Below are 57671 nucleotides of genomic sequence, written 5' to 3'. Positions count from 1 at the left end.
CCGGCGTGCCCAACGGCCGCGGCCTGGCGCTGTTCATCAGCAACGACAACCTGCGCAAGGGTGCGGCGCTGAACGCGGTGCAGATCGCCGAGCTCATCGCCGCGAAACTCGCGACCCACGTCGACATCGGATAGCCCCGCGGGCACGCCGCCGGGTCCGCTCCGCTATTGTCAGAGCTTGTGGAGACGATCAGGGCAGCAGGAACCGGGAGCCGGGTGGCTTTCGCCGTATTCGCGGCGACCGCGCTGGCGCTCATCGGCTCAGCACTCATCCAGCTCGTACTCGGCGGCAACGCTGAACACCTGTTCATCGCCCTGATGGCCGTGGCCGTCACGGGCGTCCTCGAGATCCCCCGGCTCCGGCTGGGCACGGTGCCGCACCGTAGCCCGGTGGTCAGCCTGCCCATCGTGGTCGTCCTGGCTCTCGACCCGGTCTTCGCGCCGCTGATGTCGGTGGGCTTGGTCTGCCTGGGCGTTCTGATCGTGGTCTGGGTCCGCGCCCACCGGCCCGAATTGGCGTTGTACGCGGCCGGGCTCACGGGCCTGGGCGGTGCCGCGTTCGCGGGCGTCCTCGGCCTGCTCAAGTCCCTCGATGTGACCGCCGCCGGCGCAACAGCCGCCGCAGCGGTCGCCTACCTCACCACGGTGGTGGTCCTGGAGGCCCTCCGCCGGCGGTTCGACCGGCCCAGCCTCGACCTTGGCCCAGGACGTCACTACTCGGTGGCCCGCCTGGCCCTGATCGGCGGCGGGTTCGCCGGGTTCTGCTCACTGATCAGCCAGTGGACGCATCCGTTCTTCGACACCCGCACCGATACCCTCGCCACCGCCGTCACCCTGGTGCCCCTCGCGATCGTCGGCGTCGGCACGATCCTGCTCGTACGCGCCAAGGCGATGCGCCGCCGCCTGGCCGGCGTAGTCGACGGAGTCATCGACCTCAACGCCACGAACCACTTCGTCAAGTCCGGCGGGCAGGCCACGCCCATCACCATCAGCCCGGCCAGCAGCAGCGTCGACCTCGCCAGCGTGCTGCGTCGCGCCGCCATCGCCACGGTGGGCGTCGAATCCGCCGGCATCCGGCACGAGCCGGCCGGCCTGGGCGAGATCGACGCCCCGCTGTCGATCGGCGCGCTCGGCCAATACCTGGTGGCCCGCCGCGACGTGATGGACTACCCGTTCACCGGGGATGACCGACGCGCCCTGCAGGCCCTCGCGCACACCGCCGACGTGGTCTACGCCGCCCGGGAGAGCATCGGCGGCCTCACCATCCGCGCCAACACCGACCCGCTCACCGGGCTGCCCAACTATGGTGCCTTCCAGGATGCCCTGGCCAACATCAACGACCACCGCGACTACTCCGAGGCGCTGGCCGTGCTGTTCATCGACCTCGACGACTTCAAACGGATGAACGACCGCTACGGCCACCAGGCCGGCGATGAGATTCTCAGTGAGATCGGTCGTCGACTCAGCGCCGTCATCCGCCCCTACGACGTCGTCGCCCGCGTCGGCGGTGACGAGTTCGTCGTCATCCTCACCCGGCTGTCGTCGCTGGCCGAGGCGAAGCTGCTGGCCGAGAACATCATGGAGGCCACCGGCGAGCCCCTCGCCGTCAGTGGCACCGTGCTCAACCCGATCCTCAGCATCGGTCTGGCCTACTCCGCGCACCGCGAGACGGATGTCAACCAGCTGCTGCGCGACGCCGACCGCAGCATGCTCGCGATCAAGAAGTCCCGCCGCCGCGGCGGCCCGGCCAACGAGAGCAGCATCAACATCTCCGGGCACCGCTCGTCGCAGATGAACGACATCGTCGCTCGCGCCATCGACGAAGACCTGCTCGAACTGGCCTTCCAGCCGATCGTGAGCCTGGTCACCGGCCAGATCTGGGCCTTCGAGGCGCTGGTGCGGTACTCCGACCCCGAGCTCGGCCCGTTGTCACCGCCGTCGCTGGTGGAGAAGGCCAAGAGCCTCGGCCGGCTCGACGCGCTCACCCGCCAGGTGGCCCTGAAGGCGATGGCCGCCGCTGCGGACTTCCGCCTGATCGAACCGCGCATCGTCTGCATGACCATCAACGTCGAGGCCGGCCAGATCCTGCCGCAGCGGGTCGGCAGCTTCGTCGAAGAACTGGCTGACCGCTACCCGGGCATCTCGCTCTGCCTCGAACTCAACGAACGCTCTGTCGCCCGGGTGTCCACCGCGGTGCGCGCCCAGGCCGACCACCTCCGCGACATCGGCATCATGATCGCCCTGGACGACTACGGCTCCCAGGATTCCTCGGTCGACGCGCTGGTGCGGATGCCGATGGACATCCTCAAGATCGACAAGAGCCTCGTCGACGACCTCGACGATGTGCGCCAGCGTGAGGTGCTCACGGCCCTGCAGGGCTTCGGTGACAACCTCGAGTATTCGATGATCGTGGAGGGTGTCGAGAACGAGGCGATGGCCACCCATCTCTCCGCGTTGGGCATCCGCAGCGCCCAGGGTTTCCACTACGGCGTGCCGCGCAGTTTTGAAAAGACCCTCGCCCGCCTCGAAGAGTTCGGGGCTGCCGCGGTACTGCCCGTGCGCGCCGCGTCTGAGCTCCCCCTCTGAACGCTAGGGTCGCAGTATGGTCGAGCAGAGTTTGAGGTTGCCGCACGTCGGCGTGCGGGAGCGCGTTGAGCGGTCCGTTTTCCTCTCCCAGCTGCTCCTGGCCGCGGCCACCCTGCTGCTCGTCGCGGTCACGGTCGCCAAGGACGCGTCAATGTTCGTGGAGCCGCTCTACTTCCTCGGCGTCATGGTCATCTTCGCTACCACCGGACTGGCCGCCGCCGTGCCCTGGCGCCGGCTGCCCAAGATCTGGATCATCGTCCTGCCACTGCTCGACATCGTCGGGCTCACCCTGGCGCGCGAGGCGCAGCCGCAGCTCGGCGTCAGCTTCCTGCTGGTGTTCCCGGTGATCTGGCTGTCGACCCACTTCGGTCAGGCCGGCGCCGCCGGCAGTGTCATCTTCGCCAGCGTGCTGCTCTGGGCCGGCCTGCCGTTGAAGCTCTTCACCGACCCGAACAACGCCACCGGCTATGCCACCTCGCAGGCGCCGCTGCTGGCCGTCGTGACGATCATGCTCGCGTTCGTGGCCTCCGTCACCTACACCACCAACCGGCGAGCGCTGGCCCAGCGGGTGCTGCTCACCCAACAGGCCGGTCTGTTCGAGGCGGCCCTGCAGCGCTCCCGGCGCCAGGAGCAGACCCTCGACGAGATCTTCAACACCGTCGACTTCGGTGTGGTCGGCTACGACAGCGACGGACGGGTCAACTTCGTCAACCGGGCCCAGCGGTCCATGCTGACCCGGTTCGGCGTCAGCGACGGCATCGGCCTGGCCACCATCGTCTACAAGGAGGACGGTGTCACGCCCTTCGACGGTCCCGACCGGCCCACCCAGCGCGCCATCCGCGGTGAAACCGTTGACAGGGTCACGGTGTGGCTGGGTTCCCCCGACCAGCCGCAGGCCGCCGTGCTCGTGTCGGCCCGGCCCATCCACGACCACACCGGTCGGTACGACGGCGGCGTGATCGTGACCCGCGACGTCACCGCCGAGGTGCGGGCCGTGCAGGCCAGGGACGACCTCGTCGCCTCGGTCTCCCACGAGCTGCGCACCCCGCTCACCTCGATCCTGGGCTACCTCGAACTCGCTCTCGACGACGAGACGATCGACCCCGACACCCGTCGGATGCTCGAGATCGCGTCGAAGAACTCCGACCGGCTCCTCGAAATCGTCTCCGGCCTGCTCACCGCGGCCAGCGAGTCCAAAGAGGGTTTGGCGCTCACCGTCGCGCCCTGCGACCTGTCCGCGATCATCACGGAGGCCGTCGAGTCGGCCGAGCCGCTCGCCGCGCAACGCGGCATCCGGTTCGAACTGGCCGAGCTGACGCCGATCACGGTCACCGCGGATGCCTTTCGGCTGCGCCAGGTGATTGACAACATCTTCTCCAACGCGATCAAGTACAACGTGGAGTCCGGCAAGGTCAGCGTCGAGGTGCTGGAGGTGTCCTGCGGCATCGAGGTGCGCGTCGCCGACACCGGCCGGGGCATGAGCGAAGACGAACAGGGCAACCTCTTCGACAGGTTTTACCGGGCCGACTCGGTGCGGGGCTCCAGCGTGCACGGCACGGGACTGGGCCTGAGCATCAGCCGGGACATCATGCGCGAACACGGCGGCGATCTGCGCCTGGAGTCGACCAAAGGCAAGGGGACGACGGCAATCGCCACGCTCCCGGTAAACAGAGGTTGAGCGTGGCACGCCGCGCTCAACGGGGGACAACATGCACCTAGACGGACCCACCCTGCAGATGATCAGTGGGTTGATCACGATCCTGTGCGGGGTCTCATTCATCTTCAACACCGCGCTGAACCGCAACGACCCGCCGGGCCGTTTGTGGAGCCTCGCGTTCGTGGCGGGCATCATGGTGGCCGTCGGTTACGGCGTCTACATCGTCAGCGCCGAGGCATGGTGGTCGATCACGTTCGCCAACGTGTCCCTGGTCATCGCCGTCGGCGCGCTCTGGTCGGGCAGCAGGGTCTACAACGGCCGCGGCTCCGGCTTCGCCGTGGTGGGGGGCCTGGCCCTGGTCGTGGGCGTCATCAGCCTCCTCCCCGGCGCTGACGGCGGCGAGTGGGCCGGGGCTGCCCCGCTCTGGCTCGTCGTGGCGCTGATGGGCGCCTTGGGTGGCACCGAGGCCCTGCGCGGCCGTCTCCGCCGCAACGTCAACGGGCGGATCTTCGCGCTCGTGCTCTTCGTCGTCGCCCTCTTCTACTCCGGCCGCGCCATCGTCTTCACCGTGGACGGCGTCGACAGCGCCACCTTCATCACCTTTTTCAACTCGGGCACCACCTCGATCCTCAACATGGCGCTCATCGTGACGACCTGCGTCGCCACGTCGATCCTGCGCGCGGAGCGGGTTGGCAGCAACGCCGTCGGCGACATCACCGTGGGCATCCATTCGGCCGCGGGCGTGCTGTCCGGCACCGCGTTCCAGCAGGCCGCCACCGACCATCTGCAGCGGGCCGAACGGGCCGAGCTGGGCCTGGCCCTGATCGGCGCGGACATCGACAACCTCCCCGAGATCAACACGGCGTTCGGGCGCGTCACCGGTGACGAGGCCATCGCCCGCTTTGCGGACACCCTCCGCGGCAGCGCGCCACTATTGGCGCAGATCGGACACCCGGCTGCCGGCCGCTTCTACGTGCTGGCTGCCGTCGGATCCGCGACCGAGGCTCTCACCATCGTGCAGCGGATGCAGAACGCCCTCGTCGACGGACCGATGGGGGAGTCCTACAAAATCCGGCTCACCGCGAGCTTCGGCATCGCGGACACCTTCGACCACGGGTACGACCTCGCGGCCCTCACCGCCGCGTCCGGCCGGGCCATCGACGTGGTCAAGCGCCGCGGCGGCAACGACATCGCCGTGACCACCGAAGCCGCCGTCACCCGGGAACCCTAACCTCGAAACAGCCGGCGGCGGCCTAGGGCACGATCGCGACGGTGATCTGGTCGCTGGCGGTCTGCTTCGCGAACGAGGCCGAGGTGGGCGTGGTCTGGATGAGCAGCTCGTAGGTGAACGACAGTGTGACGCTGGTGGCCGTCGGGTCGAGGGCCGACAGCACGTAGGTCTGTCCGTAGCTGTACGGCGCCTTCATGAGGTAGCCGGGCACTATGGTGGTCTGGTCCACGAAGGGTGCGGGCGGCTCCAGCGCGCCCGTGGGCCCGGTGACGGCCGTAATGACGGTCATCTTGGACAGGAACACGTCCTGGCCGTCGTCGGTGCCGAGCGTGGCGCTGAGGGAGAGGCTCACGGGCTTGTTCGCGCCCGCGGTCCACTCGCCCATGTTCAGGCTCGAGGAGTAGTCCACGGTGAGAGCCGCATCCCCGGCCGTGATCTGGTGCCGGGTCGATCCCGTGGCCAAATCGTTCTCGATCGCCGTGATGGTGGCTTTGGCCTTCGGGGTCGCGGATGGGCTCGCCTCGAGGTCGGCCCAGGGGGCCTGACCGCAGGCGGCGAGAGTAATCGTGAGGCCGGCCGCACAGGCCAGCGCCGCAAGGCGGGTACGGGTTGACGTCGTCATGGGATCCCCCGGGGGTGCACTGGTGCGCGCGGCTGGTGCGCTGGTCTTGAGCATATCTTGTGAAAACCTTGCCCCCGACCGGGGGTCAGACCGTGTTTTGCCCTGACACAGTGGGGACTGTGAATGACAGCAACAACGCCACCCAGACCGCGCCCAGCCCGGATGCCCACGCCAACGAGTTCAATTCGATGGTGGCGGGCCTGCCGACGTACCGGTCCACCGTGGGCTGCATCGTTCCCGCGTACAACGAGGCCGACTCCATCGCCGGCGTGCTCGACTCGCTGCTGGCCCAGACCCGGCTGCCCGACGTCATCCACGTGGTGGTCAACAACACCACCGACGACACCGTGAAGATCGCCAGCCAGTACGCCGGCCCGCACGAGGTCGTCACCGACGGGGTGATGCAGTTCACCGAGGTGTTCGTGCACGACATCGGGGTCAACCCCGACAAGAAGGTCGGCGCGCTCAACTACGGCTTCTCACTCATCGAGGGCTGCGATTTCCTGCTCGGCGTCGACGGTGACACCACAGCGGCGCCGAACGCCGTCGAGCAGCTCGAGGCCGAGATCGCCTCGGACACCCGCGTCGGCGGCATCTCCGCGATCTACAGCATCGACGACACCGTGATCCAGGGCCTCGTCCCCAGCTTCCTCATCGCCGGCCAGCGCGCCCAGTTCGCCGCGTTCAACATGCAGAACATGCTGCGCGGCCGCAACATGGCCGTGCTCGGCGGCCAGTTCTCGATCTTCTCCATCAAGGCCCTGCGCGAGGTCATGGTCGACAGCCACCAGGCCACCCCGTGGGTCAAGGACAGCGAGGTGGAGGACTCCCTGCTCTCGCTGCAGATCAAGAGCGCCGGCTACCTCACCAAGATCAGCGCCCAGGCCCGCGCCAACGTGGGCGGCATGACCACGCTGCGCGGCCTGGATGCCCAGCAGGTCAAGTGGAACTTCGGCGCCATCGAGCTCATGTGGCCCGGTCAGCGCGGCGACACCAAGGGGCAGCCGTTCCACCCCAACCTGCGCCTGCGCTGGCTCGAGAACTTCTCGATGATCGTCAACGTCATCACCCGGGTGATGTTCTTCATCCTGCTGTTCGCTTCGCTGTCGATCGACGCGTTCGTGTTCAGCCCGATCTGGCTGATCCCGCCGGTCATCGCCATCCTGCTCAACTTCCGCACCGCCATGTCGATGAAGAGCCGCACCTGGAAGGACATCGTCTTCGCAATCGGGTTCCTCCCCGCCGAGATCTACATGTGGGTGCGGATCGGCCACTTCGTGCGCGCCTGGACCAAATTCGCCAGCAACAAGCAGGTCGACAACTGGGCCGAGCAGGCCAAGGCCGAGCGCGGCTCCGGCAACGCCTACCTGGTACCCCTCCTAGTGGGACTCGCCGCGGCGGCCGCGATGGTGTTCATCTGGTTGCAGCTACCCATCATGGTCCAGTCCACCATCCTGTGGATCGGATGGCCGATCCTTGGAGTGACCACAGTGCTGCAGACTTTGACTATGTTCTTCACACTGATCAAGCGCCACCGCGGCTACCGGGTGTGAGCGCCCACATCGAGGCCCTCGCCCTGCGCAAACTGCTCGCCCAGATGGGCGGCGACCAGAATATGCAGCGCCGCTTTGTGCACGACTTCGTGCACCTGTGGCACAGCCGGTCCAAGCGGCTGGCCGTGGCGCTGACCCAGCGATTCCCGGATGCCGAGGAAGCCCACGTGGTGTTGCTGAGCATCCGCTCGAGCAGCACCATGGTGGGGGCGGTCACGGTGGAGGCCACCGCCGCGATGATGCACGACGCCCTGCGCGACGGCGATATCGCGGGTTCGGTGAGTCACATGACCAGGCTCAACGAGGTCGGCGAGCTGGCCTGCTCCGACCTGGCCGCCATGTTCGCCCTGCAGCGCTAAGCCCCCGCCCGCCTCGTCTGTCGAGCTTGTCGAGACCCCGCGACGTGCCTACAAGACGCGCCCATCCCGTCGGTCGAGCCTGTCGAGACCCCGCGACCCGAAAGCGACCCCTAGTACGAGTCGCGCCCGGCCTGATCCGACGCCGCCAGCCGGTAGCCCACGCCGCGCACGGTCTCCAGCCAGCGCGGGGCGGTGAGGCTGTCACCGAGCTTGCGCCGCAGGTTGCTCAGGTGCGCCTCGACGGCACGCTTGTCGGCCTCGTTCACGTAGTACGACGTCACGTAGCTCTCGCCGCGCAGCAGCAGCGCCAGGTCGGCCTTGCTGCGCACCCGCCGCTTCGACTCGAGCAGTGCGGCCAGCAGGTCGAACTCGGTGCGGGTCAGGTCCAGCTCAGTGGTGCCGAGCATGGCCAGGCGCATGTCGTTACTCAGCCGCAGCCCGTTGTGCTCGATCCAGTCGTCGGCGCGTGCGTCACTGCTGGCGGATTCGGCGGTGCCGGCCTGGGGAAGCGGCACGGTCGCGACGTGCTGCCCGCTCATCGCAACCGGGGCCAGGCTCGGCGGCAGGTCGGCCGCCGGGGGAGCGGGCGCGGTGACCGGCGGAACGTACGCGGGGGTGTACTCGGGTTCCGCGGCGAGCTGTGCGCCGGCGGCCGGTGCGAACGCGGGGGCGGCGGGCTCGGTGATGACCTCGGTACCCTCCGGCGGCAGTGCCAGCCGGGGGCGGCGCAGCATGGCGTCGATGCGGGCGCGCAGTTCGCGCGGCCGGAACGGCTTGGTGAGGTAGTCGTCGGCGCCGGACTCCAGGCCCTGCAGCGTGTCGATCTCTTCGTCGCGGGCGGTGAGCATCACGAGGTAGGTGGCGCTGAACGCGCGAATCCGCTTGGCGGTCTCGAACCCGTCCATGCCCGGCATGCTCACGTCGAGCGTGGTGACGATCGGGTCGTACGCGCGAACCGCACGCACCCCGTCGAGCCCGTTGCTCGTGGCGATGGTCTTGAACCCGGCCTGGGTGAGTACGGCTTCAAGCAGATGGCGGATGTCTGCGTCGTCCTCGATAATGACCGCTACCCTGCGTATTTCCCCGGTCGTCGACATACCTGAGTATATTACGCGGGTCGAGCATCCATCAGATAGACCCGATTCGGCCCGCCGCCCGGCTACCAGCCGGCAGCGGCCGCGAGCTCGAGGGCCCGCTCGTTCCACCATTCGCCGGCGGCCGGACCGCCGTTGCAGGTGCCGTCGCTCTCGCCCGGCTCCTTCACCCACAGATTCGCGTCGCGCGAGGCCCCATCCGTTGTGGCCTCGGGAGTGCCGCCCAAAGCTTGGCCGGCAGGGTTGCACCATTCGCCGTTGCCGCCCCGGCCGTTGCGCGAGGTGTCGACGACGAAGTGGGCCCCGCCGGTAAGCGCGGAGACCGCCTCACCGAAGGCCTGCTCGGCCGCCGAGTCGTTGTAGTTGGAGACGTTGGTCGCGAAACCGCGCACCTGCGCGACGCCGGCGCGGTTGAGTAGATCGGCGGCGGTGGCCGGGGTGAGCCAGTCGGAGTGGCCGGCGTCGAGGTAGACCGTGGCGACCGTGGGCGCAAAAGCGGCCACGCCTTGCTGAATCTGCGCCACCCTCTGCTCGACATTGCCGCACTCGGTGGCCAGCGCCAGCGCATCCGGTTCGAGAATAACCACGGATGCCTTCAGCGTCAGCGCCGTCGCGATGGAGGCCACCCAGGTGGGATAGTCGGTCTCCGAGAGGCCGCCGGCCGAGAAGTTGCCGCAGTCGCGGTCGGGGATGCCGTAGACCACGAACACCGGCGTCTGCCCGACCTCTTCGGCGGCATCCGCGATGGCGGTGACGTCGGCCTGCACGGTGTTCAGCGGGTACTTCTCCGGCATCAGCCAGATCGCGGAGGGTTGCTCGGCCAGCTTGCCGAGGGTGGCGGCCGCGGCGGAGTCCGGGTCGGCGACCGCGGCGGCGGTGGCAGCCACCTGCGCGGTCGAGTTCGGGTTGGTATAGAAGGAGCGGCCGGCGAGAGGGTTGCCGGCGGCTGCGCTGGTGGCGGTGACCGCGAAGCTGCCGATGAACAGGCCGAGCGCCACGATGGGCGCAGCGAGGGTGATGATGCCCAGGGAAAGGCCGAGACGACTACCGGTCGAGTCCATTTTGCAACCTTATCGCCCGCATCCGGCGTTCGCAGCCGGGGGCTGCTGCGCCCCGGCGGAGCGGCCCGCGCGGCGGGTTAGAGTTAGAGCGTGAATTCAGAAAAGGTCGATGTCGCCCTGATTGGCGGGGGAATCATGAGCGCCACCCTGGCCACCCTGCTCGCCGAACTGCAGCCGGACTGGAACATCCAGGTCTACGAGCGCCTCGGTGAGCTCGCGCAGGAGAGCTCCAACCCGTGGAACAACGCCGGGACCGGCCACGCCGCGCTCTGCGAACTCAACTACATGCCTCAGGCTGCCGACGGCACCGTCACGGCCGAGAAGGCCGTCGCCATCAACGAGCAGTTCCAGATCAGCCGCCAACTCTGGTCGCACCTGGTGGAGACCGGGGTGCTGCCCGAGCCGGAGAAGTTCATCAACTCCACCCCGCACATGACCTTCGTGCACGGCACCGCCAACGTGGACTACCTGCGCAAGCGCATGGCCGTGCTCGCCGACCAGCCGCTGTTCGCCGGGATGGAATACAGCGAGGACCCCGCCGTCATCGAAAAGTGGACCCCGCTGCTGACCAAGAAGCGCGCCGCCAAGCAGAAGATCGCGGCGACCCGCATCGAGGCCGGCACCGACGTGGACTTCGGCGCCCTCACCCGCTACCTGTTCGCCTCGCTCAAGAAGCGCGGCACCGACGTGCACCTCAACCAGCAGGTCACCGCGCTCAAGCAGCAGGACGACGGCTCCTGGAAGCTCAAACTGCTCAGCCTGGTGGGTCGTTACACGAACACCGTCGAGGCCCGCTTTGTCTTTGTCGGTGCCGGCGGCGGCGCCCTCGCGCTGCTGCAGAAGAGCGGCATCCCCGAAATCAAGGGCTTCGGCGGCTTCCCGATCAGCGGTCAGTTCCTGCGCACCAATAACCCCGCCATCGTCAAACAGCACCAGGCCAAGGTCTACGGCAAGGCCGCCGTGGGCGCGCCGCCGATGTCGGTGCCGCACCTCGACACCCGGGTAGTGGATGGCGAGACCTCGCTGCTCTTCGGCCCATTTGCCGGGTTCAGCCCCAAGTTCCTCAAGACCAGCACCTGGTTCGACCTGCCCTTCTCCGTGCGCGCGCACAACCTCGTGCCGATGCTCGCCGTGGCCAAGAACAACTTCGGCCTGATGAAGTACCTGGTCGGCGAGGTCTTTGCCTCCCGCACGGCCAAGCTCAACGCACTGCGCGAGTTCATGCCCACGGCCAAGGCCGAGGACTGGGAGCTGATCACCGCCGGCCAGCGGGTGCAGGTCATGAAGAAGGACGCCAAGGCCGGCGGCATCCTGCAGTTCGGCACCGAGGTCATCACCTCCGCCGACGGCAGCATCGCCGGGCTCCTCGGCGCTTCGCCCGGAGCCTCCACCGCCGCGCCGATCATGGTCGACCTCCTCAAGCGCTGCTTCCCGAGCGAGTACTCCCGCTGGGAGCCGCAGCTGCGCGAGATGGTCCCGAGCCTGGGCACCAAACTCTCCGACGATCCCGCCGCGGCCGCCGCCTCCCTGGCCGCCACCGCCAAGACCCTGCACCTCACCGCGTAGGCGCGGCCGGCCAGCCTGCGCTGCGCCTGCGCCTGCGCCTGCGTCCCGCATCCGCTGCCCGACCGCGAGCTATGCGGGTCAGGCGCCGCTGTGCGGGTGGCGTGCCCCCCGCATAACGGCGCCTACCCCGCATAACGTCAAGACCGGCGGATGCGGCGCCCCGCCGGTTGAGCCACCCCGCATGACACCCACCACCTTGCATCCCACTCGAACATGTGTTCGACTGGATGCATGCGCTGGAGTGGACAGGAACTAACGACCGAGCAGGCCGGCCCGCTGCCCGGCCTGGCCCGGCTGAACAACCTGGTGCGCAGCGTCCGCACCCCCGAGTTCGACGGGATCACCTTCCACGAGGTGCTCGCCAAGTCCGCCCTCAACCGGGTGCCCGGCCAGAGTGCGATGCCCTTCGGCTGGACCATCAACCCGTACCGCGGCTGCTCTCATGCGTGCACCTATTGCTTCGCCCGCCCCACCCACAACTACCTCGACCTCGACGCGGGCAAGGACTTCGACAACGAGATCATCGTGAAGGTCAACGTGGCCGAGGTGCTCAGTAAGGAACTCGCCAAACCCACTTGGGGCAAGCATCCGGTGGCGCTGGGCACCAACACTGACCCGTACCAGCGGGCCGAGGGCCGCTACCGGCTGATGCCCGGCATCATCGCCGCGCTCGCCGACTCCGGCACCCCCTTCTCGATCCTCACCAAGGGCACCCTGTTACGCCGGGACCTCGACCTGCTTCACGAGGCCAGCCAACAGGTGCCGGTGGACCTCGCCATGTCCATCGCCATCTACGACGACGCCCTGCAGCAGGCCGTCGAGCCGGGCACCCCGAGCACCAAGGCGCGCCTAGCCACGGTCAGCGCAATCCGCGACAAGGGCATGGACTGCTCGGTTTTCCTGATGCCGATCCTGCCGTTCCTCACCGACACCAAGGCGCACCTCGACGAGGCCATGCGCCAGGCCAAGGCCGCCGGCGCCACCGGGGTGCTCTACAGCGCCCTCTACCTCAAGCCCGGGGTCAAGGAGTGGTACTTCCAGTGGCTCGAGCAGGATCATCCCGAGCTCATGCCCCAGTATCGCGAGCTTTACAAACGCGGGACCTACGCGCCCAAGGAGTACCGCCAGTGGTTGGCCGAGCGCATCCAGCCGCTGATCCGCGCGCACGGCCTGCAGCGACGCCGGGAGGACCCGGCGACCGGCGGCATCCTCTCCAAGGCGCTGACCGCGCCCAGCAACCCCAACTCCCCGCCGCCGTCCCTCATCGCCGCCGAACTCCCGCCCGAATTCTCACCCACTCTGTTTTGACCCTCACCGAGCACACACCACCGTCGAACCGGCTGCCCGCCAACCCCCGCACACCTGAGATAATCAGACGCGGAGAGGGCGCAATGTCACTTGGGTTACCCGACCACCTGGTCAAGGCCACGCTCAGCCGTGCCCTCGCCCGGGCGTCGCACTGGTTCGGCCTGGTCTGCCTGGCCGGCGCCCTATTCTCGGTCCTGGCGCTGAGCGTGTTCCCGGTCACCGAGCGGCTGCAGATCACCGTCGCCGCGATCCTCGGCATGGGCGCCCTGCTGGCGGTCCTCGCCCGCTGGCGCACGGTGCCGCTGACCATCGCCTACCTGCTGGTCGGTGCCCTGTGCACCTACCTGTTCACCAGCGCGGTGCTGGGCATGCCCGGCGTCTTCCCGTCCTCGGACATGTTTCTGATCTCGCTGCCCAAGATGGCCCTGATCATGGTCGGCGGCGCCGGCACCGGCGCGCTCGTCGGCGTGCTGTGGAGCACCCTGGGCTTCCTCCTCGCCGAGGCCGCCGCCACCCTTGCCATCTCGCAGACCCCCGTGCCCGACCGCCCCGACGTGTTCACCGTCGTCACCTATCTGTTCTTGGTCGGCGTGATGCTGCTCGACGGCCTCGCCCGCCGCACCGGACGCGCCGCCCAGCCCGCCATCCACCGCGCCGTGCAAGACGACGAGTCCCGCATCCTGCGCCACGACTTCGACGTGCGCGCCATCGCCCTCATGCACGACACCACCCTCAACCAGCTGGTGTCGGTGGCCCGCGCCAAACCCGGCCCGCTCAGCCGCGGCCTCGAGGCCGGCCTCCGCGAAACCCTGCAGACCCTCGCCGAGCGAGACTGGCTCACCCACGTCGACGAGCGCACCGCCGCCGCGGCGGGCAACGACGGATGGCTGTCCAGCGCCGTGTTCCGCGCCATCGACCGTATGCGCGACCGTGGCCTCGTCGTGGACATCACCGGCGACAAAGAGGCCCTGGCGCGCCTGGACCCGCAGAGCGACACGGAGCTGGGCCTGGCGGTTCAGCAATGCCTGGTCAACGTGCTGCTGCACGCCGGCATCGTCACCGCCGAAGTGGTCATCGACGCCGACGGTCAGAACGTTTCGGTGATGGTGCTCGACGCCGGCCGCGGTTTCATGGAGTCCGAGACCGGCAACGACAGGCTCGGGCTGCGCCAGTCGGTACGCAAACGCATCGAGCGGCTCGGCGGCTCCGTGGTGATCTGGTCCCGTCCCGGCGCCGGCACCTCGGTGTTACTCACCCTGCCCGCCCCGCCCATCGTGCCGAGCACCATCGCCGCGGCCGCCGAAGTCGCTGCCGAAACCGCCCCCGCCGCGGCTGCGGCCGCCGCCGAAACAGCCCCCGCCTCGACCACCGAGACCGACCCAGCCACCATCCCCACCGACAAGGCCACCCCGTGACCGCCCATCGCGCCACGCAGCAGCGCCTCGACCCGCTGGGCACCCTCGCCGCCTGGCCGCTGTCGCCAGCGATCGCCTCGATCGTGCTCTGCTACTCGGTGATCGCCACGGTCCTGCAACAGGACCAGATCCGAAACCCCCTGATGGCCACCCTCGCCGTGCTGGCCATGGCCGCCGCCGCGGCCACCCTGGTGATCGGCACCCAACCGGCGCGGTCGCCGTTCGGCCGCCGGATCCACCTGATCATGGCCGGCTTCGCCCTGCTCGGGTACGTCTGCGAGCAGCTCAGCCGGTGGGGCGACAACCTGCTCGTCCAAGACGACTTCGGCCCGGTCTGCATCGGTTTCCTCCTCCTGGCGCTGGCCCCCTACCGCCCGTGGCGGGAGATCGCCCTCTCCGGCGCCGTCGCCAGTGTCGTCGCCATCCTGATCACCGTGCCGCAAGCCGGCTCCTATGAAGTGCACGTCCCCGTCGCCGTGTACGCGATCGTCTCGGTCACCCAGATCCTCGCGCCCACCGCCGCCGGCGCCGCGTACTCGCGCCGCATCGTGCGCTCGATCCTGGCCTGGCAGACGGATGCCCGCCGCGCCATCGTCGCCCGCACCGAAGAAGCCCGCGGCCAGATGGCCCGGGCCGTGGTGGAGCAGCAGGTCTCCGCCCTGAAGTCCGGCGTCATCCCGTTCCTCGCCGAGCTCCTCGAGCGTGGCACCGTCACCGCCCTGGACGTGGCGCAGGCCGGCCAGCTCGCCGCCGAGGTTCGCCGCACCCTGGTCGCCGAGATCGACCGCACCTGGCTGGACTCCGTGGCCACCCGGGAACGTGCCGCCCTGGCCGAGCGCGGTACCCCGGGCCTGCTCGTCGTGGCCGACCCCGAGCACCGGGCCACAGCGTTCCGCGCCGAACAGCGTGCCGCCACCGCCGCCCTGATCGGGGCCCTCTGCGCCGCGCCCGGCTTCGACCCGCACAGCCTCGTCGTGCAGATCACCGGCTCGAGCACCCCCACGCCGCCCCGGCCCGCCCCGGCCACCCTCACCGCCCCCAGGCCCACCCTCACCAAAACGGCACCGCCGACATCCGTCGCGGTCGACACCATCACCATCCAGGCCGCCCTCGACCTGCCGCCCCGCAAGGTGCGCGCGCTGCTGCGCCCCTACCTCGGCGTCATCAGGGTGGTCTTCGCCAACGTGCGGGTCACCGTGCGGCGCCCCTCCCTCACCATCGAGTTCGACGGCGCCCGCGACCCGCACCAGGTCGGGCCACCCCGGGAGGCCCTGGCCACCCCGGCCACCCCCGCCGGGGTTCGCGCCAAGCAACCGCCCCGCCAAGTACGCTGAACCTCAAGAAACAAGACGTACAAGACGTATAAGAGGGCGGTACCGGCGGTAATGGCGAAACTGTATTTCCGATACGGGGCGATGAACAGCGGCAAGAGCACCTCGATGCTCCAGGCCGCCTACAACTATGAGGAGCGCGGCCACCGGGTGTTGCTGGCCAAGCCGTCGGTCGACACCAAGGGCGACCGCGGCATCCTCTCCCGCCTGGGCGTCACCCGCGGCGTCGACTTTCTGCTCACCCCCGAGACGGATGCCTACGCCCTGTTCCAGCAGCACCGGCGCGAGACCGAGGCAACCACAGGGCTCGACGTCAGCGCCCTGCTCGTCGACGAGGCACAGTTCCTCACCGAAACCCAGGTCGACGACCTGCTGCGCATCGCGATCCTCGAGAACATCCCGGTGCTCGCCTACGGCATCCGCACCGACTTCCAGACCGTGGCCTTCCCGGGCAGCCGCCGGCTGCTCGAGGTGTCGCACAGCCTCGAAGAACTCAAAACCATCTGCCGGTGCGGTCGCAAGGCCGTCTTCAACGGGCGCAAGGTCGACGGCGCGTTCGTCTTCGACGGCGACCAGGTAGCAATCGACGGCGTCGAGGTGACCTACGAGTCGCTCTGCGGCTCCTGCTACCTCGAGGAGAGCCACGGCGTGCTCAACAACCGACGCCGGGAACCGGCGGAGCGAGGGCGCTCAATCGGCGTGGATTCGCACGAAGCGAGTCCGGCCACCGAGAGCGCCCCAGCTTGCCCCCCGGCAAGTTCCCCATCATCACCCTAGGGAAGCATCCGCGGCGGCAAAAGCCGTCATTTATCAGGGCACTCGATTCCGCACGGCAGAAGAGGCAGATATGCACAGGTTCCGCGTTGCGCTGATCGACGACCACGAGATCGTGGCGCGCGGGTTCGCCGGCCTGTTCGCCACCCTGCCCGAGATCGAGGTGGTGGCCACCGTCGCCACGGTCGCCGAGCTGCTGGCCGAGGTGGGGGAGACCCCGGTCGACCTGGTGATCCTCGACCTGCGCCTCTCCGACGGCTCCACCGTCACCGGCAACGTCGACCGGCTGCGGGCCACCGGCGCGGCCGTGCTCGCGTTCACCGGCGGTGACGACGCGGGTCTCATGCGCGCCGCCGCCCGCAGCGGTGTGCTCGGCGTGGTGCGCAAGTCCGAACCCACCGACGTGCTGCTCGACGCGGTCACCCGGGCAGCGGCCGGCGACACCATCGCCTCCACCGAGTGGGCGGCAGCGCTGGATGGCGACCCCGACCTCTCCGATGCCGGCCTGAGCCCCCGCGAGCGGGAGGTGCTCTCGCTCTACGCCGCCGGTGCCAAGGCCCCGCTGGTGGCCTCGCACACCGGACTGTCCGAGCTCACCGTGGTCGACTACATCCGCCGGGTGCGCTCGAAGTACGAGAGGGTCGGCCGGCCGGCGAACACCAAAATCGACCTGTACAAGCGTGCGCTGGAGGACGGCATCCTGCCGGTGCCCGGCCGCTCATGACCGCGCTGACGGGCAGCCCCGGCACGCTGCAGGCCACCGACCCGACCGTCCCGATTCCCATGGTCGCCGAGCGACCGGCCCACACGGCCACCGCCAACCTCACCCGGCTGCTCTGCATCGCCGTGGCGGCCGCGGCCGGCATCTTCGGCCTGCTCTCACTGCCGTCGTTCCTGGCGCAGGCCTGGCCGAACTCCGCGTTGGCTGCGGCCGCCTGGGCCGCGTCGTTCGGCCTGCCGATCGCCCTGGGCCTGACCGCCCGGTGGGGATCGGCGCGCATCCTGCGGGGCATTGTCGCAGCCGAGGCGCTCAGCTTCGTCGGGATCCTCGGATTCTGGCTCATCGTGCGCAGCACACCGCTGCCCGCCGGCGCCGACATCCCCTGGGTGATCACCTTCACCGGGGTGCCTTGCGTGGCCGTGGCCATCTTCGCCCAACCCCGTCTGGTGTGGGCGTTCACGGTGCTCACCTCCACGCTCAGCGGTTTTGTGCGCTTCACCACTTCCGCCGAGGCCGACCCGGCCCTCATCGGCCTGGCCGACGGCCTGTACTCGCTGCTGCTGGTCAGCGTGTTCGTCGCGTTCACCCTGGCCGCCCGACGCGCCTCGGCCCGCGTCGACGAGGCCACCCTGCTCACCCGGCAGGCCGAGGCGCACCGGGCCGCGCGGGTGGCCCGCCGGCAGGAGCGACTGAGCATCGACGCGCTGGTGCACGACAGTGTCATTTCCACCCTGCTGATGGCGGGCCTGGGCCGCACCCCGCCGTCCGTGGTTTCCGGCCACGCGTCCAAGACCCTCACCCAGCTCGATGCGCTGCGCGCCCCGCCGCCGCAGCCGGTGCTGCTGGTCTCCGACGCCGCCGCCCGCATCGGCACGCTCGCCAATCAAATCGCCCCGGCTGCCGTGGTGCAGGTCGACAACCCGGCCCGCGCCGGCCAGGAAGCGGGCATCGAACGCACCGTACCGTCGGCGGCCGTGACGGCCATCCTCGGCGCGGTCGGCGAGGCCCTGCGCAACTCGGTCAACTCGGCCGCGGGGCAGGACCCCGCCCGGACGGTGCACCGCCGTGTCACGGTGCTCTCCACCACCGACGGCTTCCAGGTCACCGTCAGCGACGACGGCGTCGGCTTCGACCCGGCCCAGGTGCCGCCCGAGCGGCTGGGCATCGCCGAGTCCATCCTGGGCCGCATGTCCCGGTTGCCCGACGGCGCCGCCCACGTGCGCTCCACCCCAGGCCGCGGCACCGACGTAGTGGTGGCCTGGGCCCCCGACCGCGAGCCCGCGAATCGCGCGCCAATTTACCCAACGCCACCCCAATCGGTCGAGCCTGTCGAGACCCCATCGATCGAGCCCCATCCGTCGGTCGAGCCTGTCGAGACCCCCACCTTCCTCTCCAGCTCCCTCGACCTCACCACCCCCATGGCCCGCCTCATCCTGGCCCTCTTCGTCTTCGTCCACGGCCTGCTCGCCGTCATCAACATCGTCCCCGGCCGGCCGCTGGCCCTGATGCTCGGCGCCTACGTCGCGATCGTGCTCTCCGCCATTACCCTGATGCGCCCCATGAACCGCCCCTTCCCCCGCACGCAGGTGGCCGTGGCCCTCACCCTCAGCGGCGTCGGCGCCATTTTGATGTTCGGCTACCTGCCCGCCCACGACGAGGCTCCGTTCGCGCACTGGCACCTCGGCGCGATCACCCTGATCCTGGTGGTGCTCGCCGCCCGCGGCCAGATCCGGTCGGCCTGGATGGGCTACGCGGTGCTGGCCCTTCTCACGGTGGGCTGGGCGGTCGAGACCGGCCAGTCGGCCATGGTCGGGGTGGACCTGGTCAGTCGGCACGCCGGTACTCTGCTCGCCGGCAGCCTCTTCGTCGTCGGGCTCGGCCGCTCCGAACGTGACCTGCGGGTGCTCACTCAAGACGACCTGGCCCGCGCCCGGCAAGACGCCACCACCGTGGCGGCCATCCGTGAGCGCAAGGCCCAGCTCCGCCGGGTCAACGCCCTCGCCCGGCCCACCCTGCTGCGCCTCGCCGAGCCACACGCCCTCACCGCGGAGGAGCGCGCCCAGTGCCTGCTCGTCGAGGCCAGCCTCCGCGACGCCATCCGCGGCCGCTGCCTGTTCGTGCCCCCGGTCGTCCACGCCGTCCAGGCGGCCCGGCTGCGCGGCGTGGAGGTCACCGTGCTCGACGACAGCGCCGACACCCCGCCCGAGCAGCTCGAGACCCTCGCCCGCACCGTCGTCGACGCGCTCGACACCATCGAACACGGCCGCGTCACCGTACGTGTGCTGCCGGCCGGCCGAGCGGATGTGGCCACCCTCGTGATCGAGTCCGGCACCCACCGCATCCTGGGCGTCGGCCCCGACGGCACCGTGCGGACCCCCGAGTAGCCGGGCCACCCTCGTGCGGGGGACCGCTGTCACGGCGGCCACCCTCCGTGACGCTCTGTGCCCACACCTCCCGTTCGAGGGTCATTTTGCGCCGCAGATGTGCAAAGATGACTTCGGGGATAATGCAATACGAGCGGTTCCTCTCGACGAGTACATACCGAAGGAACGCGCGTGGAACTAAAGGACTATCTCAGGATCTTCCACAAGAGTTGGATCCTCATCCTGGCTCTGACCCTGTTTGGTGTCGCTGCGGCGGCTATGGCGGCCATTGCGACTACTCCCACCTACGTCGCCAGCACACAACTTTATGTCTCTGTGAAGTCCTCGGGAGAAGCCGGAAGTGGCGAGCTCGTTGCCGGTACAAGCTTCGCCCGCCAGGCGGTCACGTCTTACGTCGATGTGGTGAACAGTGCCATCGTGCTGGATCAAGTGATCACCGACCTCGACCTTGAACTCACGGCAGCCCAGCTCGCGGGAATGGTCGAATCATCGTCTCCGCTAAATACAGTCCTGATTGACGTTTCCGTCACCAATGACGATCCGGAACTCGCTGCCAAGATCGCCAATTCCGTCGGTGAGAACTTCAGCAAGATCGTGGTCGACGAGCTGGAGAAGCCGGACGGCGAGGCGGTAAGCCCAGTGAAAATTGCGACGATCCAGCCCGCGCTCGTTCCCGGATCTCCAGCCAGCCCGAACGTCCCGCTGAACATCGCCCTCGGGTTGCTCGTAGGTCTGGCGCTGGGCATCGGTCTTGCCGTGTTGCGCAGTGTTCTTGACACTCGCATTCACAGTTTGCACGACATCGACCTCGTCACGGATGCCCCGATGCTTGGTGGCATCACGAACGACCCCGATGCGCGTATCCGGCCGCTGGTCGTCCACTCTGACCCCAAGAACCCTCGTGCGGAGTCTTTCCGCAGCCTGCGCACGAACTTGCAGTTCGTCAATATCGAAGGCGGCCCTCGCAGCTTCGTGGTCACCAGCTCCATCCCGGGTGAGGGCAAGAGCACCACCACCGCCAACCTCGCTATCGCTCTGGCCGAGACCGGGGCCCGTGTGGCTCTCGTCGACGGCGACCTTCGGCTGCCTCGTGTTGCCGAGTACATGGGCATCGAGGGTGGGGTAGGCCTCACAGACGTACTCATCGGCCGGGCCGAACTCGGCGACGTGATGCAAAAATGGGGCAAGAACAAGTTGTTTGTTCTACCCAGCGGGCGCGTACCCCCAAACCCAAGCGAGCTGCTCGGTTCGGCTGCCATGGCCAATTTGCTTGCGGTGCTCACTGACGAGTTTGACGTTGTGCTCATCGACGCGCCGCCCTTGCTCCTGGTGACGGATGCGGCCGTACTGAGCAAGCTCTGCGGTGGCGCGATCATGGTCGTAGCTTCAGGGCGCACCAAGCGCAACGAGCTGGCCAGTGCGCTGAAGGCTCTCGAGCGCGCCGGTAGCCGACTTGTGGGCATGGTCATCACGATGCTCCCCACCAAAGGCCCCGATTCCTACGGTTACGGCCAGTACAGCTATGGCACGGCCCTTGAGGAAGAGAAAGCCGTGGAGGTGCGCGACGTGCCCGGCCGTCGCAGGTTCGGCAAGACGCGACGGAGAACTGCGTAATGGCTAAGTTCACGATCCTCACGGTGTGCTCCGGAAACATCTGCCGGTCACCGCTCGCCGAGCAGTTACTCCGCGTCGGTTTGGCGCCGTGGCCCGAGGTCACGCTCGGCAGTGCCGGAACAATCGGCCTTGCCGGTCACGCGATGCCCCATAAAGCCGCCGACCTGTCCCGGCATTACGGCGGCGATCCCACGGCGCACGTTGCACGAGTTCTAACAGCGGAGCATCTCAGTGAGGCTGACCTCGTCTTCGCCATGTCGAGGGAGCATCGACGGGCGATCGTGGAACTCCTTCCGCGGGCAATTCGGTATACCTTCACCATTCGTGAATTCGCGAGACTTATCAATGGGGTCACCGACGAAGACCTCGACGAGGCCGCGGCGCTGCAATTGCACGACGTTGTCGGTCGCTTCTCCACACTGGTTGGTTTGGCGGCGTCACAGCGCGGGGGAGTGAAGCCGCCCGATTCTCCCGACGATGATGACGTAGTCGACCCTTACCGCCGCAGCGATGAGGTCTATGCCGAATCAGCCCGCCAGCTTGTCCCTGCTGTGAACGATGTCGTGTCACTGTTCCACAGATCTACCAGAGTTCTTCAGCCCTAGGGGGGCACCATGGGCGCAAGCAAACCCAGCAGCCGCAAGAACCGCAACAACCGCACCCGCCGACGCCTTCTTATCGCCGGCCTTGCCGTCTTCCTTCTTGTCGACGCCGGCCTGGTCGCCTTTGCGCTGACGGCTCCCAAGCCAGCGGCCAGCGCAGGAACGGTGGCGGCTGTGCCGACCGCTACCCTCTCACCGGTCGAAACCCCCGAGGCCACGCCGGCCCCGGAAGTCGAGCCTGTCGAGGCCATGGCCACAGCGACAGTCGTCCCAACCCGAATCCTTGGCGCACTTGACGAGTCAACAGCTTGGCGCGCTCTAACCGGCACCTGCCCTTCCACCTCGGCTAATCTCGAACTCACCACGGATTCAGGTGCGACTTGGGAGAGCTTCAACGCTTCGACTGAAACGGGCGCGTCGTCCGTATTGGCGATCAATGTTGCCGATGATTCAGAGGTGTCACTGGTGACCCTCGACGCGGCTGACTGTGGACCCCAACTCGTCACAACATTCGTCGCGGGCAACGCGTGGAAGTCATACCCAGATCGCGTCGCGGCGGAGTGGTACGTCAACCCGGCCACTTCAAACACAGCGCATACCCCCGCCGGTGATGTGGCGGCTCCGTGCGTTTCCGTGGCCGCGATCGCGGTCGCAGACAGCTCCACTGCTGCCGTCCTATGCATCGACGCTTCCGTATTCACGACCCAGGACTCTGGCGCTACATGGTCTGCCCCTTCGAACGTTCCGGGCGCGGCGGCCATTGCGGGGACGAACGAGGGATTCCAGGTCGCAGTCGCGAATCCGGCGGGTTGCGTCGGTATCTCGCTGGTTAGCGTGTCTCGAGATGGCGCCCTCGATGACACGTCGCGGCCCTGCGTTGATGCGATTGTCGGCCCGGGTGAGACTGGTCTCTCAGTAGGCGAGGACGGCACACTCTGGCTCTGGGCAGGCGACCGGTTCGCCCGGTCTGCAGATGGCGGTGCGACGTGGGGGTGAACAGCCGCACGTTGAGCTGGCAGCGTGCTTACGCGGCCCGGCTCTTCTTCACAGACCTCGCGGTCATCGTTGGGGCGGTCTTGGGTAGCCAAGTCTTGTGGTTCGGGCCGCGACGCTCGGAACTGCGCATTCCCATCGAGAATATTACCGATTTCACGATCGGCTACACTCTCGTCTCCCTAGGTCTAATCGCGTTCTGGATGTTGGCACTCGAGTACTACGCCACTCGTGATCACAAGACCATTGGAACCGGTAGCACCGAGTACAAACGCATTCTGGACGCAAGCGCTCGGATATTTGGTTTTACAGCGATTATCGTATTCCTGCTCAAAGTGGATTTGGCTCGTGGGTACTTTCTCACGGCACTACCGATCGGGCTCATCTTGTTACTTCTCGGCCGATGGGGATGGCGGCAGTGGCTCGTAAGGCGGCGGCTCGAGGGTCGCTATGTGCACCGGACCATAGTTGTGGGGGAGCGGGACAAATGCGTCCATGTCGTTGTTGGAATCCGCCGAGATATGGCAGCGGGACTTTCAGTAGTTGGAGCCATTTCGGAAAACGGTAAGGTCGCGCAGAATCTTGTCGACGGTGTTCCGGTCCTGGGGGACTTCAGCCAAATTCTCGAGTCGATTGAGCGGGTCGGCGCCGACACAGTTATCTTCACAGGAGCCGATAATTTCGGACCGCGGAGGCTGCGCGAGCTCGGCTGGGAACTTGAAGTGCTCAAGGTCGATCTCATCATGGCGCCGGCACTGACCGACGTAGCAGGCCCACGTATCCATGCACGTCAGGTCTCAGGATTGCCCCTCATCCAGGTTGACTTTCCTTCATTCGAGGGTGCCCGGCATTCCGCAAAACGGGCCTTTGACCTCATAGCCTCTGGTCTAGGTCTCCTGGTTCTGAGTCCTATCTTCTTGTGGATTGTTGTCGCTGTGCGTCGAGACAGCCCCGGCCCGGTCTGGTTTCATCAGGAACGTGTGGGGTTGAACGGCCACGTGTTCAGAATGGTCAAATTTCGCTCGATGGTTGCAGATGCTGAGGCCAAGCTGCCGACTCTGCTGGATCAGTCTGACGGCAACGGCGTGTTGTTCAAACTTAGGGCAGATCCGAGAGTTACCAAGGTTGGGTCGGTGCTGCGTCGCTACAGCCTTGATGAGCTCCCGCAGCTTATCAACGTGTTCCGAGGTGACATGGCACTTGTGGGGCCGCGCCCTCCTCTCGCTCGCGAGGTCGAGTCTTACGACGGTTCGGCACGTCGACGATTGCTCGTTAAACCAGGCATCACGGGGCTTTGGCAAGTTAGCGGACGTTCAGACCTCTCTTGGGAGGACAGCATCAGACTCGATTTGTATTACGTCGAGAACTGGTCTCCGACCGGGGACGTGATCATCCTCTACCGCACTATCCGAGCGATCCTTCGGCCAGCTGGAGCGTATTGACTTTTCTGTACCAATTTTCTGCGCTAGCAGCGACCACCCGCGAAAAGTGCGAGCACCAGAACCAATAGATATGAGCCAGTTTTGAAGTCAAACACAATACAACAGGCAGAGCGAGCCGAGATGCAGCGCGTTGGCCCCGTCGAGTTCGCAGTCAGCGACCCCCAGCTTGCCTGCCGACGAATTCTCGATTTGGTCCGAGAAGGGCAAGGTCGGCACGTGCATCTCGCCAATGCCTACACGATCGCGCTTGCCGACAAGTCAGCCGCCTATCGACAGGTTCTGGCCACGCCCGCAGTGAATTTTCCCGACGGCAAACCCATCGGATGGGTATCGCGTTTGAGGCGGCAGTCACCCAGGCTTAGACAGGTCCGCGGTCCGCAGCTGTTTCTAGATGTTTTCGATCAGGGCCGGTCCAGGGGTACGCGGCACTACCTCCTGGGTTCCACTCCAGATGTACTGGCACGATTGGAGGTCCGACTAGGTGACCTCTTCCCGGGCGTCGAAATAGTCGGCACCGAGAGCCCACATTTTCGTGCCTTGTCAGTGTCGGAGCATGCAGAACAGGATGGTCGGATTCGGGACAGCGGAGCGGACATAGTCTGGGTTGGCCTTGGCACGCCAAAACAAGATTTTGAGGCCATGCGCTTGGCAAATAGCCTTCCGATCGTGGCCATCGCAATCGGTGCCGCTTTCGACTTCGCAGCTGGCACGCTCCGTGAGGCACCCCCTTGGATGACCGCACTCGGTCTTGAGTGGTCCTACCGCTTACTCAGAGAGCCCAAAAGGCTCTGGAGGCGCTACTTATTTGGAAACGCCCGATTCCTAAAGGCGGCGATTTTCGCGCCCACGCGGTTGGAGCAATAAATGCTGCGTCGATTCGTAAACTGGATCATGCGCCGGATCGCTGTGCGTGCCAATGTGACCATCGGTTCTGGGTTCCACGTCGGGCCGGGGTCAACCATCTGGGCGCCTCAATCGCTCGCCATCGGTAAGGACGTGTACGTCGGGAAGAACGTCACGATTGAGGTCGACGGCAGGATCGGAGACGGCGTACTCTTTGCGAACCTTGCGGGCGTCGTTGGGCGAACTGACCATGACCTTCATGACCTGGGTTCCAGTGTCAGACGCAGTCGATGGGTTGGTGATTTTCCGGTGTCATTGAGCCGCGAGACGGTTATTGGCTCGGATGTGTGGCTCGGGTACGGCGCCATAGTTCTATCCGGGGTATCTGTAGGCGATAGCTCAATCATCGGCTCCGGAGCGCTAGTAATGGGGGATGTCCCCGCCAACTCCATAGTTGTCGGCAATCCGGCAAGGGTTGTAGGGCAACGATTTAGCGAGGACGATCTTGCCCTTCACTGGGCAGCGCTGACTGCGACCGGCCATCGAATTCTCGTTGGGCAAGCAAAGGATGAGTCTTGAGGATCGCAATCATTCACCCGTGGCTGCCGCAGTATCGAAAGCGCTTTTTCGAGCTGCTGGTCCACGAGGCAGGTCTAAAAGGAGTCGAGGTGCACGTCTACTACGGCGAAACTCCGAGGGAATGGCGCGCCAGAAATGACTCAGTCTCGTCCCCGTCGGCCCGGCTCTTGAGGACTTGGTTTTTTTCGATCCGGGGACGGGACGTTTCATTCAAGGACTTACGACCCGTTCGAACTGGCGGACCGTATGACTTAATTATTGCCGAGCAGGCTGTCCGAAATATCGAAACATATCTTCTCGTCGCTGGGCGGCGCAAGACACCGGTCGCTTTCTGGGGTCATGGGCGCACTTTCACGGTTCGCGTGAGCCGTAACCAGGAAAACCTAAAGCAATGGCTGACACGACGTGGGCTCTGGTTTCTCGCCTATACAAAGGGCGGCGCACAAGCCGTCGTGGAGGCAGGATTTCCAAGTGATCGTGTGACTGTTGTTCAGAACTCAATCGACACAACAGTGTTGAAACAATCGATCGAAGACATGCGGGTCGACGAAATTAGTGCGTTCAATAGCTCCCACGATTTGAAAGGCAAAACGGCCCTTTTCGTCGGGGGTTTGGACGCGTCCAAACGAATTCAGTTCCTCCTAGAAGCCGGAGAAATCGCACACACATTGGACAGTGACTTCCGGCTCATCATCGCAGGAGATGGCGATGAGCGGGACGTCGTCGAGCGTTTTCAGATCGAACGACCATGGTTGATCTTTTTGGGACCAGTTTTTGGGTCCTCCAAGGCAGTCGCAATGGCGGCTTCACAAGCGATGGCGATGCCCGGTCGAGTTGGCCTCGTAGCCGTTGACGCCTTCGCCGCCCGACTGCCAGTTATAACGACTGACTGGCCGTGGCACGCACCAGAATTCGAGTATCTAGAAGACGGGGTGAACGCTGTTGTGACGAAGGACGACACGCACGCTTACGCGACCGGACTTGATGCGGTTTTTCGGGACCACGCCCTGCTGCTTTCCCTGAAGGCCAATTGCGGGTTGGCGGGCGAGGCATACAGCGTCGAGGTCATGGTTCAGAACTTCCTGCACGGAATTTGCCGGGCTTTGGAGGTGGGCCGCCGATGAATTTTAGTGTGCTGATGGCTTGCCACAATAGGAAGCCTCTCACCGTCCGCGCGATCGACCGCGCGCAGGACGCGGCGGACTTCGCTGGAATTCAGATCTCGTTCACGGTCTTTGACGACGGTTCCACAGATGGAACGGGCGCGGCGCTCGAGGCGATGCCTCAATCCATCCAGATCTTGCGCGGAGACGGAAGTGCATTTTGGGCGAAGAGCATGGCCGCTGCTGAGGCCGTGACGCTGAGGTCCTCTGAGACTTCGACAGACAGCTTCCTGCTTTGGCTGAATGACGATGTCGAACTTGATCGCGACGCGCTCCTTTTGCTAACTGATGCCATTGCTCGGAATCCCGGAGCCGTGATTGTAGGGGCCATGCGAGACCCGCGGTCTGGTGACGTGACCTACTCCGGGCTGACAAGAAGTGGGAGACATCCGTTAAAGTTCTCGGCAATAATCCCTCGGGACGCCTGCCAGTCGGCTGACACATTCAATGGCAACCTTGTTGTTGTTCCGCATGAAACGGCGCGCCAAATTGGCGGGATCGACGGTGAGTTCTCCCATGCTTTCGCGGATATTGACTACGGGTTGCGAGCCGCGCGTCTCGACATTCCCATTATCCTGGCGCCCGGGACTTACGGTGCATGCACCCGCAACGCTATTCCACCTCGCGGGCCGGCACGGGCTGATTGGGCTACTTTCCGGGGCCCAAAGGGCGGAGGCAACTACCCGTCGCTGCGGCGGATTCTCGAAAAGAGCCATAAACGTTCGTGGAGATTGGTCATCGCTACCACCTACGTGCTCTGGTGGGCGCGCAGGATGCAGACCCTTGGTTCTTTGCGATGACTGACAACGGCAATAACCGGGCTTTACGTGGAGATGATAGGCAAGGCGAGAGCAGCACCGTGCGAAAAATAAAAGTCGTTCACCTGCTTGGGGCCCTAAACCCCAGCGGTATGGAACGGATGCTGGTCTCTGGTGCCGAACATTTCGCGCGCCATGGGGTTGAGGCTTTAGTAGTCGGCCAGGGTGAAACCCATCCCTATTCGAACGAATTGTGTGCAGCTGGATATGACGTAGTGACCATCCCCTCGGTCCGGACCCTGAAAGGGGCATTAGCGCTCCGCTTGCTCATTAGAAGAACATCCCCGGATGTGCTTCACATACATAGTGAGGGAGGGTACGCGATCTCTAGCCTCTCTGCTGTTTTCTGCTCGAGTGGACCAGCAGTGATTCGTACCGTGCACAACGTGTTTACTCCGCGCGGCCGCACAAGGCTATCGCGGCGGATTCAATCCGCAATTGGAGACGCCGTAGCTCGCTTTCTGGTGGTTCCATCGCCAGATGTTCAGGCAAACGAGGCCCAATTCGGGCGCAAAACCACGCTGATTTACAACTGGGTAGCTGACGACATTGGCGTGACCCAGCAGAATCCCCCGCAGCCAGTTTTAGATGAGACCCAGAGTGCGTTGATTGTGGGCAACTGCTCCGCGATAAAGAATCATGAACTTGTTCTCGGGCTCCTTTTCAATGGTGGCTTTGATCTCTATCACCATGGAGATGAATCTCACGCGAGCGCGGACGAACATGAATGGCTTGAACGGTTTAGCGCTGCCGGACGGCTGCGTTCTCGGGGTAGCGCCGCCCCAACTGAGAGCTTGAAGCAAGCCTCGTTTTTTGTCATGCCGTCCACTCAAGAAGGAATGCCCGTTTCGCTCGCGGAAGCATTGACTGCGGGGCTGCCAGCGTTGGTGAGTGACGTAGCTGGCTTGCGGTGGGCAGGGACAGTCCGTCGAGTTCGCCTAGTTAGCAACGATTTGGATTCTTGGTCGGCAGCGCTCGACAAGACTTCGATTGAGAATCTGCAGATCGAAGCTGGAGATGTTCCCCCCGACTTCAGCGCAGCAAGAGGGGTCGCTGAATACGTTCACTTGTATCGCCAGGCAGCCGACGTTGAAAGCAGTGTGCTCTAGATGCAAACGACCGAATTCCTTCTCAAATCCTTCCCCTTCCCATCGGGTGCTTTCGACGATGAGATGAAGATTCAGGTACACGAGGAAACCTACGTTGGCTCACTCGATCCCGTGGCATCCTTCATCGTTCCAGTACACAATCAAGAGTCGATGATTGTCGGTAATTTAGAACTGATTCGAGAGCACGCAGCACTTAATCACGAGATTGTCGTGATCGCCGACGGTTGCACTGACGGCTCGCTTGAAAAGATCATGGGCTGGTTCGCGACGGTACGAAACCAACCTGCGCGAACAGCGCGTGTTGTTGTCGTGGAGATCCGGGAAGGTGTGTTCGAGACGATCTCCGACTCAATCGGCATCCATCTGTCGTTCGCGCCTCTTATCATCGAGATCCAGGCAGACATGTCGATACAGCACCCTGGATTCGACAAAGAGCTTTTCGACGCGCTCGCACTGAACCCAGATGTCTTTGCGGTTAGCGGCCGCGGGGCCCACAGCCTTTCTCGCCTTCCTCACTTCAGACTTAATTCGACACGCCCGGCGAGAATGATGGCTGCCTTGGGATTGCGCGCTTCCAGGTGGTGGAACGGTCGAAGAGGGGCCTACATTCCCTCCCTGGCGGAGTACCTACTTTCAGACAGTATCGGGCGTGTTGGGGATCTCGTGGACCTCCCGACTCAGTTGACTAAGTCCAGCTGTCTCTACATTCACGAGACAGTGATGCGTGGCCCGCTCGCCTTCTCCCGAGAGAATTACACGTCCCTAGGGGGATTCGATACTGCCGCTTTCTTCCTCGGGAATGACGACCATGACCTGGTACTCAGAGCCTGGATCGAGAAACGTCAACTCGCTGCCTACCTGCCGATAAGATTCGATTCTCCCCTCGAGGCCGGTTCGACAAGAGCGGTCAAGTCGCCGGCTGAGACGCGCAGATTTCAAGCCCTGCAGAGTTACTACGTCGAAGCCGAGAGAGAAAGTGTGCTCTCCCAGCACGGGCCAACCAACCAATCCAGGACGCGATCAATTCGTAAGCTTCCGCGCGTACGGCGTTCGACCCAATGACTCTCGTTGCGCGAGTAATTCGTTCCGGTGCCACCCGGAATTCATGCCTTATGAGCGTGGATGGAGAGTCTTCCTTATGGGTCCTCTAGCCTTGCTTCTCATCGCACCGGTCGCAGTCGTTGCATTGCTGTTGCTCGCAGCCCTCGTGCAGAGACATCCGGCGTATGGCGCGTTCGGTTCCTACATTATGGTGCTCCTCCAATGGGACTTCCCAGTGCAACTGCCGGTAGTGACGCTCGGTGGCAACAATATTTTCTTCCCCGATCTGGTCGCGATCATTCTCACCCTGGTGATGCTCAACAACTGGAGAACACTCCTCAGAAATCTTGGGTGGGTAACCCTGCCATGGGCGCTTTTTGCCCTGTGCATCTCCTTGGGTGTAGTCCGCGGGATCAATGAATTTGGACTGGGTCTCGCTATCAACGAGGGGCGCTCTTTGTTGCTCCCGCTGATTGCGACGGGATGGGCGATGTCCATCGACTGGACGGACGAAAAAACTCGCAGCGTCCTTATCGGGCCCCTTCAGGTGGTCGGCTGGCTCCTAGTGGTTCTGGCCGGATACCACGCTCTTCGATACGGCCTTGGCACAGCCAGCTCGAACTTCATCGATATCGACGGAGTGGCACAATCTGGTCGGGTACTCATGCAGAACCAGGCCCTCGTACTTGGAATAGCCGCCCTTCTCGCCCTCAGACAATGGGATACGACCGGAGACCGCAGGTACCTTCTGACTTTCGTCGTTTTCATCGGTGTTGTTGCAGTCAGTCAGCAGCGCACTGTTTGGTCTGCGGTTGCCGCTGCCCTGGGGGTGTTGATGCTCTTTGGCTGGCCACGCTTAAGGAGAGTGCTACTTCTCGGTGCCGTGGTAGTTGTAGTTACTGTGCTTTTCGCTCCATCGCTTCCCTTGGTGGCAGACATCATGAAGTCTTTCTCGGATCAGACCACGTACGACGCGCGGCTTGCAAGTTGGGCGCAGTTGATTAGTCAATCCGTGGCCAGCGGACCAGTAGCAGTGTGGTTTGGTCAGCCCTTCGGTTCCGGATACGTGCGGTTGGAGCCAAACGGCCTCATTGCAACATTCTCGCCGCACAACTGGTATCTGCTTTTGTTTCTCCGGACTGGGCTAGTTGGCCTCATTGCCTACTCCACTGCTGGTGCCTACGCAATTCTGAAGCTACTTTCCACCCAAAAATCCGCAGCGGCACTTTCGGTGTTGGCTGCAGTAATGGTCTTCTGCTGGTCATATGGCTTTTCGTGGACGTTCTGTATCCCTGCCGGATGGGCTCTGGCGACGGCGTATCGCGCCAAAAGATCGACCGGGAACCTTGAATCGCCACTTCCAGTCCCGCTGACCAGCACATTGGTGGTACGCAAGTGAAGCGAGTACTCGGCAGCAGAACTTCTCTGGGAGACCGGAATCAGATTGATGAAGCGCGCCGGCTGGAAGGCTCGATCGAGCCGTCGTTGGTATCGCGCAGGCTTAGAGGATTGACCAGCCAGGCCATCCAGGTCACGATTGTTCTTGCCATCTCCCAGTTGCTCGTTGCCGTTGCCTACGCCATTGGTGCTCGAGCCACATTACCGTCCGCCCTCGGGATCAGTCTGTCGGCGATCGCGATCGCATCCGTAGCCGCAGCGTTGGTTGACTTCGGACTTAGTGCATTCCTAATTAGAGAAGTCGCCAGTGGCAGGTGCGACAACGCGGCAATGTATTCACGGTTGTGGCAGAGGCTTCTGCTGGCGGGTCTAGTAGGGACAGTCCTTTTCACGGGCGGCTTACTGGTCCTCATCTCCATTGCAGCTGATTGGGGATTTCTCCTTTGGGTGGGACTAATTTTTGCGTCGTCGCTGCTCCTTCAAACTGCGCAAGTGCCCTTACGTGCTCATGGAATGCTGGGGCTTATCTCCATCGCGACAGTTTTAGATCGACTCATTTTCCTTTCCTCAACCTGGGCTCTTATTCTGTTGGGCGTGGGCGGAGAGCTTGCCATCCCGCTTGGACTGGCGGCCGGAATGGGGTTTGACTCGGCTTTCTGTTTCGTCCTAAATATCCGCAAGATTCCCTCGGGACTGAAACCAAGCGGCAGGGTTCGGGTGGGCCCGCCATCACTATGGTTCACTGCGTGGCGAGGCACTCGGGGATACGGAATAGCAGCCGTTCTTGGCTCTGCCCAGCAATTGGATGTGACTATATTGGGATTTTCGGGCGGCGCCGCCGCCGCGGGAGCGTACGGAGCTGTGAGTAGATGGACGACCCCCCTGTTGCTGCCTTCTACTGCTCTCACTCAAGTCGGCATGGCACACGCTCCGAAAGCGAACTCGACTCGACTAGCGCTTCGGGGCTTGCGGCGAGTGGCTTGGATACTGGTGCTTGCAGTGATGGCGAGCCTGTTTGTCGCTGGGTTTGCGGGCACTATCGCGCCAGCGATTCTAGGGACTCAATACGACGATTCGTCCGCGATCTTCACCGTATTGGCGTTGTCGATCATTCCGACGCTCTTTGCCCAGCCACTCTCAATGGTTCTGCAGAGTCGGGGTAGAGAAGGGAAGGTCGCTTGGATTCTTGGACTGGGCCTGTTCCTTCGACTAATAACGTGTCTAATTCTCGGCGCGCAGCTTGGCGGCCTCGCTGCTGCATGGGCCGTAACAATCCAACAAGCTGCAATTCTGCTGATACTGGTTGCTCTGGTGCTCAGGGTCCTCGATATCGAACGCAAGAGTGAAAGAGCGGAGGACTGACCTTGTTTATTATTCTTACTGCTACCGTCACGCCGCAGGTTGACGAACACATACACGTGATCGACCCGGAGCGGCGACGAGAGCAATACCGATCGGCCATTGCAAAGTGGGTGAAGCTTAGCGAAAACCTGGATCTTCAGCCACTTATCGTTGAGAATAGTGGCGAGGACCTTCCACTCCTAATCCGTTCAGCCGTTGGCCATCGAGCTCAACAAATGCGCCATTTGGCTGTATCTCCTCCTCCGCCGCCTGTCGTCTTAATGGGCAAAGGTGCTGCAGAAGCCCAAATGCTGAATGCGGCTATACAATCATTGGGCTCTGTGGATGAACTCGAAATGGTTTTCAAATGCACAGGTCGACTCTTCGTGAAAAATTTCGACCGGTGCGTCACTCAAGCGCCTACTCAACAGAGGACCTTGATTGCGGATATTCCCCGGAAGAACTTCGGTTGGATCGACTCGAGGTTCTTCGGCGCAAGTCTCGGCGTGTGGAATAGCGAACTGCGCGAGGTGGGCGTTACATCAAACGACCGGGAAGGTATCAACTACGAGCACGAACTCGCGACGTCCGTAAACGATTCGGCGGCAAGTCTGAACGTCGCAGTCGAGAACTTCAGAGAAAAACCATGGATCGTTGGACAGTCAGGAACGACGGGGCACCTCTACGGGACGAGCTTCATCGAGACATCTCGGCGCACAATCATTCGGCCTCTCGACCGCCTACGTCGGCATTTGCAGGCCGACTTCACGGGGTACTAACCGTTCACCCGATACGCGGTGACTCGAATTGCGGTTTTGTGGACCCGGGCAGCACAAGAGACCGAACTCAGGAGGCCTCTGACCACGACCATTGTCGGCGAATCATGCGAGATCGGCAGGGTCCACTGGATCTGACGAACAGCTCATTGAGTGAAATGGACCGGCATGGGGTTTTCGCAAAGGCGAGAATTCTCTCTTCGCGTTCACCAGAACATTAACAACAAGGGAACACATTGTGAAAAAAGCACTGATTACGGGAATCACCGGCCAAGACGGGTCGTATCTGGCGGAACTCCTCCTCAGCAAAGGTTATGAAGTTCATGGGCTCATACGACGCGCGTCCACATTCAACACCACGCGGATTGACCATTTGTATGTCGATCCTCATGATCCGTTGGCGAAACTATTCCTTCACTACGGTGATTTGAGCGATGGAAGTCGACTCGTCACTCTCCTCGCAGAAATCCAGCCTGACGAGGTTTACAATCTTGCCGCCCAGTCTCATGTGCGTGTTTCCTTTGACGAGCCGGAGCACACTGGCGACACCACCGGGATGGGTACGATTCGCCTGCTCGAAGCGGTGCGGATGTCGGGCATTGAAACCCGCTTCTATCAGGCGTCATCGTCTGAAATGTTTGGCGCAACGCCTCCGCCCCAGAACGAGGAAACGCCCTTCTATCCGCGCTCTCCTTATGGCGCAGCCAAGGTTTACAGCTATTGGATCACCAAGAACTATCGCGAGGCGTATGACATGTTCGCCGTCAATGGGATCCTCTTCAACCACGAGTCCCCGCGCCGCGGTGAAACCTTCGTGACACGCAAGATCACCCGAGCGGTCGCAGCAATCAAGGCAGGCCAGCAAGACCACGTGTATCTAGGGAACCTGGACTCTATTCGCGACTGGGGGTACGCAGCGGAGTACGTGGAAGGAATGTGGCGAATGCTCCAAGCTGACGATCCTGACGATTTCGTACTTGCCACTGGCGGCAACTTCACGGTGCGTGATTTCGTCGAGACTTCCTTCAGCCACGCCGGCCTGAACTGGGAAGAACATGTCAAATTCGACGAGCGCTACCTGCGTCCCACTGAAGTTGATGCACTTGTCGGTGACGCGTCAAAGGCTGAAGATAGGCTTGGATGGAAAGCTGCAGTCGACACGGCGGAGCTCGCCCGGATCATGGTGGATGCGGACATCCAGGCCCTAGCCTGCCAAGGCAGCCGTTGGATCGACGAAGTGAAACTGGCCAGCTGGGGGACGAAGTAGAGATGAGTTCGGTGGCCTCAGATAATCTGGGTGACGCCCGGGACCAGGTCCAGTTCACACCCCAGCCTTTGGACCGCGCTGCGCCGTTCTATGTCGCCGGCCATCGGGGTCTGGTGGGTTCGGCAATTTGGCGGAGACTTGAAGGAGACGGATTCACGGATCTGCATGGCCGCTCTTCCTCGGAACTGGATCTGAAGGATCGGGACGCCGTGTTCGCCTTTTTCGCGGAGACACGGCCCCGCTACGTCGTGTTGGCCGCGGCCAAGGTGGGCGGCATTTTGGCAAACAGTACCTACCCGGTGGATTTCCTCAGCGACAACCTTCGTATTCAGGTGAACGTCCTTGATGCCGCGCTCGAGTATCGCGTTGATCGCTTACTTTTCCTTGGTTCATCGTGCATCTACCCTCGGATGGCACCCCAACCCATCACGGAGGATTCGCTTCTCACCGGGCATCTTGAACCAACAAATGATGCTTACGCGATTGCGAAGATCGCCGGAATTCTGCAGATTCAGGCGGTTCGGCGCCAGTATGGTTTGCCGTGGATCTCTGCAATGCCGACCAACCTCTACGGTCCAGGCGATAATTTCTCCCCAACCGGGTCGCATGTCCTGCCAGCGCTAATCCGTCGATACGACGAAGCCGCCCAATCCGGCGCAGCGAGTGTCACCAACTGGGGCACTGGAAGTCCTCGACGTGAATTCTTGCATGTGGACGACATGGCAGCGGCTTGTTTGCACCTGCTCGAGCACTACGATGGCCCGACGCAAGTGAACGTTGGTACCGGAAGTGACGTTACGATTAGGGAGATTGCAAACATAATCGCGCGTGTGGTCGGCTTCGGCGGAGAGACCCAGTGGGACTCGACCAAGCCGGACGGCACCCCTCAGAAGCTTCTTGACGTCTCATTGTTGGCAGACGCGGGTTGGTCAGCTGGGATCACTCTAGACGCTGGTCTCCGATCCACGGTCCAGTGGTATCGCGACAATCTTGAGTCCTTGCGGCAGTAGGTATTGGGGTCGCGTTTCCGATCAGTAACCTGATCTGAGACGCGAGACCTGCCGTGTGTGCTCGATTCGTGCAGCGGTGGGAATTCCCCGATCGGGGATGCTGCTGATCGACGCGGGTCGGGCTCCACGTTGTGGAGTTGTCAGATGATGAGGTCCATGTGGCGCTTTACCCCGGCGGGCGAGCCTCACGGTTGCCTTGCGGGGTCGGCGCATACTTGTGTGAGCGACCTCAGCGATGAAGGCCTCGTCGCATCGGTTTGGGTGCGGCATGCAGCCAACACGAGACCTCACGCAACGTGCCTGGAAGATAGCTCGCGCGGCTGGGCTTCGGAGTGCAATCAGACCGCGCTCGCCATTCCAGAGTCATCACCCGATGTCCGAAGTCGGGCGTGCTTAGGGACAGGTGATAGCGCCGAGTCGATCACGCCGTTGGAGCGCGACATCTAACGCCGCGGGAAGGCTCTCGGGCGGGAGCGGTTGGCTATGCGGGTGCGGTAGTAGAGACTTCCAAGACCCAGCATTAGCATGAGGGCGAGGCTCCCGATAAGTGCGGCAACTGCGAGGGGGGCTGAACCGGAGACTTCCGACGGGTTGTCGTACTTAACCTTTTCGAGGTCGTGGGCAGCTTCGGGCGTAGGTGACGAAGTGGGTATGGAGGTGCTTGTCTGCGGTTGCTGGGGCGTGGTCGGCACTTCGGGGGTCAGTGACGGGCTCGCTACCGGTGACACCTCGTCGGGTTGGGTGTTTTTGGCGCTGCCGTAGCGCGAGCTGCCGCCACCGGATTCTGCCGGAGTAGTTGTCAAGGTTGGTTTTTCAGATGACGGTTGGGGTGGAGCATCTGGCGACTCACTATCGACGGGCGTAGTGCTCGGTACCTCTCCGGAAATCGGAGGCACGGGTGCGATTGTTTCTTCGGTCGGATCGGGAGCGGGTACGTCCGTCGGTGGCACGACCGGTACTTCAGTTTCCGACATGGGCGGCGATTCTTCGGCCCAGGCGCTGACAGAAGGTGCGATTGTTGCAGATGCCAACGACAGTGCAATTGTTGCCGCAGTGATGGCTGTGGCCGAGAATATGAATCTGTTCATCAGGCGTTACGTCCCTACAGCGTCATGGTGATTGCAGCGAAGCCGGCGATTGCCGCGGCGGCCGCGGCGAGAACAAGAAATGCATATTGGAGTCCCTTGCGACTGCGCCCACGTCGAAGCAGTGCTTTGTGCCCCATCTGTTCGGGGCGGATTTTAGTCACAGTGCAGCTTACGGCGAACGGGCTTGCGGTCGTTTTAGCCCGGCGTCCCCAGGGAAAGCGACCACGCGAGTACCGTCATGCGTTAGCGTTCGTAAGTGATTGATTCAACCGCACGCGCCGCTGCTGCCCCCACTCGACCGCGTCGATTGAAGCGCCGCGCGCGGCGCTGGCTGGTCACCCTTGCGGTGTTCGTTGGCCTGGTCATCGCGTTCGGCGCAGCCGGCGGATGGGTGGCCTCACGAGCGCTAACAGCGAAGTCGGAGCTGGAGAAGGCACAGACCCTCGTCGGCACATTGAAGACACAGGCCGCCGCCATGGACTTTGTAGGGGTCGGCACTACCTCCACGAAACTTTCGGCGGTTACCAGTAAGGCGGTTGATCAGACGCAGGACCCGGTTTGGCGGGCCGCGGAGATCATCCCCGTCGTCGGGGTTAATCTCACCGCGGTGCGGCAAATGGCCGAAGCGGTCGATGTCGTGGCGAAGGACGCCGTCGCGCCCATCGCTACGGTCGCCTCCGGCTTGAATGCGGCGTCTCTGAAGCCTGTCGACGGAAAGATCAACCTCGCACCGATCGTGGACCTGAACGCAGCGCTCATCACGGCGGGCACCGCGCTTGATTCGGCGGCGGGGTCCGTGGGCAAGATCGAACTTGACGGAACCGTCGGGCAGGTCAACGAAGCCGGAACGAAGCTCACCACCATGCTCGACAGCGCAGCAACCAGCGTGAGGGACGTGAGCTCGATTAGCTCAGTGGTTCCCGAGATGCTCGGCGCCTCCGGTCCGCGTAACTACATTCTGATGTTCCAGAATCTTGCCGAGACGACGGCTCTTGGCGGAACTGCCGCTGCGCTGACCGAGGTCACTGTCGACGCAGGGCAAATCAGCATTGCCCGGCAGGCATCGAGTCAGACGTTCCCGTGGCGTGACGGTGAACCGGTCATCGCGGAGGATCCCAAGCTGGCGGCGCTGTACAGCCCGCTCATCTACACCCGGCTGAACCTCGCGACGAGCCGACCCGATTTCCCCACTGCCGCCCAGATCACCCAGGCGTTCTGGCAACAGGACCTCGGCGGAACCGTCGACGGTGTCATTTCGATCGACCCAGCCGCGCTCGCACACATGCTCGGCGCCACCGGCCCGGTCGCCATGAGCACCGGGGACGTTCTCACGGAAGACAATGCGGTCGCCCTGCTGCTCAACGAGATCTATTTCCGCTACCAGGGCAAGAACGGGCCCGACCAGACCGACGCCTTCTTTGCGGAGGCGGCAATGACGATGTTCAACGCCGTGACCAATTCCCAAGGCGAACCCTTGGACATGTTGAATGCCGTTTCCCAGGGCGTAAATGAGCACCGCATCATGGCGTGGAGCGCGCACCCTGAAGAACAAAAGATTATCGAAGGCACCACGTTGGCCGGGATCCTGCCCACCACGAATGAGCTCTCCACAACGGCGGGTGTTTTCTTCCGTGACACGTCGACGTCGAAGATGGACTTCTATCTGGAGACTGGTGCGTCCCTCAGCACCGACATGTGCACCTCGGCGACTCCAACCTTCACCACGACAGTGAATCTTCACTCCACCCTCACTACTGAAGTAGGGGCAACACTGCCGGCCTACGTAGCTAGCGGCTACTGGGGCGCAGACCTATTCCGCACAGAGGTGTACGTCTACGGCCCTCCCGGCACGACGTACGTCTCCTCTGGCGCCGCCGCGGGAGCAGTCCTGGACACCACCACTGACGACCTGGGCAGACCTGTCGCGAAGTTCACCGTCATGCTTGCCCCCGGTCAAACCAGCGAGGTTGCGGTCACGTTCTCCGGCCCCGACGGCACGTATGCTGCACCCGAACTTCGAACGACCCCGATGCTGAACCCGACTACAGTCGCTGTGGATGCCCCTGGCTGCAAGTAGCTGACCGCCGCAGGGGACCCTCCTGGCGCGGCAGATAGACTTTGGCTCATGGGCAATAACGCATGAAAATATCTGTGATCGGTTGTGGCTACCTCGGTGCCGTGCACGCTTCGGCCATGGCCGAACTTGGCCACGAAGTTGTGGGTATCGACGTTGATGAGGAAAAAATTGCGGCGCTCAGTGCCGGGCGTACCCCTTTCTTCGAGCCGGGCCTGCCCGAGGTGCTCACCTCGGCTTTGGCGACGGGCCGGTTACGATTCAGTACCGACATCGCCTGTGCCGAGGGTGCAGAGGTGCACTTCATCGCCGTGGGTACCCCGCAGAAAAAGGGCAGTCATGCCGCCGATTTGCGATACGTGGACGCGGCGGTGGCGGCGCTCCTGCCGCATCTGAACCCAGGTGACCTAGTCGTGGGAAAGAGCACCGTGCCTGTCGGAACAGCTGCGCGGCTTGCCGCGCTCATCGAGGCCTCTGCAACAGGCGGGTCTCTCGCCTGGAACCCCGAATTTCTTCGGGAGGGATTTGCCGTGCAAGACACCATCGCACCCGATCGCCTGGTCTACGGTGTCTCTTCGGGCGAGGCCGGCGAGCGTGCAGTCGCCCAACTCAACGAGGTGTACGCCTCCGCCATCGCCACCCAGACGCCACTCGTGGTCACCGACTACGCCACCGCCGAGCTCGTCAAGGTCGCGGCCAACGCGTTCCTGGCGACAAAAATCAGCTTCATTAACGCGATGGCCGAAATCGCCGAGGTGTCCGGTGCCGACGTCACCCAGCTCGCCGACGCCATCGGCCATGACACGCGTATCGGCCGCCGCTTTCTCAACGCCGGTGTTGGCTTCGGTGGCGGCTGCCTGCCCAAGGACATTCGCGCGTTCACGGCCCGCGCCGAAGAGTTGGGCCGCGGCGAATCCGTCGCCTTCCTCAAGGAGGTCGACGCCATCAACCTGCGCCGCCGCCAGCGGGTCGTCGACCTCACCGTCTCGGCCCTCGACCGCCCGGTCTACAACGCCAAGGTTGCCGTGCTCGGGCTCAGCTTCAAGCCGCACTCCGATGATGTGCGCGACTCGCCCGCCTTGGATGTAGCTGTGCAGCTGCGCGGCCTCGGCGCCGACGTGGTGGCCACCGACCCACAGGCGATCGAGAATTCCCGTTTTCGTCACCCTCAGATCACCTACTCCACCGATATCGAGGCGACGTTGCGCGACGCCGATGCCGTTGTGCTCGTCACCGAATGGCCGGAATTCAAGTCGATCGACCCGGAGTGGGCCGCCGGACTGGTGAAGAGCCGCACCATCATCGATGGCCGCAATACCCTTGATGCAGCAGCTTGGCGAGAAGCCGGCTGGACCTACTACGGATTGGGCCGACCTTAAATGGCATTGAACCACCCTCGCTTGGTCGCCTTCGACCTCGATGACACCCTGGCACCCTCGAAGTCGCCGATCGACCCGCGCATGGCCTCGCTGTTCGTGCAGCTGCTGAGCGTGGCCGAGGTGTGCGTGATTTCCGGCGGACAATTCGCGCAGTTCACCATGCAGGTCGTCGACAACCTCACCGACGTTGACGACGCCACACTGGCGCGCCTGCACCTCATGCCCACCTGCGGCACTCAGTACTACCGCCACCGCGCGGGGGAGTGGGAGCAGGTGTACGCCGAGAACCTCACCGACGACCAGAAACAGCGTGCCCTCGCCGCCGTCGAGGCCACCGCTCGTGACCTCGGCTATTGGGAAGCCGAACCCTGGGGCCCGATCCTTGAGGACCGCGGCTCGCAGATCACGTTCTCGGCTCTGGGTCAGGCCGCACCGGTGGCCGCGAAGACCCAGTGGGACGTCGACGGCGCCAAAAAGACAGCCCTGCGCGAAGCCGTTCAGGCGCAGCTGCCTGACCTCGAAGTACGCTCAGGCGGCTCGACGTCGGTGGATATCACCAGGCGCGGAATCGACAAGGCCTACGGCATGACGCGCCTGGCCGAGCTCACCGGCATCCCCCTTGACGACATGCTCTTCGTCGGAGACCGGCTCGACGAGAACGGCAACGACTACCCGGTGAAGGCTCTCGGCGTCGACTGCGTCGCTGTGGAGAACTGGGAAGACACCGCGGCTTTTCTGGATACGCTCGTTCCTGCCTTAGCCCGCTAGAAGTCGACAGGGCTTGCCTCCAGCTCATACTCGTGTGTTGATATACGCACACCCTGTATGACTGGAGGCAACCCGATGCCCAATGTCCTGGCCGGCCTATCGCCGCGTTCACTGTTTGCGCAGCGCGGTCATCGTTGCCGCCAATGCGGCACCCCGATTGATGACCGGGGGAGGTACTGGTGCTCCGAAGAATGCGAGGACTACTGGGTCGACGACTGCCTGTAAGGGCTACTCGTCGTTGAGGTCCGCGGCTACGCGTTCGCTCTGGTCCGGACAGCTCTTGGCGGCGGACTGCTCGAGCACGCGGTGCGCCAGCTCAACTCTGGCTTCCTCGGAGAGGCCCTCAGTGGCGTAGGTGGCCAGTACCTTGTCGACGGCGTCGTTCAGGTCGAGGTCAGGGCGCTCGGCCAGGTTGGTGCAGACCACCTGGCTGTAGAGGTTCACCATGGCCTTGGTCTGCTTGTCGAGCAGCTGCGGCTCCGTGAGCGCTGTAGCGGTCGGGGTGGGCGTCGGTGATGCGGTTGGCGTTGCTTTGCCCATCGTGGTGGCGGCAGTGCAGCCCGAAAGCAGGATGACGCCAAGGAGAACAGTAACCGGGGCTATAAGACGCATTCGGCGAGCTTACCCACTAGGTAATGACCAATGGCAGTGCGGCCGAGGGGCGTCACATCGTTTGATAGGCGGCTACGGCAAGAGCGGCCACGCCGACGGCGGCGATGATGATGATGACGAAGAGGCGGACGGCAAGCATTCCGTTGCTGTGTTCCAGTCGTCGGTACCAGCGCCTGAGCCGACGAGTCCGTCGGCGGATTCCCATGCAGCGAAGCTAATTGACGAAGGGGCAGTTTGGAACCCACGAGTTCCCCCCCCCAATTCGGGCGTGACTCGAACGCGGATCACTATCCGGGCCCGAACCGGCGGTCTATGGTGTGCGCACCGTTACCCGACCGGTCCGCAGGAGGCAACCCGAATGCCCGAAGTGCAGAATGCTCTAACGCGCCATCAAGCTCCGCCACCGCCCCGCCGCCACGGCTGGCGGATTGTCTTTGTGCTGTTCAGCGTGTTCACGGTGGTGGTGCTGGGGGTGGCGGCGGTCACGGTGTGGAATCTGTCGCGCAGTTTCGAGTCGGTGGAGAAGATCAGCGAGGCGTTCCCGGCCGATGAGACGGCGCGACCGCCCGCGGCGACCGGCGCCGCGGCATCCGCGATGAATATTCTGTTGCTGGGCTCCGACAGCCGAGGTGACAGCACCGGGTCGATCGCGAACCTCAGCGGGCAACGCTCCGACACCATCGTGATCGTGCACGTGCCCGCGGACCGCAAGACCCTGTCGGTGATGTCGATTCCCCGGGACAGCTGGCTGGAGATCCCCGGCTACGGCGAAGCGAAAATCAACGCGGCGCTGTCATACGGCGGGGTGCCGTTGGCGGTGCAGACGGTGGAGGGGCTGCTGGGCTCACGGATTGATCATGTGGCAGTGGTGGACTTTGCCGGGTTCGCGGCGCTGACGGATGCGCTGGGCGGGGTGGACATCGACAACCCGATCCCGTTTGAGTCGTACCATCTGTCGGGGCGCACTTTCCCGCAGGGACTGCAGCACCTCAACGGCACCGAGGCGCTGGCCTTCGCCCGGGAACGGTACGCGTTCGCCGATGGCGACTTTCAGCGGGTGCGCAATCAGCAGCTGCTGATCAGCGCGCTGCTCAGCGGATTGATGCACAAGTCGGTGCTGGGGAACCCGACCACGATGGGCGGAGTGATCGAGGCGGTTAGCCCCAACCTGGCGATTGATGAGGAGCTCTCGGCCACCGACCTGGTGACCCTGGGGGTGGAGCTGCGGGACGTGCGGGAGGGTGACGTGAGCTTCTTCACCATTCCTACCGCCGGCACCGGGACGTCTGCGGACGGGCAGTCGATCGTGAACCTGGACTGGGCGGCGCTGCCGGCGCTGCAGGAGGCGTATCGGAGTGATTCTCTCAGCGGGGTGGTGCCGGCGGTGCAGGCGGCGGGATGAGGGCGAGCTGGGGGGAGCGGGCGGTGACGGCGGCTAGCAGAGTTAGGGCCAGGAGGGCGCCCAGGGCGGCGCCGGCGGTGTTGGCGATCACGTCGAGCGGGGTGGCGAAGCGGGCGGGCAGGAAGACCAGCTGGCCCAGCTCGATCAGGCCGCTCGCGGCGAAACCGGCCAGAATGGCCACCCACCAGCGTGCCGAGCCCAGCAGAACCACCCCCAGCAGCCCCACAGGCAGGAATAGGGCGATGTTCGCGGTGAATTCGACCAGCGCGTAGTTCACCCAGCCCGGCACGCCGTGGGCGTGCAGGCGGGCCAGCAGGCTGGCGATGCCGTGCGAGGCGCCCCGGTCCACCGGGGTGGGGCAGAACGCGATCAGGGTGAGCGTGAGCAGGTACCCGGCCGCCAGCCAGCGGGCGGCCCGGCGGAGGGCGGCGTGGCGTCGATCGGCCAGGGTGGGTGCCAGAGCGCTCACGTGACCTCCCAAGGGCTGCGGGTCACGGCCTCCGGCATGGTTCAGAGCGGGAGGTCATCACCGTCAACGGACCAAGCATTCAGAGTAGCGAGGCGAGGCTGGGAGGCCAACGTGTGCCAACCGGATGGCGCTCAGCGGCCGCCGTGCACCTCGACGCGCTTGGGCAGCAGGAACACCAGCAACAGCGCCACCACGCTCAGTCCGGCACTGACGGCCATGGCCAGGGTGGCGCTGTGGGTGAAGCCGGCGGCGACGGCATCCGCGCCAGGGCCGGCCACCACCAGGGTGCCGAAGAACACACTGCCCACCACGGCGATGCCCGCGGCGCTGCCCACCCGCTGCATCACACCGATCACACCACTGGCGGCGCCGGCCTCGGAGGGGTCGACGGTGGCGACGATGAACGCCACGTTCGGCGCGATGAAGCACCCGCTGCCCAGGCCCGCGATGAACAGCGGCGGCAGCAGGATCCAGTTGGTGAGGTCGGCGGGGACGGTGAGCAGCAGCACCAGCCACACCCAGATCAGACCCACCGTGACCAGGGCCACACCACCGACGAGCACGGTGCGCCCCAGGCGCTCGGTGAGCCGGTTGCTCTGCGACGCGCCCAGGATCGAGCCGATCGCGAACGGGATCGAGACCAGGCCGGATTCCAGCGCGGTGTGGCCGAGGCCCGCCTGCCAGAGGATCGAGATGGTGAAGAAGATGCTCGTGAATGCCGCGAAGTAGACCAGGGCCAGGATGACGCCGCCGGTGAACGCCGGGTGCGAGAAGAGATGCGGCGGCACGAGCGGGCTGCTGCCGCGTTTGGTCAGGGCCACCTCCCAGGCACCGAACGCCACGATGAGCAGCACCCCGGCGGCGAGCACCAGGTAGGTCCAGAGCGGCCAGCCGCGGTCCTGGCCCTCGATCAGCGGCACCAGCAGGGCCACCAGGCCGGCGGAGAGCAGCAGCAGGCCCACCCCGTCGACGCGGGCAGCGGCCGGCGCGCCGGGCGCGGAGGCGGTGCCGGTGCCGGTGGGCAGCAGGATGGCGGCGGCGATCAGCGCGACGATGCCGATCGGCAGGTTCACCCAGAAGACCAGGCGCCAGCCCTCTTCCACGCCGAACGCCTCGATGATCAGGCCGCCCACGATGGGGCCGAGCGCGGTGGAGACGCCGATGACCGACCCCATGATGGCGAACGCCTTGCCGCGGGACGCCGCCGGGAACATCAGCTGGATGACGGCCGTGACCGCGGGCACGAACATGCCGCCGGCCAGACCCTGCACGACGCGGGCGATGATCAGCTGCAGGTCGTTCTGGGCGAGCCCGCAGGCCAGGCTGGCGACGGTGAAGAGCGCCAGGCCGGTGAAGAAGACCCACTTGTGGCCGATCCGGTCGCCGATGCGGCCGGCGGGAATGAGGGCCAGACCGAACGCCAGGGCGTAGCCGGAGATGATCCAGGACAGGGTCGCCTCGGAGGCGTCGAGGCTGGTGCGGATGCTGGGCAGCGCCACGTTCACGATCGTGGTGTCGAGCAGGGCCATGAACATGCCCGCCATCAGCACGATGAGGGCCTGCCAGGCGCGACGGGACACCTTGGTGTCTGGGGCGGATGCGGGGGAGTCGGTCATGTCGTGGCCTTTCCAACGCCGGCAACTGGTGAGAACAGAAAAACCCCCACTCACTTGAGTGGGGGTTTATTTCTGTCGGGGTAACAGGATTTGAACCTGCGACCTCGTCGTCCCGAACGACGCGCGCTACCAAGCTGCGCCATACCCCGATGGTCCTGTGGACCTCGTCAAGTATAACCCCATCGGGTGCCCGGGTTTCGACCAGGCCTAGCCGGGCGGGGCGGACTTGCCGACGACCACGGTCACGGTGCCGCCCGGGGCGGTGGGGGTGCCGGCGGCGGGGGTCATCGAGAGCACCTTGCCGTTCTGGCTGGCATCGGTCACCGGCTGCTCGCTGGCCACCACCCCGAAACCGCTCAGCGTGCCCTTGGCCTGGTCGAGGGATTGCCCGACCACGTTCGGCAGCAGAATCTGAGAGCCGTTGCTGGAGAACACCGTGACGGTGGCTCCGGTGCTGGTGCTGGCGCCACCGGCGGGGTCGCTGCGCGACACTGTGCCGGCGGGCAGCTCCGAGTCGGTCACGCCGCCGTCGAGGAAGCCGAATCCGGCGCCCTCAATGGCGTCCCGAGCCGCATCCACGCTCATACCGCGTACGTCGGGCACGGTGACCTGCACCCCGCGGATGAGGTTGTTGGCAGCCTGCTCGAACTCCTCGCCGCCGTACTTGGCATTGGCCACGCCCATGATCTCCGGCCAGATGCGGTGCCGGGCGGTAGCCGCGGAACCGCTGTCGAAGTCGAGGTTGCGCTGGTTGTTGTCTTTTCCGGTGACGCTGACCACGCCCACGACGGTCGCGACCTCGGTGCTGGCCCCGCTCATCCAGGTGTCGTTGGAGCCGTCGGTGGTTCCGGTCTTACCGATCATGTCGACCCGCGGTGAGGTGTTTCGGTACGACTGCCCGGCGGAACCCTGGGTCATGACCCGCTCCATGGCGTACGCCATACCGGCGGCCACTTCGGGCTCCACCGACGCGGTGCAGGTGGACACGGGCGCGGGAATTTCCACACCGTCCGCACCGATGATCCGGTCGATCACGATGGGGGAGCAGGTGATGCCCTTGTTGGCGATGCCGGCGAAGGCCACGGCCATGCTCAGCGGGGCGACCTCGTTGGTGCCGAGCACCGAACCGGCGCCCTTCTGCAGTGGGTCGCCATCCGCCCGGTGAACCCCGAACGACGTGGCCATGTCGCGGATCTTGCAGAGGTCCAGCCGCTTGGCCATGCCGAGGAAGCCGGTGTTGATCGAGTCGATCGTCGATTCCAGGGCCGAGTAGTTGCGGCCGGCTTCGTTGGAGTCGTTGCGCGGGTTATAACCGGGGAAGCTCTGGGCGCCGTCGCAGTAGTCCTGGAAGGTGCCCCAGTTGGACTTGCGTGCGGAGTCGACCCGCTCGCCGAGCGGGTGGCCCTCCTTGAGCCACTCGGCCAGGGTGAAGACCTTGTAGGTGGAGCCGGGCTGGAAGCCCAGCGAGCCGCCCTGGTTGAAGTCGGTGTTGTAGTTGATGCCGGTGTACTCCGGGCCAGGAGCGACCTCCAGCTGGGTGTACAGCTTGTTCTGCGCCATCGTGAGCACCCGGCCGGTGCCCACTTCAACGCTGGTCGCCACGGCGCCCACGTCCCAGCCGTCGTAGGTCATCGGCACGTTCTCGGCGATGGCCGCCTCGGACGCCATCTGCAGCTCGATGTCGAGGGTGGTGTAGATCTGGTAGCCGCCGCGACGGAAGTTCGTCATGCGGGTGTCTTCGTCTGCGCCGAAAGTGGGGTCGGTCTTGAGCTGGTAGGTGACGTAGTCGCAGAAGTATGCGGCGCCACCGGCGGTCTGGCAGCCGGTGCTGGGCTCGGTGATGGCCGGTTCGATCGGGCTGGCGACGGCGGTGTCGTAGTCGGCCTGGTTGATCTTCTTGTGCTTGAGCATCTCGCGCAGGATGTAGTCGCGGCGGTCCTTGTTGGCGGCGTACCCGTTCGCGGCGCCGTTGGTTTCGCTCTCGGGCTCGTCCAGGCGGAACTTCTCAGGGTTGTTCACGATCGCGATGAGGCTCGCGGCCTGCGGCAGGGTGAGGGTGGCGGCGGTGGCCGAGAAGTAGTACTCGGCCGCGGCCTGGATGCCGTACACGGTGCCGCCGAAGCCGGTGATGTTCAGGTAGCCCTGCAGGATCTCGTCCTTGCTGTACTCCTTCTCCACCCCGATGGCCAGCCGCATCTCCTTGAGCTTGCGTTCCTCGGTGGGGTCGGTGGCCTCCTCGAAGCAGGCCTGAAGCTCGTCCGGGTCGGGCATGACCTCGCACTTTTGCACCAGCACGTTCTTGACGTACTGCTGGGTCACCGATGAGCCGCCCGAGGTGGGCCCGCCGGTGAACTTGGCCAGCGCCGCCCGCATGGTGCCCTGCAGGTCGATTCCGCCGTGTTCACGGAACCGGGGGTCCTCACCGGCGACGACGGCGTCCTGCACGAACAGGTTCATGGCCGCCAGAGGAACTTCAACCCGGTTCTGGTCGTAGAACGAGGCGAGCTCGTAGGGGACTCCGCTGTTCGGCACCGCATAGATGGTGCTCACCTGCGACAGCTCGTCGATCTTGAGGTAATTCGGCAGGTTCTCGAAGGCGTTGATCGTGCTGCTCGCGGCCAGACTGGAGATCGCGAGCGCCGGGGTGATCCCGACGGTAATCAGCAGGCCGGCGACAGCGCTCATCGCCACGAAACCGGCGAGTCCCCCGATGACGCCGGAAAAAGTTCTCTTGGAATCCCCCATAAGAGCGAGCCTAGGGGATCGCCGGGGGACTCGGACGAGCCAAGCCACCCCAGAAGGGGGTCGTGGCTACGCGGCGGTGAGGGTGAGCAGGGTCGCCTCCGGCGGGCAGGCGAAGCGCACCGGCGCGTAGATCGAGGTGCCCAAACCCGCGGAAACATTGAGGTACGCGGTGCGCAGCCCCACACTCCACAGGCTGAGTCCCTTCACCTGACGGCGGGGAATATCACAATTGGTTACCAAAGCGCCGAACTTCGGCACGCACACCTGACCACCGTGGGTGTGCCCGGCCAGCATCAGCTGGGCGCCGTGGTTGATGAAGGAGTTGAGTACCCGCTGGTACGGGGCGTGCACCACACCCACGGTCAGCGTCGAGCGCCGGCCGGCCGGTTCTTCGGGGTCCGGCCAGGTCTCCTCGGTGAGCGGGTCGTTGCCGCGCATCTCGTCGATGGCTCCGGTGATCAGGTCGAGCCGGTCCCGGCGGATGTGCGGGTCATCGACCCCGAAGATCTCCAGGTGGGTGCCGTTGATGTCCAGCGCCTCAGCGGCGTTGTTCAGGTCGGTCCAGCCGAGGTCGGCGAACACCCGGTGCAGGTCGTCGGTGTCAAGCTCGACGTGCCGGCTGCGCAGCATCGACGGGCCGCCGAAGTACTTCAGCGGGTTCTTGGGCTGCGGGCCGAAGAAGTCGTTGGAGCCGTTCACGAAGATGCCCGGGATGCCCTTGAACGGTTCGAGGGCGTACTCCACGCCCGCGATGCCGTCTTCGTGACCCAGGTTGTCGCCGGTGTTCACGACGAGGTCGGGCTTCAGCGCGGCAAGACCGCGCACCCAGTCCTGCTTGTCGCGCTGCCACGGGGCCATGTGCAGATCGGAGAGGTGCAGCACCGTGATCGGGTCGGACCCGGGCGCGAGCACCGGAACCGTCACCTCACGCAGGGTGAACCGGCGGCGTTCCACGAGGGAACCCCAGGCGAACGCCGCCAGCCCCGCCGTGGTCACGGCGGCGGCGGAGGCGACGATGGCGCGCGCGGCGCTCAACCCGCCGCTCCCATCTTGCCCACCACGAGGGCGACCGAGCTGCCCCGGGATGCCGGGGTGCCGGCGGTCGGGGTCATCGCGATCACCTTGTTGTTCTGGTTGGGGTCGGTGACGGCCTGGTCGGTGGTCGTCACGGTGAAGCCGGTGAGCGTTCCCCTGGCCTGATCAAGGCTCTGGCCGGTCACGTCGGGCAGCAGGATCTGGTTCCCGTTGCTGGAGAACACCGTGATCGTGGCGCCGTTGCCGGCCGACGCGCCGGAGGCGGGGTCGGTGCGGGCCACGCTGCCGGCGGGCAGCTCGGAGTCGATCACGCCGCCGTCGGCGAACTCGAAGCCGGCGCCCTCGAGCGCGGTCTGGGCATCCGCCATCGACTGGCCACGCACGTCGGGCACGGGCACCTGAGCGCCCTGGATGACGTTGGTCGAGGCCTCAGAGAACTCGTCTCCGCCGTACTTGGCGTTGGCGACGCTCATGATGTCCGGCCACATGCGGTGCCGGGCGGTGGCCGCGGAGCCGCTCTCGAAGGCGTAGTCGCGGGACCGCTGGTTGGCCTCACCGGTGACGGCGACGACGCCCACAACGGTGGCGACCTTGCTGCTCGCGCCGGTCATCCAGGTGTCCTTGGCGCCGTCGGTGGTTCCGGTCTTGCCGATCATCGGCACCTTCGGGTAGGTGGAGTCGTTGGACTGGGTTGCGGAGCCCTCGGTGAGTACCCGCTTCATGGCGTACGCCATGCCGGCGGCCACGGATGGTTCAACCGACTGGTTGCAGGTGGAGGTGGGCGGTGCGATCTCGGCGTCGTCCGGTCCGACGATGCGGTCGATGACCACGGCCGAGCAGGTTTTGCCGGCGTTGGCGATGCCGGCGAAGGCCACGGCCATGCTCAGCGGGGCGATCTCATTGGTGCCGAGCACCGAGGAGGCACCCTTCTCGAGCTCGCCGCCATCCGCCCGGTGCACCCCGAAGGACTCAACGGTGTCGCGGATCTTGCAGAGGTCAAGCTTCTTGGCCATTCCGATGAAGCCGGTGTTGATCGAGTTGATGGTCGACTGCAGGGCGGTGTAGCCGGTGCCGGGCTCGTTCGCGTCGTTCTTCGGGTTGTAGCCGGGGAAGGTCTGCGGGCCGTCGCAGTAGTCCTGGAAGGTGCCCCAGTCGCTCTTGCGGGCCGAGTCGACGCGTTCGTTGAGCGCGTGACCCTCCTTCAGCCACTCGGCGAGGGTGAATACCTTGTACGTGGAGCCGGGCTGGAATCCGCTCGAGCCGCCCTGGTCGTAGTCGGTGTTGTAGTTGACGCCGGAGTACTGGGCGCCGGTGGCCTGCACCTCGGGGTCCTGGCTGTAGGTCTTGTTCTGCGCCATCGTGAGCACCCGGCCGGTGCCCACCTCAACGCTGGTGGCCACAGCGCCAACATCCCAGCTGGCGGTCTGCGGCACGTTCTCGGCCATGGTGGTCTCGGTGGCCAGCTGCAGGTCCAGGTCGAGGGTCGTGTAGATGTCGTAGCCGCCGCGACGGAAGTTCATCATGCGGGTGTCTTCGTCTTCGCCGAAGGTCGGGTCGCTCTTGAGCACGTGGGTGACGTAATCACAGAAGTAGGCGCTGCCGCCGGCGGTCTGGCATCCGGTGCTCGGCTCGGTGATGGTGGGCTCGATCGGGGACGCGATGGCAACGTCGTACTCCTCCTGGGTCACCTTCTTGTACTGCAGCATCTCGCCCAGGATGTAGTCGCGGCGTTCCTTGTTGGCGGCGTACCCGTTTGCGGCGCCGTTGGCTTCGCTCTCGGGCCGGTCCAGACGGAACTTCTCCGGGTTGTTCACGATGGCGATCAGGCTGGCCGACTGGGACAGGTTGAGGTTCGCCGCGGTGGTGTTGAAGTAGTACCCGGAGGCCGCTTCAATGCCGTACACGCTGCCGCCGAAGAGAGTGATGTTCAGGTAGCCCTGCAGGATCTCGAGCTTGCTGTATTCCTTCTCCACACCGATGGCCAGACGCATCTCCTTGAGCTTGCGCTCAGGAGAGGTTTCGGTGGCCTCGTCGTAGCAGGCGTCCAGCTTGTCCTGGTCGTTGAGCACCTCGCACTTTTGCACGAGAACGTTCTTGACGTACTGCTGGGTGATGGATGATCCACCCTGGGTGCCGCCGCCGGTGACGGTGGACAGGGCGCCACGAATGGTGCCCTGCAGGTCCACGCCGCCGTGCTCCTCGAAGCGGGGGTCCTCGCCGGCGACCGCGGCATCCTGCACGTACTGGCTCATGCTCGTGACCGGCACTTCGACGCGGTTCTGGTCGTAGAACGACGCCAGCGCGTACGGGGCGCCGTTGCCGTCGATGGCGTAGATGGTGCTCTTCTGGGAGAGCTGGTCGACCGTGAGGTAGTTGGGCAGGTTCTCGAACACGTTGATCGTGTTGGTGGCCGTCATGCCCGATACGGCGAGGGCGGGGGTCACGGCAACGGTGACGAGGACACCGGCGACGGCGCTCATCCCAATAAAGCCCAGGAGGCCGCCGAGCGCTCCACTAACCGTACGTTTTTTGGCAAACATACAATTGAGCGTAAGGGACACAACCTGAAAAATCGCCTGAATCGGAGCCGCATGACTGCCTGGGAATACCTCACCACCCCGCTGATGATCCACAACACAGCCGCCATCCTCAACAACTGGGGCTCGGAAGGTTGGGAGCTTGTGCAGGTCGTCACCGGCCCGGAAGGTGGACTTGTCGCCTACCTCAAGCGCCCCGTCGCCGGCTCGACCGGCGCCTGATCGTGTCGCAGATCGAGGCCCGTCTGGCCGAACTGGGCATTGAACTCCCGACGGTGGTCCCGCCGGTGGCGTCGTACGTTCCCGCCGTGGTGAGCGGGTCGCTGGTGTTCACCTCCGGCCAGCTGCCGATGGTGGCCGGCCTGATGCCGGCCACGGGCAAGGTCGGGGACGGCGAGGGCCTCGTGTCGGCCGCGGACGCCCAGGGCTACGCCCGGCAGTGCGCGCTCAACGCGCTCGCCGCCATCCAGAGTGTGATCGGCTCGCTGGACCGGATCACCCAGGTGGTCAAGGTCACCGGGTTCGTCGCATCCGCCCCGGACTTCACCGGCCAGCCCGGCGTGGTCAACGGCGCCTCCGATGTGCTCGGCGAGATCTTCGGCAGCATCGGTGTGCACGCCCGCTCCGCGGTGGGCGTGGCCGTGCTGCCGCTGGACTCGCCCGTCGAGGTGGAGCTGACCGTCTCCTTCGCTTGATCTCACCGTCGCGAGCTGTGACTCAAGCGCCTTTCCAGAGAGTTTTTCGGTGCTTTTCTCACAGCTCGCGACCTTGTCGTACAGCCTCGGGGCGCGGATGCCCGGCCGAGAACCTGGCCCCGACCCGACCCGCCAGCGTCTGCGCGGGCAACTCCACCCAGCGGTACATCAGCTGGGCAAGCACCAGGCTCAGCGGCACCGAGACCAGAGCGCCCCACCACCAGTGCTCCGGCCCGAACAGCTGCGCGAAGGTCACCACGATGGGGAAATGCACGAGGTACAGGCTGAAGCTGATGGTTCCGAGCCAGGCCAAGAGGCGCCCGCTGAGCATCCGCTGCACCGGCGGCCACAGCGCCACGGTCGCCACGATCAACACCGCGCCCGGCACCCGCAGCGACAGGGCCACGCTGTTCCACGGCTCGGTCAGCGCCGGCCGCAGCAGCCAGTACGCGATGAGCAGCACCGGCCCGAGCACGGCGATCGCCGCCCAAACCAGGGTGCCGCCGCGCCGACTGACCAGCCGGGTCGACCAGGCCAGGAGTGACCCGTGGTTGGCCGCGAGCAGGGCACCCAGGCCGAACGCCGGCAGGTACATCAGCGGCTCGATGCCGAGCAGGTACCCCGAGGTGGACGTGGCCATCAGCAGCGCCACCCAGGCCAGCGTCCACCGGCGGCTGGCCACGGCGAAGATCACGCCGACGGGCAGCAGCAGCGAGAACCACATCTCCCAGGCCAGCGACCAGAGCGGCGGGTTGACGTCGGGTCGGCCGGTGAAGCCCAGGATGCTGGCCTCGCGCAGCAGATTGCCGATGCCGAGGTCGGGGCTGCCCTGCTTCGCCATCCACGCGCCGCCGGCGCCGGTGCGCGGCACGAGCAAAATCCACGCGGCGGCCAGGCCCACCGACACGACCACCGGGATGGCCAGCCGGACGATGCGGCGCGGGTAGTACGCCAACCAGTCGTAGCCGGGCGCCTCCGCGGGGGGCCGGGTCCACTGCAAGCGCCGCAGCGGGGTGAGCACCAACACGAACCCGCTGAGCACGAAGAACACCAGCACGAACTCCGGGCCGGCGAAGAGGATCTTCAGCGGCGACAGGGTGACCCACCAGGCGGGGGAGAACACGGCCACGTCGGCACTGGAGCTGTACGCGGCCGAAATTGCCGGCGCGGTCATCGACACGTGGTGCACGAGCACGATCACAGCGGCGACCCCGCGCAGGGCGTCGAGTCCGCCCATCCGGTTGCGGGAGGTATCTCGAGACATTTGGCCCACGGTATGGGGCGTTCGTGAACGTTTACTCCGAGCCCACCCGCCCGAAGGCTCGCGAACTGCGAGAAAAGCACCTTCCCGGGCGTTCGGAAGGTGCTTAACTCACAGTTCGCGAGCGAGGAGCGGGGCTAGCGCATGCTCTCCGAGATGATCTGCATGATCGAGGTGTCGGCGAGGGTGGTGGTATCGCCGATCTCGCGGCCCTCGGCCACATCGCGCAGCAACCGCCGCATGATCTTGCCCGAGCGGGTCTTGGGCAGCTCGTTCACGATGTGGATCTCCCGCGGCCGGGCGATCGCCCCGATCTGCAACGTCACGTGCGCGCGCAGCACGGCGCTGATGTCGGCGTGCGACGCCGCATCCGTCTGGCTGAACTTGATGATCACGAACGCCACCACGGCCTGCCCGGTGGTCTCATCGTGCGCGCCCACCACCGCGGACTCGGCCACCATGGGGTGCGCCACCAGCGACGACTCGATCTCGGCGGTGGACAGCCGGTGCCCGGAGACGTTCATCACGTCATCGACCCGGCCGAGCAGCCAGATGTCGCCGTCGCGGTCGAGCCGGGCGCCGTCGCCGGCGAAGTACAGCGGACCGTTCGGGGCATCCTGGAACTTCTCCCAGTAGGTCTCGATGAAACGCTCCGGGTCGCCCCAGATGCCGCGCAGCATCGACGGCCACGGTCCGGTGACCACGAGCAGGCCGCCGTTGCCGTGCCCCACGTGCTCGCCGTCTTCACCGATCACGTCGATGGAGATGCCGGGGATGGCGACCTGCGCCGCGCCGGGCTTGGTCTCGGTGAGGCCGGGCAGCGCGGAGATCATGATCGCGCCGGTCTCGGTCTGCCACCAGGTGTCCACCACCGGGGTGACGTGGTTGCCGATCACCTCGCGGTACCACATCCACGCTTCCGGGTTGATCGGCTCGCCCACCGAGCCGAGCAGGCGCAGGCTGGTCAGGTCGAACTTCTGCGGCTCCTGTCGGCCGATTTTCATGAACGTGCGGATGGCGGTGGGCGCCGTGTACAGGATGCTCACCTTGTGCTTCTCGATGATCTCCCACCACCGGCCGGGGTGCGGGGTGTCGGGGGTGCCCTCGTAGAGCACCTGCGTGGCGCCGTTGGCCAGCGGCCCGTAGACCACGTAACTGTGGCCGGTGATCCAGCCCACGTCGGCGGTGCACCAGAACACGTCGGTCTCGGGCTTGAGGTCGAAGACGTTCTTGTGGGTGAAGGCCACCTGGGTGAGGTAGCCGCCGCTGGTGTGCAGGATGCCCTTGGGCTTACCGGTGGTGCCGGAGGTGTAGAGGATGAACAGTGGGTTCTCGGCCGGGAACGCCTGCGCCTCGTGCTCGCCGGAGACGGCGGCGAGCTCCTCGTGCCACCACTTGTCGCGTTCGTTCCACTCCACGTCGCCGCCGGTGCGGTTCACCACGAGCACGGTGCGCACCGAGGAGTCGCCGCTGGCCAGGGCCGCGTCGACCGCGGGCTTGAGCGGGGTGGCCCGGCCCTTGCGGTAGCCGCCGTCGGAGGTGATCACGACCACCGCTTCGGCGTCGTCGATGCGGGAGCGCAGGCTCTCGGCGCTGAAGCCGCCGAAGATCACCGAATGCACGGCGCCGATGCGGGCCACGGCGAGCATCGCCACGACGGCCTCGGGGATCATCGGCAGGTAGATGGCCACCCGGTCGCCGGCGCGCACGCCGAGGCTGAGAAGCACGTTCGCGGCACGTTTGACCTCCTCGGTGAGCTCTGCATAGGTGATCGAGCGGGTATCGCCCGGCTCGCCCTCCCAGTGCAGCGCCACCCGGTCGCCGTTGCCGGCGAGCACGTGCCGGTCGAGGCAGTTGTACGCCACGTTGAGCTCGCCGTCGTCGAACCACTTGGCGAACGGCGGATTGGTCCAGTCGAGGGTGCGGGTGAACGGTTTGTGCCAGTGCAGGAGGTCGCGGGCCTGCGCGGCCCAGAAACCAAGCCGATCTGCTGCGGCATCCGTGTAAAGAGCCTCGGTCGCCACTGATGTCGCGGCAAACTCCGGAGACGGCGGGAATCGGCGGGTTTCGTGGAGAAGATGGTCGATTTGCACGCTCATGATGGTTCGCTCCTTTGCGAGTTCAGGCGGTGGCGGGGCGCCGCGGCGGACCCGTCCCTGAACCCTACACGGCGGATACGCCCGTTCCGAGGACAAATTTCCCCGGAAGAACGGCCGGTTTTCTGCTCAGGATATTTTTGAAATCGTGCTCTCACGGGCTCATATTTTCGTGTCCTCATTTAGGGGGACCCGGAGGACTTGCGGATCTGATTTTCCCAAGTATGCTTATCAATGTCTGAACGAAAGTTTTGACCTGTGGTGTGTTGGTTCCCCCCAATCAACGCACTGCCGAGGCGGCACCTGTTCCCCCCAATAGGTGCCGCCCCCCTCTTTTAACAGCACGCTCTGCGCCTCTCAACGACGCACCCGTGCTTTCCCCGCCCGGCTCTGGCGCCCCCCGCGTGAACCGTGCAAACTGCGTGACCCGCTGTACCGCAATATCGCTGTATCGGCCCCCTCCAGGCAGAACCGTTGCCCGGCCGGACAACTGCGCCCCGCACACCGGGCGCAGTAGTCCGTCCGGGCAACAGTTGTCTCTGCACCCTGCCCGCTCCCGCCTCGTCGGTCGAGCTTGTCGGGAGCCGTGACACGCGCGCACGACGTGCCCGCCTCGTCGGTCGAGCTTGTCGAGACCCCGTGACGTGCGTGTGTGCCGTGCACCGCCGCTCCTCCACAGCCCCGTCCTCACCGGCCACCTCACACCACCGGATGCGCCACGGCGCCCGCACCCGCCCGCCCGCTAACGTGCCCGCATGCCAGAGCCCTTCGTCGCGGTGCCCTCCTTCCTCAACCGGTCCAGCGCCCTCACCGTCAGTACCGACCCCGATCGGGCAACGCTCGGGGGAGAGCGGCCGCAGCCCTCCTATCCAGCCGCGTGGCTGGACGCGGAGACAGACCCACCTCGCGACCGCGCCCTTGACCGCAGCCTCGACCCCATCCCGCCGCAACCTCCCCGCACCGACCTCTCCGTGCTCGGTCCGCTCAGCCGGTTCGCCCGCGACCCCGCCGTCACCGACCTCTTCGTGAACGGGGATGCCGGCCTCTGGCTCGACGCCGGACGCGGGCTGGTACCCGCGCCGGACTGGCACGGCGACGAGCGGAGCATCCGTGACCTGGCGGTGCGGCTGATCGCCCTCGGCGGCCGGCACATCGACGAAGCCAGCCCCTGCGTCGACGTGCGGCTGGCCGACGGCATCCGGGTGCACGCCGTGCTGCCGCCGGTATCGAGCACGGGCACGCTGCTGTCGATTCGGTTGCCGCGAACCGAGAGGCTCAGCCTCGACGCCCTCGCCGCCGGCGGCCTGTTCGGCCACGGTGAGGACGCGGCCGCCCAGCTGGGCCGGTTGCGCGCGGCGGTGCTCGACCGGGAGAACCTGCTCGTGACCGGTGCCGCCGGCAGTGGCAAGACCACCCTGCTCGCCGCGTTGCTCGGCGAGGCGCCCGCGGCCGAACGCATCGTGGCCATCGAGGATGTCGCCGAGCTGCGCATCAACCACCCGCACGTCGTGGCCCTGGAATCCCGGCAAGCCAACCTCGAGGGTGCCGGCCGCATCGGCCCGGACAGCCTGCTGCGCGAGGCGCTGCGGATGCGTCCGGACCGGTTGGTGCTCGGCGAGTGCCGGGGCGTGGAGATCCGTGAGCTGCTGGCCGCCCTGAACACCGGCCACGACGGCGGCGCCGGCACCCTGCACGCCAACTCCCTGGCCGATGTGCCCGCCCGGCTCGAGGCGCTCGGCGCGCTCGCCGGGATGAGTCCGGCGGCGGTGGCCCGGCAGACCGTGAGCGCGATCGGGCTGGTGTTGCACCTCGAGCGGCGGGGCGGCCGGCGGCGCCTGGCGCAGGTGGGCCGGTTCACCCTCGACGCCGCCGAGCGTCTCGCGACGGTGCCCGCGTGAGCCGCCGACGCGCCGCTCCGCCGCCGCCGATAGAGGAGGTGGCCCGCATCGCCGAACGTCTGGCCGTGCTGCTGTCGGCGGGGGTGTCGCCGGTGTCGGCCTGGGACTACCTGCTGCCGCCCGGGCCGACCGGTCGTGCCGAGCCGTTTGACCCGTCGGTGGTCGACCGTGCCGGGCCACCGGGGCCGCCGGCGGCGCGGGGGACCCGCCGTGTGAAGGCCCGGGCCGATGCCGAGCGGGCGCAGCACAGCATCTTGGCGGCCGCGGGACGCGCGGCCCGCAGCGGCGACGACGTGGCCGACGCCATCGCGGACGCGGCCGCCGGGCTCCCTGACCAGC

Annotated in this window: 47 protein-coding genes, 1 tRNA gene and 1 pseudogene (1 of these 49 running past the window's edge); 37 read left to right on the top strand and 12 right to left on the bottom strand. The window is 65.2% G+C overall.

All coding sequences use genetic code 11. From position 1 onward, the window contains the following. The 4 genes from E3O60_RS03685 to E3O60_RS03670 form a co-directional block, all read left to right on the top strand. A protein-coding gene (locus E3O60_RS03685) for an aspartate-semialdehyde dehydrogenase (protein WP_088455144.1) crosses the window boundary here: on the top strand, nucleotides 1-134 show its 3' portion. It extends 970 nt beyond the left edge of the window; 134 of the gene's 1104 nt are visible here — the last part of the coding sequence; the start codon falls outside the window, past its left edge; it ends in the stop codon at nucleotides 132-134. 81 nt (nucleotides 135-215) lie between these two features. Continuing rightward, nucleotides 216-2585 (top strand): bifunctional diguanylate cyclase/phosphodiesterase, encoded by a 2370-nt coding sequence (locus tag E3O60_RS03680; protein ID WP_088455145.1) that lies wholly within the window; start codon nucleotides 216-218, stop codon nucleotides 2583-2585. Nucleotides 2586-2601: 16 nt separating this feature from the next. Further along, nucleotides 2602-4263 (top strand): cell wall metabolism sensor histidine kinase WalK, encoded by a 1662-nt coding sequence (locus tag E3O60_RS03675; protein ID WP_134481103.1) that lies wholly within the window; start codon nucleotides 2602-2604, stop codon nucleotides 4261-4263. A gap of 31 nt (nucleotides 4264-4294) precedes the next feature. Then, entirely contained in the window at nucleotides 4295-5473 is a 1179-nt protein-coding gene (locus E3O60_RS03670; RefSeq protein ID WP_088455147.1) for a GGDEF domain-containing protein, read from the top strand. A gap of 22 nt (nucleotides 5474-5495) precedes the next feature. Here the strand turns inward: E3O60_RS03670 and E3O60_RS03665 are convergent, their stop codons facing one another. Beyond that, a complete protein-coding gene (locus E3O60_RS03665) occupies nucleotides 5496-6095 on the bottom strand; it encodes a hypothetical protein (protein ID WP_134497168.1) in 600 nt (199 codons plus the stop codon). Between the two features lie 119 nt (nucleotides 6096-6214). Here E3O60_RS03665 and E3O60_RS03660 point away from each other — a divergent pair, with 119 nt between their 5' ends. Both E3O60_RS03660 and E3O60_RS03655 read left to right on the top strand, forming a co-directional pair. Then, on the top strand, nucleotides 6215-7648 hold the full coding sequence (locus tag E3O60_RS03660; RefSeq protein ID WP_240632360.1) for a glycosyltransferase: 1434 nt from the start codon (nucleotides 6215-6217) through the stop codon (nucleotides 7646-7648). Then, entirely contained in the window at nucleotides 7645-8007 is a 363-nt protein-coding gene (locus tag E3O60_RS03655; protein WP_134408096.1) for a hypothetical protein, read from the top strand. Before E3O60_RS03660 ends, E3O60_RS03655 begins: the two co-directional genes overlap by 4 nt. Nucleotides 8008-8117: 110 nt before the next feature. Here the strand turns inward: E3O60_RS03655 and E3O60_RS03650 are convergent, their stop codons facing one another. Then, entirely contained in the window at nucleotides 8118-9104 is a 987-nt protein-coding gene (locus E3O60_RS03650; protein ID WP_174776279.1) for a response regulator transcription factor, read from the bottom strand. A 62-nt stretch (nucleotides 9105-9166) separates the two neighbouring features. Beyond that, a complete protein-coding gene (locus E3O60_RS03645) occupies nucleotides 9167-10162 on the bottom strand; it encodes a glycoside hydrolase family 6 protein (RefSeq protein WP_134497166.1) in 996 nt (331 codons plus the stop codon). Between the two features lie 90 nt (nucleotides 10163-10252). On the opposite strand from E3O60_RS03645, the gene E3O60_RS03640 reads away from it, so the two are divergent. From E3O60_RS03640 to E3O60_RS03520, 26 genes are all read left to right on the top strand, one after another. Beyond that, nucleotides 10253-11728 (top strand): malate:quinone oxidoreductase, encoded by a 1476-nt coding sequence (locus E3O60_RS03640; RefSeq protein WP_134497164.1) that lies wholly within the window; start codon nucleotides 10253-10255, stop codon nucleotides 11726-11728. Nucleotides 11729-11959: 231 nt separating this feature from the next. Continuing rightward, nucleotides 11960-13036, top strand: a complete 1077-nt coding sequence (locus E3O60_RS03635; protein WP_134497162.1) for an Rv2578c family radical SAM protein — start codon at nucleotides 11960-11962, stop codon at nucleotides 13034-13036. Nucleotides 13037-13119: 83 nt separating this feature from the next. Next, entirely contained in the window at nucleotides 13120-14451 is a 1332-nt protein-coding gene (locus tag E3O60_RS03630; protein WP_134497160.1) for a sensor histidine kinase, read from the top strand. Beyond that, nucleotides 14448-15785: a hypothetical protein gene (locus tag E3O60_RS03625; protein WP_088455153.1), complete on the top strand. Its 1338-nt coding sequence runs from the start codon at nucleotides 14448-14450 to the stop codon at nucleotides 15783-15785. Before E3O60_RS03630 ends, E3O60_RS03625 begins: the two co-directional genes overlap by 4 nt. A 51-nt stretch (nucleotides 15786-15836) precedes the next feature. Next, nucleotides 15837-16559: a thymidine kinase gene (locus E3O60_RS03620; RefSeq protein WP_134497158.1), complete on the top strand. Its 723-nt coding sequence runs from the start codon at nucleotides 15837-15839 to the stop codon at nucleotides 16557-16559. A 70-nt stretch (nucleotides 16560-16629) separates the two neighbouring features. Beyond that, the gene (locus E3O60_RS03615; protein WP_134408091.1) at nucleotides 16630-17280 is read left to right on the top strand and encodes a response regulator transcription factor; all 651 of its coding nucleotides are present in this window, start codon (nucleotides 16630-16632) and stop codon (nucleotides 17278-17280) included. Then, nucleotides 17277-19661: an ATP-binding protein gene (locus tag E3O60_RS03610; protein WP_134497156.1), complete on the top strand. Its 2385-nt coding sequence runs from the start codon at nucleotides 17277-17279 to the stop codon at nucleotides 19659-19661. The genes E3O60_RS03615 and E3O60_RS03610 overlap by 4 nt, the downstream gene beginning before the upstream one ends. A 171-nt stretch (nucleotides 19662-19832) precedes the next feature. Next, nucleotides 19833-21275, top strand: coding sequence for a polysaccharide biosynthesis tyrosine autokinase (locus E3O60_RS03605; protein ID WP_134497154.1), 1443 nt, complete (start codon nucleotides 19833-19835; stop codon nucleotides 21273-21275). Continuing rightward, the gene (locus E3O60_RS03600; protein WP_134497152.1) at nucleotides 21275-21880 is read left to right on the top strand and encodes a low molecular weight phosphatase family protein; all 606 of its coding nucleotides are present in this window, start codon (nucleotides 21275-21277) and stop codon (nucleotides 21878-21880) included. The genes E3O60_RS03605 and E3O60_RS03600 overlap by 1 nt, the downstream gene beginning before the upstream one ends. Nucleotides 21881-21889: 9 nt before the next feature. Next, nucleotides 21890-22873, top strand: coding sequence for a hypothetical protein (locus E3O60_RS03595; protein WP_134497150.1), 984 nt, complete (start codon nucleotides 21890-21892; stop codon nucleotides 22871-22873). Beyond that, nucleotides 22864-24312, top strand: a complete 1449-nt coding sequence (locus tag E3O60_RS03590; protein WP_134497148.1) for a sugar transferase — start codon at nucleotides 22864-22866, stop codon at nucleotides 24310-24312. Before E3O60_RS03595 ends, E3O60_RS03590 begins: the two co-directional genes overlap by 10 nt. A gap of 120 nt (nucleotides 24313-24432) precedes the next feature. Next, nucleotides 24433-25176: a WecB/TagA/CpsF family glycosyltransferase gene (locus E3O60_RS19085; RefSeq protein ID WP_370448632.1), complete on the top strand. Its 744-nt coding sequence runs from the start codon at nucleotides 24433-24435 to the stop codon at nucleotides 25174-25176. Continuing rightward, nucleotides 25177-25734, top strand: a complete 558-nt coding sequence (locus E3O60_RS03580; protein WP_198415681.1) for an acyltransferase — start codon at nucleotides 25177-25179, stop codon at nucleotides 25732-25734. Beyond that, a complete protein-coding gene (locus E3O60_RS03575) occupies nucleotides 25731-26858 on the top strand; it encodes a glycosyltransferase family 4 protein (RefSeq protein WP_134497145.1) in 1128 nt (375 codons plus the stop codon). Before E3O60_RS03580 ends, E3O60_RS03575 begins: the two co-directional genes overlap by 4 nt. Continuing rightward, entirely contained in the window at nucleotides 26855-27697 is an 843-nt protein-coding gene (locus E3O60_RS03570) for a glycosyltransferase family 2 protein (protein WP_134497143.1), read from the top strand. Before E3O60_RS03575 ends, E3O60_RS03570 begins: the two co-directional genes overlap by 4 nt. Further along, nucleotides 27694-28824 (top strand): glycosyltransferase, encoded by a 1131-nt coding sequence (locus E3O60_RS03565; RefSeq protein WP_134497141.1) that lies wholly within the window; start codon nucleotides 27694-27696, stop codon nucleotides 28822-28824. Before E3O60_RS03570 ends, E3O60_RS03565 begins: the two co-directional genes overlap by 4 nt. After that, nucleotides 28825-29886, top strand: coding sequence for a glycosyltransferase family A protein (locus E3O60_RS03560; protein WP_134497139.1), 1062 nt, complete (start codon nucleotides 28825-28827; stop codon nucleotides 29884-29886). 76 nt (nucleotides 29887-29962) lie between these two features. After that, nucleotides 29963-31264, top strand: a complete 1302-nt coding sequence (locus E3O60_RS03555; RefSeq protein WP_166788947.1) for an O-antigen ligase — start codon at nucleotides 29963-29965, stop codon at nucleotides 31262-31264. Further along, nucleotides 31261-32625, top strand: a complete 1365-nt coding sequence (locus E3O60_RS03550; protein ID WP_134497135.1) for a lipopolysaccharide biosynthesis protein — start codon at nucleotides 31261-31263, stop codon at nucleotides 32623-32625. Before E3O60_RS03555 ends, E3O60_RS03550 begins: the two co-directional genes overlap by 4 nt. Before the next feature lie 2 nt (nucleotides 32626-32627). After that, nucleotides 32628-33383, top strand: coding sequence for a hypothetical protein (locus E3O60_RS03545; protein ID WP_134497133.1), 756 nt, complete (start codon nucleotides 32628-32630; stop codon nucleotides 33381-33383). A 232-nt stretch (nucleotides 33384-33615) separates the two neighbouring features. Continuing rightward, entirely contained in the window at nucleotides 33616-34647 is a 1032-nt protein-coding gene (gene gmd / locus E3O60_RS03540; RefSeq protein WP_134497131.1) for a GDP-mannose 4,6-dehydratase, read from the top strand. A 2-nt stretch (nucleotides 34648-34649) separates the two neighbouring features. Then, nucleotides 34650-35657: a GDP-L-fucose synthase gene (locus tag E3O60_RS03535; RefSeq protein WP_134497128.1), complete on the top strand. Its 1008-nt coding sequence runs from the start codon at nucleotides 34650-34652 to the stop codon at nucleotides 35655-35657. 972 nt (nucleotides 35658-36629) lie between these two features. After that, nucleotides 36630-36776, top strand: coding sequence for a hypothetical protein (locus E3O60_RS18405; RefSeq protein WP_166788946.1), 147 nt, complete (start codon nucleotides 36630-36632; stop codon nucleotides 36774-36776). A 225-nt stretch (nucleotides 36777-37001) separates the two neighbouring features. Next, nucleotides 37002-38822 carry a DUF4012 domain-containing protein gene (locus E3O60_RS03530; RefSeq protein WP_134497126.1) on the top strand — a complete coding sequence of 607 codons (1821 nt, stop codon included), beginning with the start codon at nucleotides 37002-37004 and terminating at the stop codon, nucleotides 38820-38822. Nucleotides 38823-38884: 62 nt separating this feature from the next. Then, the gene (locus E3O60_RS03525) at nucleotides 38885-40198 is read left to right on the top strand and encodes a UDP-glucose/GDP-mannose dehydrogenase family protein (protein ID WP_134497124.1); all 1314 of its coding nucleotides are present in this window, start codon (nucleotides 38885-38887) and stop codon (nucleotides 40196-40198) included. A 6-nt stretch (nucleotides 40199-40204) separates the two neighbouring features. Next, nucleotides 40205-40966, top strand: coding sequence for an HAD-IIB family hydrolase (locus E3O60_RS03520; protein WP_088457852.1), 762 nt, complete (start codon nucleotides 40205-40207; stop codon nucleotides 40964-40966). Nucleotides 40967-41194: 228 nt separating this feature from the next. On the opposite strand, the gene E3O60_RS18400 is transcribed toward E3O60_RS03520, so the two are convergent. Next, nucleotides 41195-41578, bottom strand: a complete 384-nt coding sequence (locus tag E3O60_RS18400; protein ID WP_166788945.1) for a hypothetical protein — start codon at nucleotides 41576-41578, stop codon at nucleotides 41195-41197. A gap of 61 nt (nucleotides 41579-41639) precedes the next feature. Here E3O60_RS18400 and E3O60_RS03510 point away from each other — a divergent pair, with 61 nt between their 5' ends. Next, the gene (locus tag E3O60_RS03510) at nucleotides 41640-42980 is read left to right on the top strand and encodes an LCP family protein (RefSeq protein ID WP_166788944.1); all 1341 of its coding nucleotides are present in this window, start codon (nucleotides 41640-41642) and stop codon (nucleotides 42978-42980) included. Here the strand turns inward: E3O60_RS03510 and E3O60_RS03505 are convergent. The 6 genes from E3O60_RS03505 to E3O60_RS03480 all read right to left on the bottom strand — a co-directional run bounded on the left by E3O60_RS03505 (nucleotide 42943) and on the right by E3O60_RS03480 (nucleotide 51325). After that, a complete protein-coding gene (locus E3O60_RS03505; protein WP_166788943.1) occupies nucleotides 42943-43449 on the bottom strand; it encodes a VanZ family protein in 507 nt (168 codons plus the stop codon). The genes E3O60_RS03510 and E3O60_RS03505 overlap by 38 nt on opposite strands. A gap of 131 nt (nucleotides 43450-43580) precedes the next feature. Continuing rightward, on the bottom strand, nucleotides 43581-45065 hold the full coding sequence (locus E3O60_RS03500) for a DHA2 family efflux MFS transporter permease subunit (protein WP_134497116.1): 1485 nt from the start codon (nucleotides 45063-45065) through the stop codon (nucleotides 43581-43583). A gap of 75 nt (nucleotides 45066-45140) precedes the next feature. Beyond that, nucleotides 45141-45214: transfer RNA gene (locus tag E3O60_RS03495), tRNA-Pro, on the bottom strand. Between the two features lie 58 nt (nucleotides 45215-45272). Next, nucleotides 45273-47810 (bottom strand): transglycosylase domain-containing protein, encoded by a 2538-nt coding sequence (locus tag E3O60_RS03490; RefSeq protein ID WP_088455177.1) that lies wholly within the window; start codon nucleotides 47808-47810, stop codon nucleotides 45273-45275. Between the two features lie 66 nt (nucleotides 47811-47876). After that, nucleotides 47877-48845 (bottom strand): metallophosphoesterase, encoded by a 969-nt coding sequence (locus E3O60_RS03485; RefSeq protein ID WP_103462074.1) that lies wholly within the window; start codon nucleotides 48843-48845, stop codon nucleotides 47877-47879. Then, nucleotides 48842-51325: a transglycosylase domain-containing protein gene (locus E3O60_RS03480; protein WP_241980069.1), complete on the bottom strand. Its 2484-nt coding sequence runs from the start codon at nucleotides 51323-51325 to the stop codon at nucleotides 48842-48844. Before E3O60_RS03480 ends, E3O60_RS03485 begins: the two co-directional genes overlap by 4 nt. Nucleotides 51326-51436: 111 nt before the next feature. Here E3O60_RS03480 and E3O60_RS18395 point away from each other — a divergent pair, with 111 nt between their 5' ends. Continuing rightward, the gene (locus E3O60_RS18395; protein WP_165787876.1) at nucleotides 51437-51604 is read left to right on the top strand and encodes a hypothetical protein; all 168 of its coding nucleotides are present in this window, start codon (nucleotides 51437-51439) and stop codon (nucleotides 51602-51604) included. Nucleotides 51605-51606: 2 nt separating this feature from the next. After that, nucleotides 51607-52077 (top strand): RidA family protein, encoded by a 471-nt coding sequence (locus tag E3O60_RS03475; protein WP_134408484.1) that lies wholly within the window; start codon nucleotides 51607-51609, stop codon nucleotides 52075-52077. Between the two features lie 58 nt (nucleotides 52078-52135). Here the strand turns inward: E3O60_RS03475 and E3O60_RS03470 are convergent, their stop codons facing one another. After that, on the bottom strand, nucleotides 52136-53341 hold the full coding sequence (locus E3O60_RS03470) for an acyltransferase (RefSeq protein ID WP_134408485.1): 1206 nt from the start codon (nucleotides 53339-53341) through the stop codon (nucleotides 52136-52138). Nucleotides 53342-53475: 134 nt separating this feature from the next. Then, nucleotides 53476-55437 carry an acetate--CoA ligase gene (gene acs / locus E3O60_RS03465; protein ID WP_134408486.1) on the bottom strand — a complete coding sequence of 654 codons (1962 nt, stop codon included), beginning with the start codon at nucleotides 55435-55437 and terminating at the stop codon, nucleotides 53476-53478. Between the two features lie 752 nt (nucleotides 55438-56189). On the opposite strand from acs, the gene E3O60_RS03460 reads away from it, so the two are divergent. Both E3O60_RS03460 and E3O60_RS18390 read left to right on the top strand, forming a co-directional pair. Further along, nucleotides 56190-57332 carry a TadA family conjugal transfer-associated ATPase gene (locus E3O60_RS03460; RefSeq protein WP_134497112.1) on the top strand — a complete coding sequence of 381 codons (1143 nt, stop codon included), beginning with the start codon at nucleotides 56190-56192 and terminating at the stop codon, nucleotides 57330-57332. Then, a pseudogene (locus E3O60_RS18390) lies at nucleotides 57329-57671 on the top strand (hypothetical protein); the annotation flags it as partial. The gene E3O60_RS03460 and the pseudogene E3O60_RS18390, both read left to right, overlap by 4 nt.

The organism is Cryobacterium sp. TMB1-7, assembly GCF_004402435.1.
GTDB classification, from domain to species: domain Bacteria; phylum Actinomycetota; class Actinomycetes; order Actinomycetales; family Microbacteriaceae; genus Cryobacterium; species Cryobacterium zongtaii.
The sequence above is the reverse complement of the archived record's forward strand: the minus strand, read 5'-3'. Positions and strand labels throughout refer to the sequence as shown.

Bases quoted from the DNA above. Each gene is read 5' to 3' on its own strand.
- E3O60_RS03670 (WP_088455147.1), top strand. From the start codon at position 4,295: ATGCACCTAGACGGACCCACCCTGCAGATGATCAGTGGGTTGATCACG.
- E3O60_RS03500 (WP_134497116.1), bottom strand. From the start codon at position 45,065: ATGACCGACTCCCCCGCATCCGCCCCAGACACCAAGGTGTCCCGTCGC.
- E3O60_RS18400 (WP_166788945.1), bottom strand. From the start codon at position 41,578: ATGCGTCTTATAGCCCCGGTTACTGTTCTCCTTGGCGTCATCCTGCTT.
- E3O60_RS03460 (WP_134497112.1), top strand. From the start codon at position 56,190: ATGCCAGAGCCCTTCGTCGCGGTGCCCTCCTTCCTCAACCGGTCCAGC.
- E3O60_RS03525 (WP_134497124.1), top strand. From the start codon at position 38,885: ATGAAAATATCTGTGATCGGTTGTGGCTACCTCGGTGCCGTGCACGCT.
- acs (WP_134408486.1), bottom strand. From the start codon at position 55,437: ATGAGCGTGCAAATCGACCATCTTCTCCACGAAACCCGCCGATTCCCG.
- E3O60_RS03600 (WP_134497152.1), top strand. From the start codon at position 21,275: ATGGCTAAGTTCACGATCCTCACGGTGTGCTCCGGAAACATCTGCCGG.
- E3O60_RS03615 (WP_134408091.1), top strand. From the start codon at position 16,630: ATGCACAGGTTCCGCGTTGCGCTGATCGACGACCACGAGATCGTGGCG.
- E3O60_RS03580 (WP_198415681.1), top strand. From the start codon at position 25,177: ATGCTGCGTCGATTCGTAAACTGGATCATGCGCCGGATCGCTGTGCGT.
- E3O60_RS18405 (WP_166788946.1), top strand. From the start codon at position 36,630: ATGGGCGGCGATTCTTCGGCCCAGGCGCTGACAGAAGGTGCGATTGTT.
- E3O60_RS03620 (WP_134497158.1), top strand. From the start codon at position 15,837: ATGGCGAAACTGTATTTCCGATACGGGGCGATGAACAGCGGCAAGAGC.
- E3O60_RS03555 (WP_166788947.1), top strand. From the start codon at position 29,963: ATGGGTCCTCTAGCCTTGCTTCTCATCGCACCGGTCGCAGTCGTTGCA.
- E3O60_RS03610 (WP_134497156.1), top strand. From the start codon at position 17,277: ATGACCGCGCTGACGGGCAGCCCCGGCACGCTGCAGGCCACCGACCCG.
- E3O60_RS03650 (WP_174776279.1), bottom strand. From the start codon at position 9,104: ATGTCGACGACCGGGGAAATACGCAGGGTAGCGGTCATTATCGAGGAC.
- E3O60_RS19085 (WP_370448632.1), top strand. From the start codon at position 24,433: ATGCAGCGCGTTGGCCCCGTCGAGTTCGCAGTCAGCGACCCCCAGCTT.
- E3O60_RS03635 (WP_134497162.1), top strand. From the start codon at position 11,960: ATGCGCTGGAGTGGACAGGAACTAACGACCGAGCAGGCCGGCCCGCTG.
- E3O60_RS03630 (WP_134497160.1), top strand. From the start codon at position 13,120: ATGTCACTTGGGTTACCCGACCACCTGGTCAAGGCCACGCTCAGCCGT.
- E3O60_RS03570 (WP_134497143.1), top strand. From the start codon at position 26,855: ATGAATTTTAGTGTGCTGATGGCTTGCCACAATAGGAAGCCTCTCACC.
- E3O60_RS03665 (WP_134497168.1), bottom strand. From the start codon at position 6,095: ATGACGACGTCAACCCGTACCCGCCTTGCGGCGCTGGCCTGTGCGGCC.
- E3O60_RS03480 (WP_241980069.1), bottom strand. From the start codon at position 51,325: ATGAGCGCCGTCGCCGGTGTCCTCGTCACCGTTGCCGTGACCCCCGCC.
- E3O60_RS03560 (WP_134497139.1), top strand. From the start codon at position 28,825: ATGCAAACGACCGAATTCCTTCTCAAATCCTTCCCCTTCCCATCGGGT.
- E3O60_RS03535 (WP_134497128.1), top strand. From the start codon at position 34,650: ATGAGTTCGGTGGCCTCAGATAATCTGGGTGACGCCCGGGACCAGGTC.
- E3O60_RS18395 (WP_165787876.1), top strand. From the start codon at position 51,437: ATGACTGCCTGGGAATACCTCACCACCCCGCTGATGATCCACAACACA.
- E3O60_RS03565 (WP_134497141.1), top strand. From the start codon at position 27,694: ATGACTGACAACGGCAATAACCGGGCTTTACGTGGAGATGATAGGCAA.
- E3O60_RS03675 (WP_134481103.1), top strand. From the start codon at position 2,602: ATGGTCGAGCAGAGTTTGAGGTTGCCGCACGTCGGCGTGCGGGAGCGC.
- E3O60_RS03595 (WP_134497150.1), top strand. From the start codon at position 21,890: ATGGGCGCAAGCAAACCCAGCAGCCGCAAGAACCGCAACAACCGCACC.
- E3O60_RS03645 (WP_134497166.1), bottom strand. From the start codon at position 10,162: ATGGACTCGACCGGTAGTCGTCTCGGCCTTTCCCTGGGCATCATCACC.
- E3O60_RS03470 (WP_134408485.1), bottom strand. From the start codon at position 53,341: ATGTCTCGAGATACCTCCCGCAACCGGATGGGCGGACTCGACGCCCTG.
- E3O60_RS03490 (WP_088455177.1), bottom strand. From the start codon at position 47,810: ATGGGGGATTCCAAGAGAACTTTTTCCGGCGTCATCGGGGGACTCGCC.